The 57,499-nt window shown below is 71.7% G+C and carries 54 protein-coding genes (1 of these 54 cut by a window edge); 24 read left to right on the top strand and 30 right to left on the bottom strand.

Annotation, left to right across the window (positions count from 1 at the left end):
- Positions 1-199, top strand: partial view of an extracellular catalytic domain type 1 short-chain-length polyhydroxyalkanoate depolymerase gene (locus tag C1A38_RS07915; RefSeq protein ID WP_102657173.1) — the 3' end only. 1,085 nt of this gene lie to the left of the window's left edge; the window shows 199 of its 1,284 coding nt (coding positions 1,086-1,284); its start codon lies beyond the left edge, outside the window; it ends in the stop codon at positions 197-199.
- A 148-nt stretch (positions 200-347) separates the two neighbouring features.
- Here the strand turns inward: C1A38_RS07915 and hemQ are convergent, their stop codons facing one another.
- Genes hemQ through hemE form a run of 3 tightly spaced genes read right to left on the bottom strand, consistent with a single transcriptional unit; the run spans position 348 to position 3,558 of the window.
- Positions 348-1,049 carry a hydrogen peroxide-dependent heme synthase gene (gene hemQ, locus C1A38_RS07910; protein WP_013732330.1) on the bottom strand — a complete coding sequence of 234 codons (702 nt, stop codon included), beginning with the start codon at positions 1,047-1,049 and terminating at the stop codon, positions 348-350.
- The gene (hemG, locus tag C1A38_RS07905) at positions 1,046-2,455 is read right to left on the bottom strand and encodes a protoporphyrinogen oxidase (protein ID WP_102657172.1); all 1,410 of its coding nucleotides are present in this window, start codon (positions 2,453-2,455) and stop codon (positions 1,046-1,048) included. Before hemG ends, hemQ begins: the two co-directional genes overlap by 4 nt.
- Before the next feature lie 5 nt (positions 2,456-2,460).
- Entirely contained in the window at positions 2,461-3,558 is a 1,098-nt protein-coding gene (gene hemE / locus C1A38_RS07900) for a uroporphyrinogen decarboxylase (protein WP_102657171.1), read from the bottom strand.
- Positions 3,559-3,782: 224 nt separating this feature from the next.
- Here hemE and C1A38_RS07895 point away from each other — a divergent pair, with 224 nt between their 5' ends.
- From C1A38_RS07895 to C1A38_RS07880, 4 genes are all read left to right on the top strand, one after another.
- On the top strand, positions 3,783-4,355 hold the full coding sequence (locus tag C1A38_RS07895) for a DUF3000 domain-containing protein (RefSeq protein ID WP_102657170.1): 573 nt from the start codon (positions 3,783-3,785) through the stop codon (positions 4,353-4,355).
- An 84-nt stretch (positions 4,356-4,439) separates the two neighbouring features.
- On the top strand, positions 4,440-5,756 hold the full coding sequence (locus C1A38_RS07890; RefSeq protein ID WP_102657169.1) for a ribonuclease D: 1,317 nt from the start codon (positions 4,440-4,442) through the stop codon (positions 5,754-5,756).
- A 193-nt stretch (positions 5,757-5,949) separates the two neighbouring features.
- Positions 5,950-7,143: a thiolase family protein gene (locus C1A38_RS07885; protein WP_102657168.1), complete on the top strand. Its 1,194-nt coding sequence runs from the start codon at positions 5,950-5,952 to the stop codon at positions 7,141-7,143.
- Positions 7,140-9,209, top strand: a complete 2,070-nt coding sequence (locus C1A38_RS07880; RefSeq protein WP_102657167.1) for a 3-hydroxyacyl-CoA dehydrogenase NAD-binding domain-containing protein — start codon at positions 7,140-7,142, stop codon at positions 9,207-9,209. Before C1A38_RS07885 ends, C1A38_RS07880 begins: the two co-directional genes overlap by 4 nt.
- Before the next feature lie 159 nt (positions 9,210-9,368).
- On the opposite strand, the gene C1A38_RS07875 is transcribed toward C1A38_RS07880, so the two are convergent.
- The 3 genes from C1A38_RS07875 to mdlC form a co-directional block, all read right to left on the bottom strand.
- The gene (locus tag C1A38_RS07875; protein WP_102657166.1) at positions 9,369-9,593 is read right to left on the bottom strand and encodes a hypothetical protein; all 225 of its coding nucleotides are present in this window, start codon (positions 9,591-9,593) and stop codon (positions 9,369-9,371) included.
- Between the two features lie 199 nt (positions 9,594-9,792).
- Complete coding sequence (locus C1A38_RS07870; protein WP_102657165.1) at positions 9,793-10,884, bottom strand: Glu/Leu/Phe/Val family dehydrogenase; 1,092 nt, start codon at positions 10,882-10,884, stop codon at positions 9,793-9,795.
- 19 nt (positions 10,885-10,903) lie between these two features.
- Positions 10,904-12,493, bottom strand: coding sequence for a benzoylformate decarboxylase (mdlC, locus tag C1A38_RS07865; protein WP_102657164.1), 1,590 nt, complete (start codon positions 12,491-12,493; stop codon positions 10,904-10,906).
- A gap of 128 nt (positions 12,494-12,621) precedes the next feature.
- Here mdlC and C1A38_RS07860 point away from each other — a divergent pair, with 128 nt between their 5' ends.
- Positions 12,622-13,350 carry an IclR family transcriptional regulator gene (locus C1A38_RS07860; RefSeq protein ID WP_102657163.1) on the top strand — a complete coding sequence of 243 codons (729 nt, stop codon included), beginning with the start codon at positions 12,622-12,624 and terminating at the stop codon, positions 13,348-13,350.
- A 9-nt stretch (positions 13,351-13,359) separates the two neighbouring features.
- On the opposite strand, the gene C1A38_RS07855 is transcribed toward C1A38_RS07860, so the two are convergent.
- From C1A38_RS07855 to C1A38_RS07835, 5 genes are all read right to left on the bottom strand, one after another.
- Positions 13,360-13,746 carry a VOC family protein gene (locus C1A38_RS07855; protein WP_102657162.1) on the bottom strand — a complete coding sequence of 129 codons (387 nt, stop codon included), beginning with the start codon at positions 13,744-13,746 and terminating at the stop codon, positions 13,360-13,362.
- Between the two features lie 115 nt (positions 13,747-13,861).
- A complete protein-coding gene (locus tag C1A38_RS07850; protein WP_102657161.1) occupies positions 13,862-15,049 on the bottom strand; it encodes a sensor histidine kinase in 1,188 nt (395 codons plus the stop codon).
- Positions 15,046-15,714, bottom strand: a complete 669-nt coding sequence (locus tag C1A38_RS07845; RefSeq protein WP_013732317.1) for a response regulator transcription factor — start codon at positions 15,712-15,714, stop codon at positions 15,046-15,048. The genes C1A38_RS07850 and C1A38_RS07845 overlap by 4 nt, the downstream gene beginning before the upstream one ends.
- Positions 15,715-15,850: 136 nt before the next feature.
- Entirely contained in the window at positions 15,851-17,143 is a 1,293-nt protein-coding gene (locus C1A38_RS07840; protein ID WP_146017482.1) for an outer membrane protein assembly factor BamB family protein, read from the bottom strand.
- Complete coding sequence (locus C1A38_RS07835; RefSeq protein WP_102657159.1) at positions 17,140-18,444, bottom strand: outer membrane protein assembly factor BamB family protein; 1,305 nt, start codon at positions 18,442-18,444, stop codon at positions 17,140-17,142. The genes C1A38_RS07840 and C1A38_RS07835 overlap by 4 nt, the downstream gene beginning before the upstream one ends.
- A gap of 37 nt (positions 18,445-18,481) precedes the next feature.
- Between C1A38_RS07835 and C1A38_RS07830 the strand changes: the two genes are divergently transcribed.
- On the top strand, positions 18,482-20,440 hold the full coding sequence (locus C1A38_RS07830; RefSeq protein WP_199180127.1) for a DUF6311 domain-containing protein: 1,959 nt from the start codon (positions 18,482-18,484) through the stop codon (positions 20,438-20,440).
- A gap of 3 nt (positions 20,441-20,443) precedes the next feature.
- Here the strand turns inward: C1A38_RS07830 and C1A38_RS07825 are convergent, their stop codons facing one another.
- Together C1A38_RS07825 and C1A38_RS07820 are read right to left on the bottom strand one after the other, a co-directional pair.
- The gene (locus tag C1A38_RS07825; protein ID WP_233196697.1) at positions 20,444-22,219 is read right to left on the bottom strand and encodes a hypothetical protein; all 1,776 of its coding nucleotides are present in this window, start codon (positions 22,217-22,219) and stop codon (positions 20,444-20,446) included.
- Positions 22,219-23,973, bottom strand: coding sequence for a DUF6311 domain-containing protein (locus C1A38_RS07820; protein ID WP_102657229.1), 1,755 nt, complete (start codon positions 23,971-23,973; stop codon positions 22,219-22,221). The genes C1A38_RS07825 and C1A38_RS07820 overlap by 1 nt, the downstream gene beginning before the upstream one ends.
- Positions 23,974-24,321: 348 nt before the next feature.
- On the opposite strand from C1A38_RS07820, the gene C1A38_RS07815 reads away from it, so the two are divergent.
- A complete protein-coding gene (locus tag C1A38_RS07815; RefSeq protein WP_102657156.1) occupies positions 24,322-25,521 on the top strand; it encodes a hypothetical protein in 1,200 nt (399 codons plus the stop codon).
- A gap of 652 nt (positions 25,522-26,173) precedes the next feature.
- Here C1A38_RS07815 and dxs read toward each other — a convergent pair.
- From dxs to C1A38_RS07800, 3 genes are all read right to left on the bottom strand, one after another.
- Entirely contained in the window at positions 26,174-28,126 is a 1,953-nt protein-coding gene (gene dxs, locus C1A38_RS07810) for a 1-deoxy-D-xylulose-5-phosphate synthase (protein ID WP_102657155.1), read from the bottom strand.
- 98 nt (positions 28,127-28,224) lie between these two features.
- Positions 28,225-29,484: a class I SAM-dependent RNA methyltransferase gene (locus C1A38_RS07805; RefSeq protein WP_102657228.1), complete on the bottom strand. Its 1,260-nt coding sequence runs from the start codon at positions 29,482-29,484 to the stop codon at positions 28,225-28,227.
- A 5-nt stretch (positions 29,485-29,489) separates the two neighbouring features.
- A complete protein-coding gene (locus C1A38_RS07800; protein WP_102657227.1) occupies positions 29,490-31,592 on the bottom strand; it encodes an amino acid permease in 2,103 nt (700 codons plus the stop codon).
- A 154-nt stretch (positions 31,593-31,746) separates the two neighbouring features.
- On the opposite strand from C1A38_RS07800, the gene C1A38_RS07795 reads away from it, so the two are divergent.
- Both C1A38_RS07795 and C1A38_RS07790 read left to right on the top strand, forming a co-directional pair.
- The gene (locus C1A38_RS07795; protein ID WP_102657154.1) at positions 31,747-32,409 is read left to right on the top strand and encodes a potassium channel family protein; all 663 of its coding nucleotides are present in this window, start codon (positions 31,747-31,749) and stop codon (positions 32,407-32,409) included.
- Between the two features lie 2 nt (positions 32,410-32,411).
- Positions 32,412-33,101, top strand: coding sequence for a potassium channel family protein (locus C1A38_RS07790; RefSeq protein WP_193386294.1), 690 nt, complete (start codon positions 32,412-32,414; stop codon positions 33,099-33,101).
- 18 nt (positions 33,102-33,119) lie between these two features.
- Here the strand turns inward: C1A38_RS07790 and C1A38_RS07785 are convergent, their stop codons facing one another.
- The 4 genes from C1A38_RS07785 to dut form a co-directional block, all read right to left on the bottom strand.
- Entirely contained in the window at positions 33,120-33,803 is a 684-nt protein-coding gene (locus C1A38_RS07785; RefSeq protein WP_102657153.1) for a DUF3159 domain-containing protein, read from the bottom strand.
- Between the two features lie 76 nt (positions 33,804-33,879).
- Entirely contained in the window at positions 33,880-34,260 is a 381-nt protein-coding gene (locus tag C1A38_RS07780) for an OB-fold nucleic acid binding domain-containing protein (protein WP_102657226.1), read from the bottom strand.
- A gap of 134 nt (positions 34,261-34,394) precedes the next feature.
- Entirely contained in the window at positions 34,395-35,045 is a 651-nt protein-coding gene (locus C1A38_RS07775; protein WP_102657152.1) for a DUF3710 domain-containing protein, read from the bottom strand.
- The gene (gene dut, locus C1A38_RS07770; protein WP_102657151.1) at positions 35,042-35,572 is read right to left on the bottom strand and encodes a dUTP diphosphatase; all 531 of its coding nucleotides are present in this window, start codon (positions 35,570-35,572) and stop codon (positions 35,042-35,044) included. The genes C1A38_RS07775 and dut overlap by 4 nt, the downstream gene beginning before the upstream one ends.
- 84 nt (positions 35,573-35,656) lie before the next feature.
- Between dut and C1A38_RS07765 the strand changes: the two genes are divergently transcribed.
- Complete coding sequence (locus C1A38_RS07765) at positions 35,657-36,145, top strand: DUF3093 domain-containing protein (protein WP_377680482.1); 489 nt, start codon at positions 35,657-35,659, stop codon at positions 36,143-36,145.
- A gap of 19 nt (positions 36,146-36,164) precedes the next feature.
- On the opposite strand, the gene C1A38_RS07760 is transcribed toward C1A38_RS07765, so the two are convergent.
- Positions 36,165-36,974 (bottom strand): hypothetical protein, encoded by an 810-nt coding sequence (locus tag C1A38_RS07760; protein WP_102657149.1) that lies wholly within the window; start codon positions 36,972-36,974, stop codon positions 36,165-36,167.
- A gap of 210 nt (positions 36,975-37,184) precedes the next feature.
- On the bottom strand, positions 37,185-37,481 hold the full coding sequence (locus C1A38_RS07755; RefSeq protein WP_007075406.1) for a DUF4193 domain-containing protein: 297 nt from the start codon (positions 37,479-37,481) through the stop codon (positions 37,185-37,187).
- A 426-nt stretch (positions 37,482-37,907) separates the two neighbouring features.
- Between C1A38_RS07755 and C1A38_RS07750 the strand changes: the two genes are divergently transcribed.
- Complete coding sequence (locus tag C1A38_RS07750; protein WP_199180132.1) at positions 37,908-38,423, top strand: LytR C-terminal domain-containing protein; 516 nt, start codon at positions 37,908-37,910, stop codon at positions 38,421-38,423.
- A 159-nt stretch (positions 38,424-38,582) separates the two neighbouring features.
- Here C1A38_RS07750 and C1A38_RS07745 read toward each other — a convergent pair whose 3' ends face one another.
- Positions 38,583-39,401 carry an inositol monophosphatase family protein gene (locus C1A38_RS07745; protein WP_502696924.1) on the bottom strand — a complete coding sequence of 273 codons (819 nt, stop codon included), beginning with the start codon at positions 39,399-39,401 and terminating at the stop codon, positions 38,583-38,585.
- Positions 39,402-39,685: 284 nt separating this feature from the next.
- Here C1A38_RS07745 and C1A38_RS07740 point away from each other — a divergent pair, with 284 nt between their 5' ends.
- Positions 39,686-41,293, top strand: a complete 1,608-nt coding sequence (locus C1A38_RS07740; protein ID WP_102657147.1) for an RNA polymerase sigma factor — start codon at positions 39,686-39,688, stop codon at positions 41,291-41,293.
- Between the two features lie 243 nt (positions 41,294-41,536).
- Positions 41,537-41,770, top strand: a complete 234-nt coding sequence (locus C1A38_RS07735) for a DUF7455 domain-containing protein (RefSeq protein WP_013732296.1) — start codon at positions 41,537-41,539, stop codon at positions 41,768-41,770.
- Between the two features lie 165 nt (positions 41,771-41,935).
- Here the strand turns inward: C1A38_RS07735 and C1A38_RS07730 are convergent, their stop codons facing one another.
- From C1A38_RS07730 to C1A38_RS07720, 3 genes are all read right to left on the bottom strand, one after another.
- Complete coding sequence (locus C1A38_RS07730; protein WP_102657146.1) at positions 41,936-43,669, bottom strand: DEAD/DEAH box helicase; 1,734 nt, start codon at positions 43,667-43,669, stop codon at positions 41,936-41,938.
- Positions 43,670-43,869: 200 nt separating this feature from the next.
- A complete protein-coding gene (locus C1A38_RS07725; RefSeq protein WP_102657145.1) occupies positions 43,870-44,523 on the bottom strand; it encodes a trimeric intracellular cation channel family protein in 654 nt (217 codons plus the stop codon).
- 28 nt (positions 44,524-44,551) lie between these two features.
- On the bottom strand, positions 44,552-44,770 hold the full coding sequence (locus tag C1A38_RS07720; protein ID WP_013732293.1) for a DUF3039 domain-containing protein: 219 nt from the start codon (positions 44,768-44,770) through the stop codon (positions 44,552-44,554).
- An 89-nt stretch (positions 44,771-44,859) separates the two neighbouring features.
- Here C1A38_RS07720 and C1A38_RS07715 point away from each other — a divergent pair, with 89 nt between their 5' ends.
- A complete protein-coding gene (locus C1A38_RS07715) occupies positions 44,860-45,792 on the top strand; it encodes a pseudouridine-5'-phosphate glycosidase (RefSeq protein WP_102657144.1) in 933 nt (310 codons plus the stop codon).
- A 130-nt stretch (positions 45,793-45,922) separates the two neighbouring features.
- Positions 45,923-46,801 (top strand): carbohydrate kinase family protein, encoded by an 879-nt coding sequence (locus C1A38_RS07710; RefSeq protein WP_102657224.1) that lies wholly within the window; start codon positions 45,923-45,925, stop codon positions 46,799-46,801.
- Between the two features lie 85 nt (positions 46,802-46,886).
- Here C1A38_RS07710 and C1A38_RS07705 read toward each other — a convergent pair whose 3' ends face one another.
- The gene (locus C1A38_RS07705) at positions 46,887-47,243 is read right to left on the bottom strand and encodes a DUF3099 domain-containing protein (RefSeq protein WP_102657143.1); all 357 of its coding nucleotides are present in this window, start codon (positions 47,241-47,243) and stop codon (positions 46,887-46,889) included.
- Between the two features lie 103 nt (positions 47,244-47,346).
- On the opposite strand from C1A38_RS07705, the gene C1A38_RS07700 reads away from it, so the two are divergent.
- A complete protein-coding gene (locus tag C1A38_RS07700; protein WP_233196696.1) occupies positions 47,347-47,646 on the top strand; it encodes a hypothetical protein in 300 nt (99 codons plus the stop codon).
- A 2-nt stretch (positions 47,647-47,648) separates the two neighbouring features.
- Positions 47,649-47,960, top strand: coding sequence for a hypothetical protein (locus tag C1A38_RS07695; protein ID WP_043723428.1), 312 nt, complete (start codon positions 47,649-47,651; stop codon positions 47,958-47,960).
- 42 nt (positions 47,961-48,002) lie between these two features.
- Here the strand turns inward: C1A38_RS07695 and C1A38_RS07690 are convergent, their stop codons facing one another.
- Positions 48,003-48,593 carry an HhH-GPD-type base excision DNA repair protein gene (locus C1A38_RS07690; RefSeq protein WP_102657142.1) on the bottom strand — a complete coding sequence of 197 codons (591 nt, stop codon included), beginning with the start codon at positions 48,591-48,593 and terminating at the stop codon, positions 48,003-48,005.
- A gap of 132 nt (positions 48,594-48,725) precedes the next feature.
- Here C1A38_RS07690 and C1A38_RS07685 point away from each other — a divergent pair, with 132 nt between their 5' ends.
- The 3 genes from C1A38_RS07685 to C1A38_RS07675 all read left to right on the top strand — a co-directional run bounded on the left by C1A38_RS07685 (position 48,726) and on the right by C1A38_RS07675 (position 52,487).
- Positions 48,726-49,784 carry an iron ABC transporter substrate-binding protein gene (locus C1A38_RS07685; RefSeq protein WP_102657141.1) on the top strand — a complete coding sequence of 353 codons (1,059 nt, stop codon included), beginning with the start codon at positions 48,726-48,728 and terminating at the stop codon, positions 49,782-49,784.
- Between the two features lie 65 nt (positions 49,785-49,849).
- Positions 49,850-51,385 (top strand): ABC transporter permease, encoded by a 1,536-nt coding sequence (locus C1A38_RS07680; RefSeq protein WP_102657140.1) that lies wholly within the window; start codon positions 49,850-49,852, stop codon positions 51,383-51,385.
- A gap of 34 nt (positions 51,386-51,419) precedes the next feature.
- Positions 51,420-52,487: an ABC transporter ATP-binding protein gene (locus C1A38_RS07675; protein ID WP_102657139.1), complete on the top strand. Its 1,068-nt coding sequence runs from the start codon at positions 51,420-51,422 to the stop codon at positions 52,485-52,487.
- A gap of 47 nt (positions 52,488-52,534) precedes the next feature.
- Here the strand turns inward: C1A38_RS07675 and C1A38_RS07670 are convergent, their stop codons facing one another.
- Complete coding sequence (locus C1A38_RS07670) at positions 52,535-53,755, bottom strand: S8 family peptidase (RefSeq protein ID WP_102657138.1); 1,221 nt, start codon at positions 53,753-53,755, stop codon at positions 52,535-52,537.
- Between the two features lie 179 nt (positions 53,756-53,934).
- Between C1A38_RS07670 and C1A38_RS07665 the strand changes: the two genes are divergently transcribed.
- Together C1A38_RS07665 and dtd are read left to right on the top strand one after the other, a co-directional pair.
- Positions 53,935-55,419 (top strand): DUF7782 domain-containing protein, encoded by a 1,485-nt coding sequence (locus C1A38_RS07665; protein WP_199180126.1) that lies wholly within the window; start codon positions 53,935-53,937, stop codon positions 55,417-55,419.
- A complete protein-coding gene (gene dtd, locus C1A38_RS07660; protein WP_102657137.1) occupies positions 55,419-55,841 on the top strand; it encodes a D-aminoacyl-tRNA deacylase in 423 nt (140 codons plus the stop codon). Before C1A38_RS07665 ends, dtd begins: the two co-directional genes overlap by 1 nt.
- Positions 55,842-55,932: 91 nt before the next feature.
- Here the strand turns inward: dtd and C1A38_RS07655 are convergent, their stop codons facing one another.
- Positions 55,933-56,721, bottom strand: a complete 789-nt coding sequence (locus tag C1A38_RS07655) for a sporulation protein (RefSeq protein WP_102657136.1) — start codon at positions 56,719-56,721, stop codon at positions 55,933-55,935.
- A gap of 235 nt (positions 56,722-56,956) precedes the next feature.
- On the opposite strand from C1A38_RS07655, the gene C1A38_RS07650 reads away from it, so the two are divergent.
- A partial coding sequence (locus C1A38_RS07650) for a sigma-70 family RNA polymerase sigma factor (protein WP_146017481.1) occupies positions 56,957-57,499 on the top strand: 543 nt, incomplete at its 3' end.

Raw genomic sequence — 57,499 nt, 5'->3', positions numbered from 1 at the left:
GGTGACCTGGACGTACGCCAACGGTCAGCAGGTCAGCCAGGCGTGGAACGCCACGCTCAGCTCCAGCGGCTCGACGGTGACCGCCACCAACGTCAGCTACAACGGCAGCCTCGGCTCCGGAGCCAGCACCACGTTCGGCTTCCTGGCCTCCGGCTCCAGTGCCAGCGCACCCACGCTGACCTGTACGGCCACCACCTGATCCCGAGCGGGGTCGCGCCCATCTCCCTCGGGTGCGGCCCCGCCCGGCCGACCGACGGGCCGACGCTGACGCGTCGGCCCGTCGGCGCCGGTGAGTGTTAACAGGGGGCCCTTGCTATGCACGAGGCGTTAACAAGGTGCCCTTCCTTTCACGCCAGGGCGGTGACGATGTCGGCGATCGAGCGGCGGCGGCCGGTGTAGAACGGCACCTCCTCGCGGACGTGCAGCCGGGCCCGCGAGGCGCGCAGGTCCCGCATCAGGTCCACGATCCGGTGCAGCTCGTCGGCCTCGAAGGCGAGCATCCACTCGTAGTCGCCGAGCGCGAACGAGGCCACCGTGTTGGCGCGTACGTCCGGGTAGCCCCGGGCCATCTGGCCGTGCTCGGCGAGCAGTTCCCGCCGCTCGGCGTCGGGCAGCAGGTACCAGTCGTACGAGCGGACGAACGGGTAGACGCACAGGTAGGCGCGGGCCTCCTCACCGGCGAGGAAGGCCGGGATGTGGCTCTTGTTGAACTCCGCCGGCCGGTGCAGCGCCATCTGCGACCAGACCGGGGTCATCGCCCGCCCCAGCGTGGTACGCCGGAACCGCAGGTAGGCGTCCTGGAGGGCGTCGCTGGACGAGGAGTGCCACCAGATCATCAGGTCGGCGTCGGCGCGCAGCCCGGCCACGTCGTACGTGCCCCGGACCACCACGTCCTTGCCGGCCAACTCCTCGATCAGCGACTCGACCTCGCCGGTGACGTTGTCGCGCAGCGACGGCAGCGGGGCGCTGACCCGGAACACCGACCACATGGTGTAGCGGATTGTGGAGTTGAGTTCCTTCAGCCGGGCCGCGTTGCTCTGCTCGGTCATCTCGCCGATCCTCCCAATGCAGTGATGATCTCCTCGGCCGCCGTCTCGCCGGAGCGGACGCAGACCGGGATGCCCACGCCGTCGTAGCCGGCACCGGCCAACGTCAGCGTCGGATGCGCCGTCCGCAGGATGGTCCGCGCGGCGGCGATCCGATCGAGGTGGCCGGGGGTGTACTGCGGCAACGCCCCACCCCAGCGCTGCACGTGCCCGCCGATCGGGGCGGGCAGCGGGGTGCCGAGCACCGCCGACAACTCCCGGTGCACGGTGGCGGCCAGGTCCTCGTCGGAGCGTTGGAGCTGGGCCTCGTCGCCGTAGCGGCCCACCGAGGCGCGCACCAGCGCCACCCCGTCGTCGCGACGCAGGTGCCCCCATTTGGTGGTGAAGAACGTGGACGCCTTGATCAGCAGCCCTTCGGTGCTGGGCACCAGGAAGCCGGACAGCTGCGGCAGCGTCGGCTCGGGCAGGGCCAGGGTGACAAGCGCGACGCTTGCGTAGTCCAGCCCGCCGATCTCGGCCGCCACCGCGTCGGCCACGTCGGTGAGCAGCCGGGCCGCCGGCCGGGCCGGCACCGCCAGCACCACCGCGTCGACGTCGACGTGCTCCGGGTCGCGGGTCGGCCCGACGGTCAGCCGCCAGCCGGTGCCGGTCGGGGTGAGTTCACGGACCGCGGCGTTGGTGCGGATGGTCGCCCCGCTGGCCGTGGCGGCGGCCTCGACCAGGGTGCTCAGCCCGCCGTCGAGGGTGCCGAAGATCGGTTGGCCGGTGTAGCGGGGTGCGGCGGCCTGCGCGGCCCGGACCGCGTCGAGCAGCGTGTGCCGGGTGCGGGCGGCGCGGGCCAGGGCGGGCATGGTGGTGGCCAGGGACAGGTCGTCGGCCCGGCCCGCGTACACGCCGCCGAGCATCGGGTCGACCAGCCGGTCGACCACCTCGTCGCCGAACCGGGCGCGGACCAGCGCGCCGACGGAGACGTCGTCGCTGTCACCGAGCATCGGCGCGCCGTCGTCGTGGTCGGCCTGCGGGGTCGGCCGGGCCACCGTCGCCACCTTCTCCAGATCCCCGGGTACGCCCATCAGCGTGCCGCCGGGGATCGGGCGCAACTGGCCGTCGACGGCGAGCGCCGCCTGCCCGACGGTGGGGTGCACGATCCGTTCGGCCAGTCCGAGGCGGCGGAGCAGGGTCACCACCGCCGAGTCGCCGCCGGCCGGATCCCGCATCAGGAACGACTCGGCACCGAACTCCACCGGCCCGCCGAGCAGCTCACCGGTACGCAGCTTGCCGCCGAGCGCGCCGGACTGCTCGTACACGATGATCTCGGTGTCTTCGGGGGCGCGGTCGCGCAACCGGACCGCGGCGGCCAGGCCGGCGATGCCGCCGCCGACGACCGCCACCCGCCACCGCGACGCCATGGCGGTCAGGCCCCCTCGGCGGGGCGGGCGGACAGTTCGTGCACCAGGGCGACCACTCGGGTGAGCACCTCCGGATCGGTCTCCGGCAGCACCCCGTGTCCGAGGTTGAACACGTGCCCGGGGGCGGCGCGGCCCTCGTCGAGGATGCGGCGCACCTCGGCCTCGATGACCGGCCACGGGGCGAACAGCAGGCACGGGTCGAGGTTGCCCTGCACCGCCTTGTCGGGCCCGATCCGCCGGGTCGCGACGTCCAGCGGGGTACGCCAGTCCACGCCGACCACGTCGGCCCCGGCCTCACCCATCGCGCCGAGCAGCTCGGCGGTGCCCACCCCGAAGTGGATCCGGGGGATCCCCGCGTCGGCCAGGCCGGACAGCACGGTCGTCGAGTGCGGCAGCACGAACCGGCGGTAGTCGGCCTCGGAGAGCGCGCCCGCCCAGGAGTCGAAGAGCTGCACCGCGCTGACACCGGCGGCGATCTGCACCCGCAGGAACGCCAGGGTCACCTCGGCGAGCCGGCCGGCCAGGGCGTGCCACAGCTCGGGGTCGCCGTACATCAGGGCCTTGGTCTTGACGTGGTTGCGCGACGGCCCGCCCTCGACCAGGTAGCTGGCCAGGGTGAACGGCGCACCGGCGAAGCCGATCAGCGGGGCGTCGCCCAACTCCTTGACCAGCATCCGGACCGCCTCGTCGACGTACGGGACGTCGTCGCGACCGATCGGGCGGATCCGCTGCACGTCGGCGGCGGTACGCACCGGCTCGGCCACCACCGGCCCGGTGCCCGGCACGATGTCCAGGTCGACCCCGGCGGCGGCGACCGGCACCACGATGTCGCTGAACAGGATCGCCGCGTCCACCTTGTGCCGGCGTACCGGCTGGAGGGTGATCTCGGTGACCAGGTCGGGGCGGCGGCAGGACTCCAGCATCGCCACGTTGGCCCGGATCTCGCGGTACTCCGGCAGCGACCGGCCGGCCTGGCGCATGAACCAGACCGGGGTGTGCGGGACGGGCTGACGACGACACGCCCGCACGAAGGGCGAGTCGGCGGGCCCGCCGGGGCGGGAAGCGTCGTCTCGGGCAGCGGCGCCCGTGGTGTCGGTGGTCATCGCGGCCATCGTGCCACGCGCTGCACCCGTCTCCCTCCCCCACCGCCCACTTTGTGACGTGACACGGAAGGAAGGGCACCTTGTTAACGCCTGCGGTAGAGCAGGGGTCCCCTGTTAACAGCCGACGCGGACCGGATCGGCGCGAGCCGACAAGTGATCAACGGCGAGTCGATCCTCGGCGTGCCGTCACAGCGAGGCGGCGGGTGGCGGCTTAGGCTGCGGACATGGCCCCCCCGATCGCGCTTCCGGACACCTTCGCCCGCGCGGTCGCCGGGCTCCGGTCGGCGACACCCCGGCCGGAGATCGACCTGGAGGAGATCGGCGCCCCGCAACGACTCGCACCGTACGCCTTCGCGCTCTCCGCCTCAGTGCTGCGCGACGGCGACGAGGTGACCACCGGGCGGCTGATCCTGTTGCACGACCCGGTCGGACACGAGGCCTGGCAGGGCACCCTGCGGCTGGTCACCTACGTCACCGCCGAGTTGGAGAGCGATCTGGCCGCCGACCCGCTGCTGCCGGGGGTCGCCTGGACCTGGCTCACCGATGCCCTCGACGCCCAGGATGCGGGTTACCGGGCGATCGGCGGGACGGTCACCCAGACGATGTCGAACCGGTTCGGGGATCTGGCCGGTCCGCCCGCGACCGCCGACATCGAGATCCGCGCCTCGTGGACACCGACTGACGGGGACCTCGCCTCGCACCTGTACGCCTGGTGCACCCTGCTCGCCTCCACCGCCGGCCTGCCGCCGCCCGGCGTCACCGCCCTGCCCGACCGCCGAGCCGCCGCCACCGGCTGAGCCGCGGGCGGCGGACCGGCCGGGTCGACACGCGGCGGGGGCGGGTGCGCGCGGTGTGTTCCGCTTCCGCACTAGGGTTGTCAGGTGACCGACGAACCACCCCTGCGCCGTCGGACCGCCGCAAGCCGTACGGGAAACGACATCGAGACCCCGCCCTCGGCGCGGCCGGAGCCGTCGGACGCGGGGACCGAATCCACCGGCGGCGAGTCCGTGCCGCTGACCGCCCCTCGCGAGGGCACCCCTGAGCCGGTGACCGTCCCGGAGCAACTTGCCGAGGTGGTGGCCCGATTCGCGGCCGGCAGCGGCCCGGTGGCCCTGGACGCCGAGCGCGCCTCGGGCTACCGCTACAGCCAACGGGCGTACCTCGTGCAGTTGCGGCGTAGCGGCGCCGGTACCGCGCTGATCGACCCGTTGCCGCTGCCCGACCTGAGTGCGCTCGACGCCGTGATCGCGGACACCGAGTGGGTGTTGCACGCGGCCAACCAGGATCTGCCCTGCCTCGCCGAGTTGGGGCTGCGTCCGCGGCGGTTGTTCGACACCGAGCTGGCCGCCCGGCTCGCCGGTTTCGAACGGGTGGGCCTGGCCGCGCTCACCGAGCAGCTGCTCGGCTACAGCCTGGAGAAGCACCACTCGGCGGCGGACTGGTCCAGCCGGCCGCTGCCGGAGTCCTGGCTGACGTACGCGGCGTTGGACGTGGAGCTGCTGACCGACCTGCGGGACGCCCTCGACGCGGAGCTGACCCGGCAGGGCAAGTCGCAGTGGGCGGAGGAGGAGTTCGCCGCGCTGGTCCAGGCCGGCACCCGCCCGCCCCGGGTACGCGCCGAGCCGTGGCGCCGTACCTCCGGCATCCACCGGGTCCGCGGCGCACGGGCGCAGGCACGGGTGCGATCCCTGTGGTACGCCCGCGACCAGATCGCCGCCCGCCGGGACTCGGCGCCGGGCCGGGTGCTGCCCGACTCGGCCATCGTGGCAGCGGCGGAACTGGACCCGAAGGACGAGAAGACGTTGCTCACCCTGCCCGGTTTCGGCGGCCGGTCGGTACGCCGGCTGGCCCGGACCTGGCTGGCAGCGCTGGACGACGCGCGGCAGTTGCCGGACGAGGATCTGCCGGTGGCACCGACGGTGGAGGGCCCGCCCCCGCCGCACCGCTGGGCCGAACGGGATCCGGCTGCCGCCGCCCGGCTGGCCCGCTCCCGCGAGGTGGTGCTGCGGCTGGCCGGCGAGCACAACCTGCCGCCGGAGAACCTGATCTCCCCCGACACGGTCCGCCGGCTCGCCTGGCAACCCCCCGAGGAGATCACCGAAGCCACCGTCGCCGACGCCCTACGCGCCCTCCACGCCCGCGAATGGCAGATCACCCTCCTCCTCCCCGCCCTCACCGAAGCCCTCCTCCCCACCTGACCCCCGGCTCTCTCTGTTGATCAAGAGGTTTGCGTCAGCGACACGCCGTACGGCAGACGCAAACCTCTTGATCAACGGGGGTGAAGGGACGGGGTGAGGCTGGGTGTGGGCTGGGCCACAGGGTGGGGTGGGGCGAGGATTGTTACTGACGGGTAGCATTCGGGGAAATGCCAGTGCCGGCTAGGAGGCTCCAGTGCCCCGTGAAGTTCGGGATGTCGTCTTCGTCGACGGCGTCCGTACCCCGTTCGGCAAGGCGGGTGGCATGTACGCCAACACCCGCGCCGACGACCTGGTGATCCGATGCATTCGCGAACTGCTACGCCGTAACCCGCAGCTGCCGCCGGAGCGGGTCGAGGAGGTGGCCATCGCCGCCACCACCCAGATCGGTGACCAGGGACTGACCATCGGCCGTACCGCCGCCCTGCTGGCGGGTCTGCCCAAGAGCGTCCCCGGCTTCGCCATCGACCGGATGTGCGCCGGGGCGATGACCGCCGTGACAAGCGTCGCCAGCGCCATCGCCGTGGGCGCGTACGACGTGGCGATCGCCGGTGGTGTCGAGCACATGGGCCGCCACCCGATGGGCGAGGGCGTCGACCCCAACCCGCGCATCGTCGCCGAGAAGCTCGTCGACCCGTCCGCGCTGGTCATGGGCGCCACCGCGGAGAACCTGCACGACCGGCTGCCGCACATCACCAAGGAGCGCACCGACGCCTTCGCGCTCGCCTCGCAGCAGAAGACCGCCAAGGCGTACGCCAACGGCAAGCTCCAGGACGACCTGGTGTCGGTGGCCATCCGCGACGAGGAGGGCGGCTGGGGTCTGGCCACGGCCGACGAGGCCCCCCGCGACACCTCGCTGGAGAAGCTGGGCAGCCTCAAGACCCCGTTCCGCCCGCACGGCAAGGTGACCGCGGGCAACGCCGCCGGTCTGAACGACGGCGCCACCGCCAGCCTGCTGGTCGCCGAGGACGTCGCCCGCGAGCTGGGCCTGCCGGTCGCCATGCGCCTGGTGTCGTACGGCTTCGTCGGCGTCGAGCCCGAGGTGATGGGCGTCGGCCCAATCCCGTCGACGGAGAAGGCCCTGCGCATCGCCGGGCTGACCATCGACGACATCGGCCTGTTCGAGCTGAACGAGGCGTTCGCCGTACAGGTGCTCGCCTTCCTGGACCACTTCGGCATCGCCGACGACGACCCGCGGGTCAACAAGTGGGGCGGCGCGATCGCCATCGGTCACCCCCTGGCTTCCTCGGGCGTACGGCTGATGACCCAGCTCGCCCGGCAGTTCGCCGAGCACCCCGAGGTCCGCTACGGCCTCACCGCGATGTGCATCGGCATCGGCATGGGCGGCACCGTGATCTGGGAGAACCCGCACTGGGAGGGCAACAAGTGAGCGCGCTGACCGCACCGAACGAGGTGGTCACCCGGGCCCTGCTGCGCCAGGTGAACGTGCCGGGGCTGGACCGCCCGGCCGCCCTGATCACCCTCGACAACGGCTTCGACCACACCAAGCCGAACACCTTCGGCCCCGGCGGACTGTCCAGCCTGGACGAGGCGATCACCGCCGCCCTGGCCGCCGAGCCGGCGTTCATCGCGGTCACCGGCAAGCCGTACATCTTCTGCGTCGGCGCGGACATCACCAGCCTGCCGCTGCTGGCCGACCGGGAGCAGGCGCTGGCCATCGGGCAGCTGGGCCACCGGGTCTTCGCCCGGCTCAAGGACAGCCAGATCCCGACCTTCGCCTTCGTCAACGGCGCGGCGATGGGCGGCGGCCTGGAACTGGCCCTGCACTGCCACTACCGGACCCTGTCGGCCGGTGCCGCCGCCCTGGCGCTGCCGGAGGTCTCCCTGGGTCTGATCCCGGGCTGGGGCGGTACCCAGCTGCTGCCGAACCTGATCGGCATCCCGGCAGCCACCCAGGTGATCATCCAGAACCCGCTCATGCAGAACAAGATGCTCAAGCCCAAGCAGGCCGCTGAGCTGGGCATCGCCGACGTGCTGCTGGAGCCGGCCGACTTCGTGGAGCGGTCCCTGGAGTGGGCCGCCGGAGTCGTCCGGGGCGAGGTCACCGTGACCCGGCCCGAGGTCGACAAGGACATGTGGGCCGGGGTGCTCTACTTCGCCCGGCAGACCCTCGACCAGCGACTGCACGGCGCTGTCCCGTCCGCGTACAAGGCGTTGGACCTGCTGGAGACGGCGAAGGACGCCGACTTCGCCGCCGGCACCGCCGCCGAGGACGAGGCCCTCGCCGACCTGATCTTCTCCGAGGAGCTGCGCAGCGGCCTGTACGCCTTCGACCTGGTGCAGCGGCGGGCCAAGCGCCCGGCCGGGGCACCGGACAAGGGCCTGGCCCGCCCGGTGACCAAGGTGGGCATCGTCGGCGCCGGCCTGATGGCCAGCCAGCTGGCGTTGCTGTTCGCCCGCCGCCTGCAGGTGCCGGTCGTGATGACCGACCTGGACCAGGCCCGGGTCGACAAGGGGGTGGGCTACGTGCACACCCAGATCGAGAAGCAGGTCAGCAAGGGCCGGATGGACAAGGGCACGGCCGCCAAGCTGTACGGCCTGGTCAGTGGCTCGGTGGACAAGGCGGCGTTCGCCGACGCGGACTTCGTCATCGAGGCGGTCTTCGAGGACCTGAACGTCAAGAAGCAGGTCTGGGCCGAGCTGGAGAAGATCGTCAAGCCGGAGGCGGTGCTGGCGACGAACACCTCGTCGCTGTCCATCACGGCGATGGCGGCGGAGCTGGAGCACCCGGAGCGGGTGGTGGGCTTCCACTTCTTCAACCCGGTAGCCGTACTGCCGCTGCTGGAGATCGTCCGCGGTGAGCGCACCGACGACGCCACGCTGGCCACCGCCTTCGCGGTCGGCAAGCAGCTGAAGAAGTCCTCGGTGCTGGTCGCGGACGCCCCGGCGTTCGTGGTGAACCGGCTGCTCACCCGCTTCCTCGGGGCGATCTTCGCCGCCGTGGACGCGGGCACCCCGCTGGAGGTGGCGAACCGCGCGGTGGACCCGTTGGGTCTGCCGATGCGTCCGCTGGCCCTGCTCCAGCTGGTCGGCCCGGCCGTGGCGTACCACGTGGGCGGCACCCTGCACGCCGCCTTCCCGGAGCGCTTCGGCATCAGCGAGAACCTCAAGCGGATCGCCGACTCCGGCCAGCCGATCGTCGTCGACGACGAGATCAACGCCGAGGTGGCGAAGCTGCTGGTGGTCGGCGACCAGCCGCTCACCGAGGAGCAGGTGCGGCAGAACGCGTTGGACGCGCTGGCGCAGGAGATCCGGCTGATGCTCGACGAGGGTGTCGTGGCGCAGGCGCAGGACATCGACCTGTGCATGATCCTCGGCGCCGGTTGGCCGTTCCACCTGGGCGGCGTCACGCCGTACCTGGACCGGACCGGCACCAGCGAGCGGGTGACCGGCCAGCGGTTCCTGCCGCGCGAGGTGGCCAGCCTGGCCGGCTGACCCCCACCCCGAGCACACCGGATCGCGGTGGTCGCCCCCCTGGGGCGGCCGCCGCGATCTCATTTGGTGGCTGCCCGCGGCTGGTGTCTGGGGGTCAGCTGCCGCCTGGTTCGTGCGGGTGCCGGGTGGGGCGGCGATCCGTGGTCCGCTCGGTGACGGTCAGGAGGCTCGTCGTCTCCGCATCACCAGCAGGACACCCTGATGGATCAGCACGCCGACGGCGGTGTTGAGCACGGCCAGCCCGGCGGCGGCGAGCAGACCCGGCCCGACGTCCTCCACACCGCTCGCGACAAGCAGAACCGGCCATCCCACCGCAGCGAGGATGAGCGCCGAACGCCACCAGCGCCCGAACAGCAGGCCGAACACGATCAGCGTCGGGATCATCCGGACCTCCCATGGTCAACTGCCCCACCCGCGGGAGGCCTGACGGGCCAGCCGTCGCACGCGGGCTGACGGCGCACACAGGCTGACGGCCTCGACGTCGGGCACGGCTGACGGCCTCGACGTTACGCCGTAATGGCGGTGACCCGCCTGGCCGGATACCGCCATTACGCCGTAACGGAGTCGATCAAAAGGGGGTCGGTCAGTGGGGTAGGTAGCCGGGCTTGAGGCCGGTTCGGGCCTGCTGGATACGGGTGTGGGCGATGTCTTCGGCTGCCGTGCCGGGCAGGATGCCCTGCCGGCGGGCCAGGTCGAGCACCTCGGTCACCGTGTCGAAGATCTTCGCAACCTGGGCGGGCACCTCCTCCAGGGGAATCCGCCGGTACTCGGCCGATCCGGTGGTGACCCCACCGGCGCTGGCGACGAAGTCGGGCACCCAGAGGATGTCGCGCTCGGCGAGCTGCTGCTCGACCTCGGGGGTGGCGAGTTGGTTGTTGGCGGCGCCGCAGACCACTGCCGCGCGGATCGTCGGGACCGAGTCGCTGGTGAGGGTGGCACCGAGCGCGCACGGGGCGTAGATGTCGACAGGCGCGTCGATGACCCGCTCGGCGAGAAGCACCGCGGGCAGTTCCCGTCGGACCCGTTCGCGGGCGTGTGCAGAGATGTCGGCGGCGGTGACCGTGGCACCGGCCTCGACGAGGAGGCGGACGAGTTCGTGGCCGACCTTGCCGAGCCCTTCGACCCCGACGGTACGGCCGGCCAGGTCGGCGGTCCCCCATCGGACAGCAGCGGCGGCCCGCAGGGCGTGGAAGGCACCGTACGCGGTCATCGGGCCGCTGTCGCCGTACCCTCCGGCGTTTGTGGTGCGGCCGAGGACGTGGTCGGTGGACCGGCCGATCACATCGAGGTCGGCGGCGCTGATCCCGACGTCGCCGGCGGTGACGTAGCGGCCACCGAGGCTCTGCACGAAACGTCCGTAGGTCTCCAGCAACGCCTCGGACTTGATCGTGTCGGGGTCGCCGATGATGACCGCCTTGCCGCCGCCGCAGGGCAGGCCGGCGACCGCGTTCTTGTACGTCATCCCCCGCGACAGGCGCAGCACGTCGGTCAACGCGTCGGCCTCGGTGGCGTACGGGTGCATCCGGGTGCCGCCGACGGCCGGGCCGAGGGTGCTGTCGTGGATGGCGATGATCGCCCGCAGCCCGGTCTCCGGGTCCTGGCAGAAGATCACCTGCTCGTGCGGGAAGTCGGGGAAACGGCCGAGCACCGGGGCGGACGGCTGGGGTGCGGACATGGGCTTGCCTTTCAGCGGTTCAGGGGGTGGTGAGGTCGGTGTCGACCTGGATGAGCCGGGGTTCCCCGGCAGCGAGGGCGTCGGTGACCGCCTCGACGAGTGCCGTACGGCTGGAGACCGCGACGCCGGTGACGCCGTACCCGGCGGCCAGCGCGGTGAAGTCGATGCCGGGGATGTCCAGGCCCGGCGTCTCCCCGGCCTCCAGCACCCCTGCGAACCAGCGCAGCGCACCGTAGGTCCCGTTGCGCAGGATGACGAAGATGACCGGGATGCGGTAGCGGGCGGCGGTCCACAGCGCGGTGATGCCGTAGTTGGCCGACCCGTCCCCGACCAGGGCGACGACCTGCCGGTCGGGATCGGCCACCTGCACCCCGACGGCCGCGGGCAGCCCGAAGCCGAGGCCGCCGGAGGCGGGGAAGTAGTAGCTGCCGGGCCGGCGCAGGTCCGCCTGTGCCCAGAAGGCGCCGCTGGTCGAGGTGGATTCGGTGACCCAGACGGTGTCGGCCGGAGCGGTGTTCCGCAGCACGGCGAACACCTCCTCCGGATGCAGCCGGCCCGCCGAGGCGGGTCGCGGCGTCGCAATGGGCGGCAACGGTACGAGGGCGGCCCGCCGCCCGGGGGTGACGGCGGCGGCCAGCCGGGTGAGGGTGTCGGCGAGATCGCAGACGATCGCGTCGCCCATCGGCGCGCGGGCGGCTTCGCCCGGGTCCACGGTCAGGTGCACCAGTCGGGTGCCCTCGGGCAGATACCTTCCCGGGTCGTACTGGTGGTAGCGGAACACCGGTGCGCCGACGACCAGGACGAGGTCGTGTCCGGTCAGCAGGTCACTGATCGCCTTGACCCCGGCCGGCAGCACGCCGCGGAAGGCGGGGTGGCGGGTGGGGAACGGGCAGCGCGACGCCGACGGGGCGATCCAGGCCGGGGCGGCGAGGGCTTCGGCGAGCGCCACGGCATGGTCGTTCGCGGCGGTCGCGTCGACGTCGGGTCCGAGGATCAGCACCGGCCGGTCGGCGCGGTCCAGCACCGCGGCAAGCTCGGTGAGCTGCCGGGTGGTCAGCGCCGCGGCGGTCACGGTGGTACGGGACAGCAGGTGCCGCGCGTCGACGGAGGACTGGGCCTGCCAGTCGTCGTACGGCACCGACACGTACACCGGTCCCTGAGGTGCCAGCGTGGCGGTGTGGATCGCCTGGCTGATGGTTCGGGGCACGTCCTCGGCGGCGGCCGGCTCGCTGCTCCACTTCACCAGCGGCCGGGGCAGCGCGGCGGCGTCCACGTTGGCGAGCATCACCTCCTGGCCGACCGTCGAGCGGACCTGCTGCCCGGCGGTGACCACAAGCGGGCTGTGCGAGTAGACCGAGTTGGTCAGTTGGCCCATCGCGTTGCCGCTGCCCGCTGCCGCGTGCAGGTTGACAAGCGCCGGGCCTCGGCGGGCCTGGGCGTACCCGTCGGCCATGGCCAGCACCACGCCCTCGTGCAGGCCGAGGAGGTACCGGAAGTCGTCCGGCATACCGGCCAGGAACGGCAGCTCGTTCGAGCCGGGGTTGCCGAAGATGGTGGTCAGGCCGTGCGCCCGCAGCAGCTCGAAGGTCACGTCACGCACGCTCGCCACCGCACAGTTCCTCTCCGTCGACCCCCGACCAGTAGACCTTGATCTTCCGTCACGCAGAAGGGTCTGGGAGAAGGGTTCCTCTGTGCGGAATACTGCGCGGGTCGGCGGCGAGCAGTGGGAGGCAGGTCATGGAGTCGGTGGGCAACGCGCTACGAGCCCTGCTGTATCTCGGCGCCCAGGAGTCGGTGAGCGTGGCGGACCTCGGCCGGCACCTGCAGGTCGCCCCGTCCACCGCGCACCGGCTGCTGTCCACGCTCAAGGAGTTCGACTTCGCCCGCCAGGACGACTCCCGCCGGTACCGGCTCGGCCCTGCGGCACACGAGGTCGCCACCCGACAGGCCCCCTGGGACGTCGTCGCCGCCGTCCGCCCCCACATGGAACACCTGGCCGCGACCACCCGCGAGACGGTCAACCTGATCGGCTTGCAGGGTGCCTGTGTCGTCTTCCTCGACGGCGTCGAGAGCACGCAGACCGTCCGGGTCGGCGTCCGCACCGGCGACCGACTACCCGCCTACACCACCGCCGGCGGCAAGGCCCTGCTCGCCCAGATGCGCCCGAAGGACATCCGGGCGCTGCATCCGCGGACCTTGGCCGCGCTGACCGCCGCCACGATCACCACGACCGACCAACTGATCAAGGAACTCGACGCCGTACGCTCCCGCGGCTACGCGTCGAACATCGAAGAATGCGTCGACGGTGTGTACGCCGTCGGCGTGGCCGTCGTCCACCCCACCCGGGGCGCCGTGGCCGCACTCACCATCTCCGCCCCCGCACACCGGGTCGACGAGCGGCGCGCCGACCTCCTCGCCCAGCACCTCCTCCACGCCAACACCCGCCTCACGCAGGGCTGGCGCTGAACCGGCAGGTTATGCCGAGTGCTCCGCCCTGCTGCGCTCCACGCAGAACTCGTTGCCCTCCGGGTCGGCGAGGACCGCCCAGCCGGTGCCGTCGGGTCGGCGCTGATCGTCGATCAGTACGGCGCCCAGGGCGAGCAGACGGTCGATCTCCTCGTCGCGGGTCCGGTCGGTCGGTTGGAGATCCAGGTGTACCCGGTTCTTCGCGGTCTTGCCCTCCGGCACCCGCTGGAACAGCATCCCGCCGTCGGCGATCTCCGCCCCGGACAGCAGGGCGCACTCCGGCTCGCCCGGCTTGTTGTCGGGATCGTGCCGCATTCCGGTCGCCTCGGCCCAGAACGTCGCCATGGCGAACGGGTCGGCACAGTCGAAGTCGATCCATCGCACCCTCGAAGTCATGGGCCCAATCTCTCACCGTGATCAAGCGAATTACCGCCGCCGGGGCCGTAGCCGGTGTGCCAGAGGGCGCGATGGCGGCAACCGGGCCGCACCGGGTCACCCGGTCGGCACCGGATCACCGGACGGGGTTCTCCCCCGTCGACCCGGCGTCGGCGGCCGGCAGGTTGACCGTCACCTCCAGGCCACCGCCGGACTGCGCCACCGCGGTCACCGTGCCACCGTGCGCGTCGCAGACCGCCCGGACGATGGACAGGCCGAGCCCCGACCCGCGCGCCCCGGTCCGTTCCCGGCCGCCCCGCCGGAACGGCTCGAACAGTCCTGGTACGTCCGCCTGGTCCACCTCGAAACCGGTGTTGCCGACCACCAGCCAGGACCGCTGCCCATCGGAGCCGGTGCGTACCCAGAGTCGGCCGTGCAGGTGGTTGTAACGGACCGCGTTCTCGATCAGGTTGCCGGCCAGGCGATCCAGCAGACCAGGATCACCGACGACAGGTGCCGGTTCCAGCGAGGTGTGCACGTCGAGCTTTATCCGCTCCACCTCACGGCGTACCGCCGACAAGGCGTTGAGGGTGCCGGCGGCCAGGTCACACTCGGTACGCCGGCCCAGTCGACGGCCGGTCTGGGCCTCGCTGCGCGCCAGCACCAGCAGCGCGTCGACAAGGCTGTTGGCCCGTTCCGAGGCGTCACGCACCACGGTGGCCATCCGGCGGTACTCGGCGGCATCCGCCTCGTCGTCGCTGAGCGTCACATCGATTTCGGTACGCATCACGGCCAGCGGCGTACGCAGTTCGTGCGAGGCGTTGGCGACGAACCGTTTCTGGGCCTCGAAGGCGGCGGCGATGCGGTCCAGCATCTCGTCGAAGGTGTCGGCCAGCTCGGCCACCTCGTCGTTGGCCCCGGAGTAGCTGATCCGCTGGTCCAGCGTGGTTTCACCGAGCCGCCGCGCGGTCGCGGTGACCTGGTGCAGCGGTCGCAGCGCCCGACCGGCCACCGCGTACGCCCCGACCACCCCGACCGTCCCGATGGCCAGCAACGCGGCCAGCCCCTTGGCCAGCAGTTCCCCGGAGGCCGAGTCGACAAGTTGCCGCTGCCAGGCGGCGGCGTCCATGGAACGCCCGTCGGCCAGCAGCACCGTCGTGCCGGGCAGCAGTTCGTCGGTGGGCCGCAGCGCGTCACGGACCAGCAGCCAGGACAGCAGCACCAGGATCGCGCCCGCGCCCACCAGCAGCACGCCGTTGAGCAGGGTCAACCGCAGCCGCAGGGTGGGTCGCAGGCGCGGGGGCCGCCGCGGGGTGCCCGTCACGCCGGCACCTCGGCGGTACGGTAGCCGGCCCCCACCACGGTCTCGATCAGCGGCGGATCGCCGAGCTTGCGACGCAGGGTCATCACGGTGACCCGGACAATCGTGGTGAACGGGTCGGTGTTGGCGTCCCAGACCCGCTCCAGCAGTTCCTCGCTGGACACCACCGCACCGCGGGCCTTGAGCAGTTCGCAGAGGACGCCGAACTCCTTGTTGGTCAGCTCCACCGGTGCCCCGCCACGGGTGGCCGTCCGGCGGGCCGGGTCGACGACCAGGTCGGCCAGTTCCAGCACCGGCGGTGCCGCCGGGGTGGCCCGCCGGCCCAGCGCCTGCACCCGGGCGACCAGTTCGTCGAAGGCGAACGGCTTGGGCAGGTAGTCGTCCGCGCCGAGCTGTAGTCCTTCGACCCGGTCGGCGACGGTGCCGCTGGCGGTGAGCATCAGCACCCGGGTCAGCGCGCCCGAGCTGGCCAGCTCCGCGCAGATCTGGTCACCGTGCATCCCGGGCAGGTCACGGTCGAGCACCACCACGTCGTAGCGGGTGACGAAGGCCATCTCGTGACCGCTGTCGCCGTCGTACGCGACATCCACCGCCATTCCGCGCTTGCGCAGGCCACGCGCGATCGCGTCGGCGAGGTGGCGTTCGTCCTCGACCACAAGTACCCGCATGTCCAGCCCCTTCCCGGCGACGACAACTCGACAACCTAGCGCTGCTGGCCAAACCGGTCCCAACCCCCCGCGTCGGTGGTGCCGAGATCCTTCGGGGGTCGGCACTGATCCGGGCGGTCGAGGTGCCCCTGCCCGCTCAGTCGGGCAGCTGCCACAACCCGAAGTCGCCGCTCTGGCGGCGGCAGGCGATCAGGTCGTACCGGCTCTGACAGTCGCCGACGACGCCGGGAAGCACGTCGAGGCGCCGTGGCTGTGCCTCCGCCGGGTCGAGCCGGGCCAGCACCGCGCCCACCTCGGGCAACAGGTGGATGCCGAGCAGCCGGAGTTCCTGCTCGTAGCTGGCGACCGTCTCCCAGGAGCCGTGCTCGGTCACCACCTCCCCGGTCGCCGCGTCGAGCGTGACAAGCCCTGATTCGCCCAACTGCGCGAGAGCCCTCGTCGACGTCACCCGCAGCAGGTCACCATCCTCGCTGGTGCTCCACCGCACGTCCCCGGCCACCGGGTCGATGACATGCGTGCCGCCTCTGTTGGCCTTGGCGCAGAGCAGCGCACCGCAGCGGGTCACGTGGTCCGCCAGCGGCACGGTGGTCTGCCAGCGCGGCACCAGACCGGCCAGGTCGTAGGCGGTGATGGTCCGCGAGTTACGGACCACCAGCAGCAGGTCATCGACCACCGACGACTGCTGGTAGCCGGTGCTGTCGGCGGCGGGCAGCCGGTCGCGGAGCTGTCCGGTCCGGGCGTCGAGCACCTCGACGTCACCGGCGGCGGTGGACACCACGATGGCGTCGATCACACCGTCACGCTGGTGGTGTTCCACCCCGGACGGCGGCAACGTCCTGGACCACAGCTCACGGCCGGTGGCCACCTCGACCGAACGCAGCGTGGTCGACTGCTGAACGTCCCACGTCTGAAGCAGCACCCGACCCGACGCGTCGCGGGTGCCGAACCCGGCGCTGCGCCAGCGCTGCTGCCCGGTGGCGGCGTCCAGCAGCATGGTCTCGGTCGACCGGCCCAGGTTCTGCGACGGGACCAGCGACAACAGCACGCCGACGGCGGTGTCCTCCACCCGCATGAACCGGCCCCCTGGTGGCACCGGCACCCGCCACAGCGGTACGAGGCGTTGCGGGGTGACGGTGGCTCGCCGGGGCCGGGCATAGGCGGTGAGTTCCCGCGACCCGTCGGTCACCCTGGGTGCCGGGGTGATGGTGAAGATGTGGTCCTCGCTGAGGAACAGGTCGGCTGCCAGGCCGCCCGGCACCGTCGCGTGCACCCGCGCGGCCGGGGGTGCGGCGGCGGTCAGCACCACCAGCATGGCCAACGCCATCAGCGCGAGGGGCCATTGTCGGCCCCGACCGCTGGGGCGACGCTGCGGGCGCGGCGGTTGCGGGTCAGTCGGCTCGGTCAGCTCACCGAGGTCGATAAGTGTCACGGCCGCCTCGCTGCGCCGTGCAGTTCCCACACCCCGAAGTCGCCGTCCTGGCGGCGGCACACGATCAGGTCCTCGCGGTACCCGCAGTTGCCGGTCGCACCGGGCAACAGATCGATGCGCCGGGGCTGCGTCCGCGTCGGATCGATCCGGGCCAGCACCACCCCCACATCACGGATGGACCGCGTCCCGAGCAGCTCCGGATCGTCACCGAATCCGTCGACCAGCTCCCACCGTTCAGCGTCATCCGCCCCCCGGGTGCCTGCGTGGACGGTCGTCACCGTCTGTCCGCTGCCGCGATGATCGATTACCAGCGCCCGCGCGTCGCTGGCGACCAGGACGTTGACGTTCTCGACGACGCGCCAGCGGATCTCCCCGGTCGCCGGGTCGAGTATGTACACACTTTCCCCGTCACCCGCGCGGACACAGACCAGGTCACCGCACGGGTGAACCCACACGATCGACGCGAGCAACGCTTGCCAGCGACGATCCAGTTCGTCGACGTGGTAGGCGGCAACCCTCGTGGGGTTGACCACCAGCACCAGGTCACCCATCACCACGGCGTACTGGTAGCGATCCGCGTCGCCGACGGCCGGCAGACGCCGCCGCAGTGTGCCGGTGCGCGGATCCAGCACCTCGATGTCACCGGCCACGGTGGAGACCACGAGGGCGTCGACACGCGCCGCCCGCTGGTGGTACGACACAAACTTCGCCCTCGACGGCATCGACCACAGCACGCGGCCGGTGGTCAGCTCGGCCGAGGAGACCGCGACCAAGTCCTGACCGTCGAACGTGTGCAGCAGCACCCGGTCGGATGCGTCGATCGTGGCGATTCCCGGTTGCCGCCAGCGCGGCTGCCCGGTCCGGCTGTTCAGCAGCATCGTCTCGGACCTGTCGCTGTCGGTGCCGTACAGGGAGAGCACCAGTCCGTCGTCACCCACGGCCTCTGCCACGGTGACCCGGCTGGGCCCGATCGGCAGACGCCACAGTGGAGTGAGCTGTTGCGTGTGCCCACCGGCCCGCTCCGGTCGCCGGTAGACGAGCACCTCCTGGTCGTCGCCACCGGCCTCCCGGAGCGGCACGACGGCGACGATCTGCTCGCCGGTGAGGAACACCTCGGCGGCCAACGAGGACGGCAGGACCGCCTGCATCCGAACGGCCGGTGGGGCGGCCCCGGTCAGCACCAGCAGCACGGCCAGCATCATCGGCAGCAGCAGCGACCGGGAGCGGCCGGCCCGGATTCGGCGGCGCGGTGGCCGTGGCTCGGTCGGCTCGGTCCGGTCGCCGAGGTCGATCACCGTCACGCTCGCCCTCCCCCGCAACACATCCGGTACGCACCCTATGGGTGCCAAAAGCCCCAAGAGCCCGCCTGTACGATGGCCCGTCGTGGCTGTGCCGGTGGTAAATCCCTCGCTGAATCCCGTCTCCCCGACCGTCGAGACGCAATCCACAGGGCGACCTCGGCGCCGGCCGGCCCGTGCCGACGTGCTGGCCATCGGAGCCTACGTGCTGCTCGGTGTCGTCGTCTGTCTCAACTACTGGGGGGACGTCAACAACCGGGTCTCGTCGCACCTGCCCACCGACCACAGTTGGTTCGAGTGGCTGTTCTCGCACGGCGCGTACTCGCTGCGCAACCTGGAGAACCCGCTGTTCAGCACGCAGCAGAACGCCCCCGACGGGGTGAACATGATGGCCAACACCTCGCTGCTCGGGGTGACCCTGCCGTTGGCCCCGCTGACCTGGCTGCTCGGCCCCCAGGTGGTGTACGCGCTCTACCTGGGCGGTGCGCTGGCCGCCACGGCGGGCACCGCGTACTGGATGCTGTCGCGGCACCTGGTCCGCTCGCGGGCGGCGGCCTTCATCGGCGGCGGGTTCCTCGGCTTCGCCCCCGGCATCGTGCACCACGCCAACGGCCAGCCCAACTTCGTCTCCAACTTCCTGCTCCCGCTGATCGTGGTGCGGGTGTTCCGGCTGACCGAGCCAGGCCGGTGGCGACGCAACGGGCTGGTGCTGGGGTTGCTGGTGGCGTACCAGATCTTCATCAACGAGGAGATGCTGCTGCTCACCGCGCTGGCCTGCCTGGTCGTCGTGATCGCGTACGCGATCATGCGGCCCCGGGCGGCGCGGCAGCGGGCCGGCACCTTCGCCGCCGGGCTGGGTGTCGGCGGCGGGCTGGCCCTGCTGCTGACGGCGTACCCGATCTGGTTCCAGTTCAACGGCCCGCAGTCCTACCGGGGGTTGCAGGGCGGGGTGTTCCACAGCTGGGGCGAGGACATCGTCGCCTTCGTCACCTTCCCCCGCGACACCATCGCCGGCACCGAGGCGGTGGAGAAGACAATCGGGTTGACCGAGCAGAACACCTGGTTCGGCTGGCCGCTGGTGCTGCTCTGCGTGGTGGCCCTGGCAATGCTGGTCCGCCGATCGCTTGTGGCCCGCATCCTGGCCGTGCTCGTGGTGTTCTTCTCCGTGGCGGCGCTCGGCCCGGAGATCCGGTTCAACGGCAAGCTGACCGGCATTCCCGGACCGTGGTCGTACATCCCGGAGGACCTGCCGCTTGTCGAGATGATGATGCCGACCCGGCTGACCCTGGTGACCACCGCCGCGCTCGGTGTCCTGCTCGCGCTGGCCTGGGACGCGGTAGCCGGGCGCGGTCGACCGCCGGTACCGGCCCCACGCGCCCCCCTGCCGGCGGAGGGCTCGGCGGGCGCCCCGGAACCGACGAGCGGTGCGGAGTCGGCGGGTGTCTCGGAGTCGGCGAGTGGCACGCGGCGGCGACCGCGTTGGCAGCAGGCTGTCGGGTACGCGGCGATCACGCTTGCCGTACTGCCGCTGATCCCCACCCCGCTGCCGGCCGAGCCGGTCGATCCGCCGCCTACCTTCATCACCTCCGGCGCCTGGCGGCCGTACGTGCCGGACGGTCGGACCCTGGTGCCGGTGCCCATCCCCAGCAACGTGCACGGGCTGTCCACGCTGCGCTGGAGCGCGCTGACCCAGCACCAGTTCCCGATTCCGGCCGGCTACTTCATCGGCCCGAACCTCGACGGCGAGGGTGTCTTCGGCGCACCGAACCGGCACACCAGCACGCTGATCTACCGCAGCATGGACAGCGGCGAACTGCCCGAGCTGACCGACGAGGACCGCCAGCGGGCGGTGGAGGATCTGCGCTTCTGGCGGGCCTCGGTGGTGGTTCTCGGCGCCCACCCCAAGCAGGCCGTGCTGCGGGAACTGATGTCCGCCCTGCTCGGCGAGCCGCAGCGCGTCGACGACGTCTGGCTCTGGGACGTCCGCGACCGGGTGTAGGGGTCAGCCGACCAGCGGGCGGACGTCCCAGACGAACGCGCCGTCGATCGGGCGGGGCGGCCCGAGCAGGGCCTCGACGGTACGACGTACCGGGTCGCCGTGGCGCAGTTCGCCCTGCACCACCACCGCCGCCCGCCAGTGCCGCAGGTCCGCCACCGCCTGCCGACGGTCCGCGTCGGTGATCGACGGCAGCTCACCGGTGTCGGCCACCCGGCGCAGCAGCGCCGAGGTGGGCCGGTCCGGGGCACCCCAGCGGGCCGTCGGGTCGTCCGCGGCCTTCGGGCCGATGAAGAAGCCACCCGGTGCGGTGAACGCCAGCCGGGTCCGCGCCGACCAGAGCATCGCCGGGCTGCGGCCGTGGTTGGTGACCGGCGGCACCGCCACCAGGGTCCGCCCGGCCGGCACGTACGCCCGCCAGGTGCCGTCGGCGACGAACGCCGGCACCGGCCAGACCGGCACGGTCCGGATCGGAGTCGGCGTCAACGGCAGCAGTGCGGCGGTGAGCGCACCGGCCCAGAGCAGCCGCATCCCCGTCCGGGTGGAGGCCCACTGCCGGGCGACCCGGTCCGCGGCCAGCGCCACAAGCATCCCCAGCACCGGTACGCAGACCAGCGCGAACCGGGCCGGCACCACGTGGTCGAGCAACGGCAACCCGGAGATCAGCCGGTACGGCCCGACCAGCTCGGTGACTTCCGCGTCGAGGCGTACCGGGTTGCCGAGGGAGAGCAGGGCGAAGACCACCCCGCACCCGGCCAGCGCCCGCACCAGTGGCCGACGCCAGAGCCAGGCGGTGGCGAGCACGGCCAGCACCAGCAGTGCCGGCCCGAAGAAGGAGTTCTCCTCGGTCGAATTGGGTGCCAGCAGGGCACTGTCCCGGCCGTCCCCGAGGACGGTCTGCCGGGCCAGGGCCGGGAAGGACGCCGCGTCGAGCTGGTAGGCGTGCGCGTAGAACGGCATGCCCCGGTAGTGGCCGGGGCCGAAGAACTGAAACCACAGGGGGTACGCCAGCAGCGCTGCCGCCACCACCGCGCCGATCCCGATCCGGGCGGCGAGCCCGGGGGCGAGTCGGCGGGCCGCCGTCCGGTCGGCGAGCGCGTACCCGAGTGCGAACACCCCGGCCGCCAGCGCCACGAAGAGCAGCAGTTCCTCGCCAAGGAAGACCTGGTAGGTGACGGCCAGCCCGAGCAGCAGCCCGTACCGCCACACCCGGCCGCCGGGTTCGCCACGGAACACCAGCGCCAGGATCACCGGCACCAGGAACTGGGCGGCCATGTGCAGGTGCGCCCCGGCCTGGGCGACCATTCCGGGAGCGAAACCGCAGATCAGCCCACCGATCGCGGCAGCCGCCCGGGACCGGACCAGCCGCCGGTGCAGCAACACGTACCAGGCGGTGGCGGTGCCGGCGAGACAGCCGACCACCGCCACCACGAACGCGGTCTGCGAGCCGAACAGCAGGGTCACCGGGGTCAGTGGCACGCCCAGCCCGAGCACGGAGGTGTTGGCCATCAGGTTCACCCCGCCGGGGGCGTTGAGCGCGTCGCTCCACAGCGGATTCTCGAACCCCGCCACGGCCCGGGCGGCGCGGGCCAGCATCCACTCGAAGAGGATCTGGTCCCCGGCCTGGTGGAACAGCCGGTCCGGGCGGCCCCACTGGCGGCTGGTCAGCCACGCCGCCAACGCCAGGTATCCGGCCACCACCGCGACATCCGGGGTACGGGGAAGCCGCAACCGGCGGCGGGTGGTGGGCTGGACGGGGCGTTCGGCTGTGCCGACCGGCATCAGGCCGTCCGGTCGGTCAACGCCCGTACGTCCCACACCCAGACGTCCAGTTCCTGGCGGGCCGGGCCGACGAGTTGCTCGACGGTCTGCCGCAGCGGCTCCGAGTGCGGCTGGCTCACCGGCAACACCAGGACCGCCGCCCGCCACTGCCGCAACTCGTCGAGGGAGCGGCGCCGCTGGCGGTCGTTCAGTTCAGGCGTACGCCCGGTCGTCGCGACCTCCTCCAGCAGCCGGCCGATGCCGCTGGGCCGACCGCCGAACCGGCCCGGGTCGCCGGTGTTGCCGTTGCGCGGGGCGAGGAAGTACCCGCCCGGCATCTTGAAGTCGAGGTTGGTGGCGGCGGCCCAGCGCATGCCGTTGGTGTTGCCCATGCTCGGCACCGGGATCGGCACCAGCGTCTGATCCGGTCCGACGTAGGCACGCCAACGGTCGGAGGTGATGAACTCCGGCACGGGTGGCCGGGTGGTCATCGGCAGCGGCATGGGCGCGATCGGCAGCAGGGCGAGGACCAGCCCACCGGCGGTGAGCGTACGTAGGGTGCGCGGGTCCAGCGGCAGCGTTCGGCTGCGTTCGATGGCCAGGGCCAGCAGGATCGCCACCACCACGCTGGTGATCATGCCGAACCGGGTCGGTACGACGGCGTCGAGCAGCGGCAGTCGGACCAGCCACTCCCACGGTCCGACGATCAGTTCCCGGTCCCACCAGGTGATGCGCTCGCCGAGGGAGAGCAGGGCGTAGAACGCGGCCGTGGCCGCCAACGCCCGGACCAGCACCTCCCGCCGCAGCCACAGCACGATGCCCACGGCGATCAGCGCCAGGCTCCAGCCGAAGAAGGCGTTCTCCTCGGAGTAGTTGGGTGCGAGGTTGACGTTGGCCCGCTGGTTGCCGCCGATGGTCGGCGATCCGGGGGCGAGGTAGGCGGCGATGTCGTTGCCGTAGTCACGCACCGCGTCGCTGAGCCCGTGGTACGCCATCGGCCCGGCGAACTGGATGTACAGCGGGTACGCCAGCAGCGCACCGGCGATCACCGTGCAGGTGGCCACCGCCTTGCCCAGCGGCCGCCAGGCCGTCGACCAGAGCGCGGGACGCTGGACGACCACCGCGATCAGGAAGATCCCGCAGCCCATCGCGGTGAACAGCAGGATCTCCTCGTTGATGAACGCCTGCGCGGTGACCAGCAGCGCCAGCAGCGCCCCGTCCCGGTACGGCCGGGTCGAGCGGGTGATCACCATGACCCGCCAGACGATGAACGGCAGCAGGAACTGGCTGATGATGTTCGGATGCCAGCTGGCGTGGGAGAGCATCGCCGGTGAGAATCCGCAGAACCAGCCGCCCACCACGGCAGCCAGCCGGTTGCTCACCACGTGCCGGGACAGCACGTGGTACCACGCCGAGGCGGTGCCCGCGAGGGCGAGGGTGACAAGCACCACGAAGGTGACCGCCGGTCCGAACAGCAGCGTCACCGGCACCATCGGGATGCCCAGCGCGAGGATGGCCGTGTTGGCCATCAGGTTGACCCCGTCGGGATAGTTGAACTGCTCAGTGAAGAACGGGAACTCCCCGTGCAGCACCACCCGTACCGAGTGGGCGAGGAAGAACTGCACCTGCGCCGGGTCACTGCTGTACAGCGAGGCGACCCGGCCGGCCGGGTCCGCCCAGATCTGACTGGTCACCCAGACCGCGACGAGCAGGAACCCGCCGAAGACGGCGAGATCCACCCGACGGGGGGTCCATCGGAACCGACGCTTCGGGATGGCGTCCGCCTGGTTCGACCCGCCGCCGGTCGTCCCACCATCCACAGTAGAATCCGACACAACGGAACCTCGCCCATCTTCACGCTCAGTGATGGGTTCGGCTGGCAGGTCTGTGGTGACGTCGGTTTTCGGCGGGATTGCGGCGCGGGTCTCGGCAGGCGTCACAGTCGGCGGAGTCTACCCGAGTAGGGAAATAGCACCCAAGTTGACGGGCCGTCCCCTATGGTCGATGCGCACCGATGCGACGCAGCGTGAGGCGGGGCAGCGTGAGGCGGAGAGGAGCTTGGGCGTGACATCTCGTACTATTGCCCTCCGAAACGACGACCGACGCGATCGGGGGCGTAACAGGTGGGTCCAGCCCGCTGGCGCGGCCTGACGGCCACCAGCCTGTCGGCACTGCTGGTCGCCGTCGCCGCCTGCGGCCCGGTGGCCGAGCGCCGCCCGCAGGACCTGCGGGTCGGCTACGACAGCCTGGACGGTTCGCTGACCGTCTGGCCGCCACGCGGCTCACTGGCCGAGGACCCGGCCGCGACGGCCGCGGCGACCCGGGCGGTACGAGACTGGCGCTCCCCGATCGACGATCGGGTGCACGTACCGTCGTCCGGCATCCTCTACTCCGGCCAGGTCGGCGGCACACCGCTGGCCCTGGTCGCCGCCTCGGTGCCCGGCCAGGCCGCCTCCTGGCTGCTGCAACTGACGGGTGACGGCGACGGATACCAGGTCACCCATGCCACCGAGTACACCGACCCCGGCTACCTGGTCTACTCCGACGTGCTGCCGGTGCAGGCGGCCGACGGCCGGCGCTACTTCACCTCGGAACGGGTCCGCCGCCTGGTCGGGCCGAACGGTCGGATCCTGTCCGCCACCGACGGTCTCACCGACCCGGTCGACGTGCCGGAATGCCGCGCGGTGACGGTGACCGCCACCCTGCGTTCCACCACGTCCCTGCCCCGGGGCCGCACCGCCGACCGGCTGCTCGACCTCGGCACCGGCATCACCGCACCGCGGTATCCCCTGGTCCGCGACGAGAGCGGCTCGGGCCGCCGGGCGCTGACCGGCCTCGACACCTGCCGACTGGCCGACAAGGACGGTCCCTTCGGCAGCGTCACCCGACGGGTGGGAGACCGGGACACCCCCGACTCAGTGCCGGCCTCCTGGCCCATGGCGAAGGTGGCCGTCCGTACCCTCGGCGAGGTGGCCCTCGACGGAGGCGAACCGGCCGAGTTGGAGCAACTGACCTGGGAGACCGCCGACGGCACGATGAGCGCCGTGGTCTACCGACCGGCCGACGACGCCCCGCTCGTCTACTCGCCCGCCGACCGGACCAGCCCGTTGCAGGTCTACGAACTGCCGGTGCCCGGTCAACCACTTGTCGTGCTCAGCTGGCGGTCCACCAAAGACACCACCCTGTCGGTCCCACCCGGCACGACCCGCCTGGTCGACCGCCCCGGCCTGGTCGTAGCGCCGCTGCCCGAGCGCCGCCAGACCTTCAGCCTCGCCGCCGACGACAAGACCCACTACCGCACCGCCGGCCCCGCCCGCCGCTAACCGTCCCGTCGCACGACGGAGACCGCCCCTGACCGCGCCGCCGAACGGCGGAGACCGCCGCTGACCGCCCCGTCGCACGGCGGAGACCACACCAGGACGGCGTTCCTACCGCTGACCCGCTCGCCGCTTCCGGCCACCCGACCGATGCCGGTCCAATCCCCACCGGAAGTCACTGCCAGTGACTGGCCTTGCCACCACCCCCGTCACCGAACGTCACAAGGGACAGCCGACCTCTCGGTACCCCTCCCCGCGCCTTTGCTCTGCTTCAACCCACGCAATAGGTCCTGAGCTATGCAAATAGAGATCGGGAGGAACATCCGTTGCCGTGCGTCAAACACGCAGGGTAAACCGTTGCGTGGGTTGAAGCAGAGCAAAGGGGCCGCGCAGGGGTATGGGCGACTGCCCACGTCACACGCGCTGTTATCGGTCCGGCTTCGCGCGACGTCGCCTGCGCGGTGCGCTGGTAACCAGGCAGACGCGGAGAACGGGCGCGGAGAACGGGCCTGGAGAGTGCGCCACGCCGGGCCGCCCGGTTCCCCGTTGAAGTCGGCCGCCGATTTACGGATGGACCGGCCCCGGGGAGGTCACCGGGGCCGGTCCATCTACGCGACGAGTCGATCGAGCTGGGTTGCTTGGTCGATCGGCGGGTGGATCAGTTGTGGGTGGGGGTGTTGTTGGTGGGTACCGGGAGGGCCTCCACGGTCTGGGTGTCCAGGCGGGAGATCCAGCCGGTGACGTCGCGGGCGACGTCCTGGGCGGTCAGGCCGAGGTCGGCGAGGATCTGGGCACGCGAGCCGTGCGGGTGCCAGTCGGCCGGCACGCCCAGGTCGCGCAGCGGCACCTGGACGTCGGCGTCGCGCATGGCCTGGGCCAGGGCGTCACCGACGCCGCCGATGCGTACGCCGTCCTCGACGGTGACGACCAGCCGGTGCCCGGCGGCCAACTCGACGAGTTCGGCCGGGACCGGGCGGACCCAGCGCGGGTCGACCACGGTGACCCCGTAGCCCTGCTCGGCGAGCCGGGTGGCGACCTCCATGCCCAACTGCCCGAAGGAGCCGACGGCGACCAGCAGCACGTCCGTCCGCTCCGACTCGGTCAACACGTCGACGGTGCCGACCCGTCGCACGGCGGGCAGGTCGGCGGCGACCGTGCCGGTGGGGTAACGCAGCACGGTCGGGCCGTCGTCGACGGCTACCGCCTCGCGCAGTTCCTCGCGCAGGGTGGCGGCGTCGCGGGGGGCGGCCATCCGTAGGCCGGGCACCACGCCGAAGACCGACATGTCCCAGATGCCGTAGTGGCTGGGGCCGTCGGGGCCGGTGATGCCGGCCCGGTCCAGCACGAAGGTCACCGGCAGCTTGTGCATCGCCACGTCCAGCAGGACCTGGTCGAAGGCCCGGTTGAGGAAGGTCGCGTAGACCGCCACCACCGGGTGCAGCCCGCCGAGGGCCAGCCCGGCGGCCGAGGTGGCCGCGTGCTGCTCGGCGATGCCCACGTCGTAGGTGCGCTCCGGGTACTTGCGGGCCAGCTTCGCGATGCCGGTGGGCTCGGCCATCGCGGCGGTGATGCCGACCACGTCGGGCCGCTCGTCGGCGATCTTGACCAGCTCGTCGGCGAAGACGTTCGTCCACTTCACCGACGGCGCGGCGGTGGCCTTGCCGGTGGCGATGTCGAAGGCGCCGGGGCCGTGGAAGCAGTCCGCCTCGTCCTCCTCGGCGGGGCGGTAGCCGTAACCCTTGCGGGTCACCGCGTGCACGATCACCGGGCCGCCGAAGTTCTTCGCGGCGCGCAGCGCCGTCTCGACCGCGGCCACGTCGTGCCCGTCGACCGGGCCGACGTACTTGATGCCGAGGTCCTCGAACATCGCCTGCGGGGCGACCGCGTCCTTGATGCCCCGCTTGACCGCGTGCAGTACCTCGTACATCGGCTTGCCGACCAGCGGGGTCGAGCCGAGTGCGTCCTTGACCGCGTCGAGGACCTTCTCGTAGCCGGGGTTGAGCCGCAGGGTCGACAGGTGGTCGGCGAGGCCACCGATGGTCGGCGCGTACGAGCGGCCGTTGTCGTTGACCACGATGACCAGGGGGTTGCCGGAGGCGGCGATGTTGTTCAGCGCCTCCCAGCACATGCCGCCGGTCAGCGCCCCGTCGCCGACCACGGCCACCACGCTGCGGGCCTCACCGCGCAGCGCGTACGCCTTGGCCAGCCCGTCGGCGTACGACAGGGCGGTGGAGGCGTGCGAGTTCTCGATGATGTCGTGCTCGCTCTCGGCCCGGCTGGGGTAGCCGGAGAGCCCGCCGCGCTGGCGCAGCTGGTCGAAACCGTCCTGCCGACCAGTGATGATCTTGTGGACGTACACCTGGTGGCCGGTGTCGAACAGCAGCCGGTCACGGGGAGAGTCGAAGACCCGGTGCAGGGCGAGGGTGAGTTCCACCACGCCCAGGTTGGGGCCGATGTGCCCGCCGGTGCGCGACACCTTGGCGACCAGGAAGTCACGGATCTCGGCGGCGAGGTTGTCCAGCTCGGTGCCCGACATCCGCCGGACGTCCTGCGGACCGTGCACCCTGGCCAGCAGCCGGCCCTGGTTGGCCGTGTCCTCTTCAGCACTCATGACCGCAGAGTCTATCGGCCTTCGCCCACCTCGCAGCCCGGTCACCGGTCCGGGGAGGCTGAGCACGAGGTCAGCGCCACACCCGGAACAGGAGTCGTTCAAGTCGGCAACAGCAGCCCGACCAGCTCCACGTGCTGGGTCATCGGAAACAGGTCGTACCCACGCAAGGCGGCCAGCCGCCACCCGAGATCGGTGAAGACCCGCAGGTCCCGGGCGAAGGCGGCCGGGTCACAGGCCACGTACGCCACCGCCCGGGGCCCGGCGGCGACCACGTCGCGCACCACCCGCGCTCCGGCACCTGACCGCGGCGGATCGAGCACCACCACGTCGACCGGCCCGGTGATCCGTCGGCGGGCCAACGCCGTTTCCACCCGGGCCGCCACCACCTCCACCTGGGCCAGGTCGCGCAGGTTCTCCCGGGCGGCGGCGACACCGTCGCCGGCCGCCTCGACCAGGGTGACCCGGCCACTCTCGCCGACCCGCTCGGCCAGCGCCGCGGCGAACAGCCCGGCCCCGCCGTAGAGGTCCCAGGCCCGCTCCCCCGGCCCCGGCCCGGTCAGCTCCAGTACCGCGGCGACCAGGGTGTCCGCGGCCGCGGGATGGACCTGCCAGAACGACGAGGCGGGCAGGAGCCAGTCCCGGCCCGCGGCCCGCTCCCGGACCCGCTCCGGGCCGCTGACCCGCCGGGTACGCCCCGCCGTCGAGGCCGTCACCGTCACGTCGCCGCCGGTGGAGGCGACCACCTCCACCGTGTCGTCGTCGGGCCACCTGGTGCCGCTGGAGGTCAGCACCGGCCGGTCCTGGATGGCCGGGTGGGCGATCAGGCACCGGTCGACCGGCACCACCTCGTGCGAGCGGTGCCTGAGCAGACCCGCCCGGCCCGCCGCGTCCACGGCGTAGCGGACCCGGGAACGCCAGCCGAGCGGGCCGCCGGGCAGCGCCTCGACCCGCACGTCCAGCGCGTCGCACCCGGCCTCGTCGAGGCCGCCGAGGCGGATCAGCTGCTCCCGCACCACGTCGGTCTTCCAGCGCAGCTGGGCGGGCACCGCGACATGTTGCAGGTCGCAGCCACCACAGCGCCCCGGCCGGGCGTACGGGCAGGGTGGCTCGACCCGGTCGGCCGAGGGCTCCAGCACCCGTACCGCGTCGGCCCGGACGAAGCCGCGGTGCACCTCGGTGACCTCGGCCACCACCCGTTCGCCGGGCAGCGCGTGCCGGACGAAGACCACCTGCCCGTCCACCCGGGCCACGCAGTGCCCGCCGGGGGCGACCGCCGCCACGGTCAACTCGACCTGCTCGGCCTCGGTCAATCCACTGCGACCATCGGCCGCCTCGGACTGCTGTACCGGGAGGGTCATCTCGTTCACCGTGTCTCTCCGTTCGACGACTGCTGGCCCGGCCCGGACGGCGCGGGGTCCACCGGTACGGGGTCCATCGGCGTGGGGTCCACCGGCGCGACGCTCGGCGGGAGGGTGCTTCGGGGCGCCGCCCGAGGGCCTCGCACCGGCCCCCGCCCCAGGGTGGCGTCCATCCGGTCGAGGTCCTTGCCGGCTGTCGAGGCGAGCTGCCAGGGCACGCTGGTGACCATCACACCCGGCTCGAACAGCAGCCGGCCCTTGAGTCGCAGTGCGCTCTGGTTGTGCAGCAGGTTCTCCCACCAGCGCCCGACGACGTACTCGGGGATGAAGACCGTGACCACGTCGCGGGGTGAGTCCCGGCGGACGCCTGCCACGTAGTTCAGGATCGGTCGGGTGATCTCCCGGTACGGCGAGTCGATCACCGTCAGCGGGATCGGCACGTCCCGACGTTCCCACTCGGTCTGCAACTGCCGGGTGTCGACGTCGTCCACGTTGACGGTCACCGCGGTCAGCGTGTCCGGCCGGGTGGCCTGGGCGTACGCCACGGCCCGCAGGGTCGGCTGGTGCAGCTTGCTGACCAGCACGATGGCGTGGTTGCGGGCCGGCAGCACCGGCCGCCCGTCGTCCGGTGCCAGCTCGACGGCGACCCGGTCGTAGTGCCGGCGGATGGCCAGCATCAGCAGGTAGATCACGCCCATCGCGACGATGGCGATCCAGGCGCCCAGCAGGAACTTGGTGATCAGCACGATGACCAGCACCGCACCGGTCATCGCCATGCCGAAGGTGTTGATCGCCCGGGACCGGAGCATCCGACGGCGCACCTGCGGATCCCGCTCGGTACGCAGGCGCCGGTTCCAGTGCCGGATCATGCCGGCCTGGGAGAGGGTGAACGAGACGAAGACCCCCACGATGTAGAGCTGGATCAGCTTGGTCACCTCGGCCTGGAACCCGACGATCAGCACGATCGCGAAGGCGGCCAGGAAGAGGATGCCGTTGGAGAAGGCCAGCCGGTCGCCTCGGGTGTGCAGTTGACGGGGCAGGTAGCGGTCCTGGGCGAGGATCGAGCCGAGGACCGGGAAGCCGGTGAAGGCCGTGTTGGCGGCCACGAACAGGATCGTGGCGGTCACCCCGACGACCAGGAACAGCAGCACCGAGCCGGAGCCGAAGATCGTCTCGCCGAGCTGCGCGGTGACGGTCTTCTGCACGTACCCCTCGGGGCCGGCGACGATCTGGTGGCTCGGGTCCTCGACGAACTGCAACCCGGTGAGCCGGGCCAGCCAGATGATGCCGACCAGCATGGTGACCGAGACCAGGCCGAGCATCAGCAGGGTGGTGGCGGCGTTGCGGCTCTTGGGCGCCTTGAACGCCGGTACGCCGTTGGAGATCGCCTCCACTCCGGTGAGCGCGGCGCAACCGGAGGAAAAGCTGCGCAGCAGCAGGAACGCCATGGCCCAGCCGGTGGTGTCGTGCCATTCGGCGGCGATGACCAGGTCGGCGCTGGGTGCCCGCAGGTCCTCACCGAGCACCACGATGCGGACCAGCCCGGTCAGGATCATGCCGACGATCACGATCATGAACCCGTAGGTGGGGATGGCGAAGGCGCTGCCCGCCTCCTTGAGCCCGCGCAGGTTGACCGCGGTCAGCAGGATCACGGCGGTGACCGCGATGAGCACCTTGTGGGTGGCGACGAACGGGATCACCGAGCCGAGGTTGGCCACCCCGGAGGAGACCGACACGGCGACGGTCAGCACGTAGTCGACAAGCAGCGCGCTGGCCACCCCGACCCCGGCCCGGGGGCCCAGGTTGACCGTGGCCACCTCGTAGTCGCCACCGCCGGAGGGGTAGGCGTGCACGTTCTGCCGATAGCTGGCCACCACGGTCAGCATCACCACGACGACCCCGAGGGCCACCCACGGCGAGAAGACGAAGGCCGAGGCGCCCGCGATGGAGAGCATCAGCAGGATCTCGTCCGGCGCGTACGCGACGCTGGACAACGCGTCCGAGGCGAACACGGGCAGGGCGATGCGCTTCGGCAGGAGGGTGTGCTTGAGCCGGTCGGACCGGAACGGTCGACCGACGAGCAGCCGCTTCAGCAGGGTTCGGGCCACGGTCGCCAAGCGTACGGCTGACGCCGCCGCTCCCGTCGTCCTGGACCGGGCTGAGGTCGGCGCGGGTGTCGAACGTGAGCGGAGTACCGTCGGTCCCCGCCTGGCGTCACGACGTGGCAGGCTCGCGGTGACGGGCGCACCTTGGGAGGGCGGCGTGCATATCGTGATCATGGGCTGTGGCCGGGTCGGGTCGACCCTGGCGCACAACCTGGAGTCCCGAGGTCACTCGGTGGCGGTGATCGACCAGGACGCTGACGCGTTCCGCCGCCTGGGCCCCGAGTTCGCCGGGACCACCGTCACCGGGGCAGGATTCGACGGCGACGTGCTCCGTCAGGCCGGCATCGAACGGGCCGACGCCTTCGCCGCCGTCTCCAGCGGCGACAACTCCAACATCATCTCGGCGCGGTTGGCGCGGGAGACGTTCGGGGTGTCCCGGGTCGCCGCGCGCATCTACGACCAGCGGCGGGCGCAGGTCTACGAGCGCCTCGGCATCCCCACTGTGGCGACCGTGCGCTGGACCGCCGACCGGATGCTGCGACACCTGCTGCCGGAGGGCAACGTGGAGATCTTCCGCGACCCGACCAGCACCGTGTCGATCATCGAGGTGCCCGTGCACCGGGAGTGGATCGGGCATCGGGTGCAGCGGCTGGAACAGGCCACCGGGGCCCGGGTGGCCTACCTGCTGCGCTTCGGCATCGGCACCCTGCCCACCGCCTCCAGCGTGGTGCAGGAGGGTGACCAGATCTTCATGCTGGTGACCGACGACATGGTGGCGACGGTCACCGAGATCGCGGCGGCACCGGACGGAGGGCAGTGATCATGCGGATCGCCATCGCCGGCGCGGGCAACGTGGGCCGTTCCATCGCCCAGGAGCTGATCGAGAACGGCCACCAGGTGATGCTTATCGAGCGGCAGCCCCGGATGCTGCGGCCCGAGCGGGTGCCGGACGCACGCTGGGTGCTCGCCGATGCCTGCGAGCTGACCAGCCTGGAGGAGGCCGACCTGGCCGGCTGCGACGTGGTGGTTGCGGCCACCGGGGACGACAAGGCCAACCTGGTGGTCTCGCTGCTGGCCAAGACCGAGTTCGCGGTGCCTCGGGTGGTCGCCCGGATCAACCGGGCCGAGAACGAGTGGCTGTTCACCGAGCAGTGGGGCGTCGACGTCGCGGTCAGCAAGCCGCGCGTGATGGCCGCCCTGGTCGAGGAGGCGGTGACCGTCGGCGACCTGGTACGGCTGATGACGTTCCGGCAGGGCGAGGCGAACCTGGTCGAGATCACGTTGCCGCCCACCGCACCGTACGTCGGTCAGCCGCTGCGGGCGGTGCCGCTGCCCCGTGACGCCGCGTTGGTGGCGATCCTGCGCGGCAAGCGGGTGCTGGTGCCCAGCCCGGACGATCCGATCGAGGCCGGCGACGAGCTGATCTTCGTCTGCACCACCGAGGTGGAGGACGCGGTCCGCGCGGTGGTGCTCGGCCCGGACAGCGTCGAGCGGACCCGCGAGTCGCGCTGAGCGGCGCGGCTGCGCCGGTCAGCTACCGGGCAGCGGGGTCGGCTCGTTGTTGCGGGTGACCCGACGGACCGTCCAAACCGTGATCAACAGCAGCATGACGTACGGCGGGTAGCCCAACGCCAGGCGGGCCACGCCGAGCGCGGTGTCCTGCTCGGCGAGGTAGAGTGCGGCCTGCACACCGACCTTGGCCAGCCAGACCACTCCCCAGAGCACGGTCAGCCCGGTGAAGGTCCGCACCAGCTTCGGGTCGTCCCGCCAGGCGGAGCTGCCCTTGGCCACCAGCACCGACCAGAGCCAGCCGACCAGCGGTTGACGGATCACCGCGGAGGCCAGCAGGGCCAGCCCGTATCCGATGCCGTAGAGGATGCCGGGCAGGTAGAAGTCCCGGGCCTCGCCGGTGCGCCAGGCGATGGCGGCACCGATGCCGATGCCGAACAGGCCGTTGACCGCGTGCCGCACCGGCTTGCGCTGGGCCAGCCGCAGCCCACCGATGAGCACCGCCACGCCGACCGAGGCGATCACCGCAGGGCGCAGCGCGCCGACGATGTTGACGACCACGAAGACCACGACCGGGATGCTGGACTCGACCAGCCCCCGCCAACCGCCGAGCTGGTCGGCCATCTGCTCGGCGACGGTGGGCAGCCGCTCCTCGTCGCCGGGGCCGGTGTCCGGTTGGGTGGCCGGTTGCTGTCCGGTGGTCATCGCCCGCCTTTCCGAGGCAGTCGGTGCTGTCGTGCCGGGATGTCCGGCCAGTCTCTCATCCGCCGGGCCGCAAGCGTCACGTCGACGGTTCCAACTCGTAGTACGGGTTGTAGATCACCTTACGGTCGTCGCGCAGCGCGACCCGCCCCCGCGCGGTCAGGTGTCGCCCCGGCTCGATCCCGGTGATGTGTCGCCGGCCGAGCCAGACCAGGGTGACGACGTCACTGCCGTCGTAGAGGTCCGCCTCCAGCGCCGGCTGGTTGGTCCGGGGCGTGTAGACGACGGTACGCAACCGGCCGGCGACGGAGACCACCTGACCTCGCATGCACTGGGTCACCGGCACCCCGCCGCAACGGGCGCTCTCCTGCTGCAACTGCTGGGCCTCGATCTCGGCCTCGCTGGCGGTGAACCGGCGCAGCATCCGCCGCAGCGAACCCTGACCCTCGTCGGTGGTCATGACCTCCGCGTCACCCTCTCCACACCGGCCGACCCGTGCCGGCATCCGGCCGCCCCGGGACGGCTCACGCCAGCGTACGCCGACGCGAGGCCGTCCCGATGCCGACGACGTACGCCCGGACGGTGCGCACCGCCTCAGCTCGCGCCGGGTGCCGCATCCGCCGCCGCGGCCGGCTCGCCCGCCTCACGCGGCAGCCGCAGCGGCAGCGGCTCGCGTACCGGCTTGGCCTCCATCCCGCGATCCACGACCAGCCCTTCCATGCACCGGGCCAACGCTCCGGCCGCGGCCGGATTGGTCGCCGCCTCGCCCTGGAAGACCGCACGGACCATCCAGCGCGGCCCGTCGATCCCGACGAACCGCAGGTCGGTCAGGCCGTCCTCGGTGCGGACCCGGGCCCGCAGCTCGGTGCCGTACTCGCCGGTCACCTCCTGCGCGGCGGCACCGTCGTTGAACAGCGACTGGCGGATCTCCTCGCGCACCTCGTCCCAGATTCCCTCGCTGCGCGGGGCGGCGAAGACGCCGAGTTGCAGGGCGCTCTGCCCGTGCACCAGGACGACCTGCTGGATCACGCCCTGCGGATCGGCCTGCACCCGCACCTCGACGTCGGGCACCGCCGGAATCTGGAGGCTGCCCAGGTCGAGTCGCTGCACCCCGGCGGGTGCCTCGCTGACGTCGTACGGGCCGCGCGCGGGCTCGGCCGGAGCCGCCTCGACGCTGTCCGGGGCCTCGACGGCCCGCTCGTCGCTGGCGTGCCGTCCCGTGGCTCGCTTCCGGGAGAAGATCACTGGGTCCATCCTCCGCTGTTCACACTCACCGTGCCATCTTTTCCGTCCGCGCCGTCGGTCGCCCGCGGCGGCACCAGACCGGCGTGTCCGCCGGTGGAGCCGTGCCCACCGCTACCGCGTCCGGACGCGGGCAGCTCGGCCACCGGTTGGAAGGCCGCCCGTTCCACCCGTTGCACAACGAGTTGTGCGATCCGGTCGCCCCGGGAGATCTTCACTGGCACAGCCCGATCATGGTTGATCAGGTTGACCAGGATCTCACCCCGGTAGCCGGCGTCGACCGTACCGGGCGCGTTGAGCACCGTCACGCCGAGTCTGGCCGCGAGCCCCGATCGGGGGTGGACCAGGCCCACGTACCCCTCGGGCAGCGCGATCGCCACACCGGTCGGCACCAGCGCCCAGCCGCCGGGCGGCAGCTCGACGTCGGCGGCCGCCACCAGGTCGGCACCGGCGTCACCGGGATGGGCGTACGCGGGCAGCGGCAGCTCGGGATCGAGCTGCCGGACCAGCACGGGCACCACGTCGGTCACGGTTCCCTCTTTCGTCTTCTGCGCTGGGGTGACCCTGCCATCCTGCCCGGTACCCCGGCGGTCGCGCGCCGTACCCTGGTATGAGTGAGCGTGTCACCCTCCCACACCGCACCATCCGTGCCGGCGTACGCCGAGCGGCTTCGCCTGCCCTGGTGGCTGTGGCTGGCCGGGCTGGCCAGCGCCGCCCTGCTCGCGGTGGAGTTGTGGATGGGCGCGACCGGCGTACGGGCCTGGTTGCCGTTCGTGGTGCTGCTGCCGGCCGCTGCCGCCGGTCTGGCCTGGCTGGGCCGGATCCGGATCGCGGTGACCGACGGCGAGTTCCGGGTCGACGACGCCCGGCTACCGGCGCGGTTCGTCGCCGACGTCGTCGCCCTGGACGCCGACGGGCGTCGTGAGGTGCTCGGCGTCGGGGCCGATCCGCTGGCCTTCGTCGTGCAACGGCCCTGGATCTCCGGCGCCGTCCAGGTGGTCCTCGACGATCCGGCCGACCCCACCCCGTTCTGGGTGGTCAGCACCCGCCACCCGGTGGAGCTGGCCGAGGCCCTGCTGGCCGCCCGCGACGCGACCCGCTGACCGCCCGCCTCGGGACCGGTCAGGAGCCGGGTAGTGCGGGCGGAGGGCCGGGCACTGTCGGTGGGGAGCCGGGCAGGCTGCGCCGCTGTCGACGCAGGTCGGTGCGGAGCTGGTCGGCCAGGGCACGGGTGGCCCGCCGGTTCAGGTAGCTCGCCACCGCGGCACCGGTGAGGAAGGGCCCCAGCGTGGTCAGATTCCGACCGAAGCGTTTGAGCAGCGTGTCCCGCAGCTCGCGGCGGGCGGCCGTGCCGAGCACCGCGCCGATACCCACGCCGGGCACCATCGGATTGACCCCGCGTTGGTTGGCCCAGGCCTGCATCAACGCGACGGCGCGTTGGGCACCGCCGGCCGGCAGCGGCGCGCCGTAGATCTCGTGCAGTTCCCCGGTCAGCTTCAGCTCGATGGCCACCACGGCGACCGTCTCGGCGGCGAGCAGGACCGGCGCGGACAGCAGGGTCGGCGTGACCGTCCACTGGACGGCCGAGGCGCCCCCGCCTGCCGCGCCGATGCCCGCGGTCGCCCGGGCGGCGTTGCGTACCAGCCGATCGGCCAGCGCCTCGTCGTCCAGGTCGGGAAAGTGCCGGCGCAGGGTGGACAGGTCACGGATCGGCACGTGCGGGGCGATCTCGGCCACCGTGTCGGTCATCCAGCGCAGCGCCGTCTTCGGCTTGAACAGGCCGCTCACGCCACGGGCCCGGGCCTGCCGGACCAGTCGCACCAGCAGCTGCCGCCGCGTGGCGGGCTCGATGTCGTCGGCGGTCAGGGCGGCGACCGTCGTACCCAGTTCGTCGGCACCGCCGTCGTCGATGCCCGCGCTCCACTCGCTCATGCCGGCGCTCCGTCGCGCGCCACCCGGTGACGCCACCGCCGCACGCCGATGGTTCGTTCGTCCACTGCCCGACCTCCCCGGCTGGACGACCGCCGGCACGGCGGCCATCCCATTACGAGTGAAGCAGGTCGATCGGCGCAGCGCTCGCCGAGCCGGGCAGCGGCGGCTCCTGCGGGGAGCCGCCGCTGTGCGGTGGTGTCGTACGTGCGGTCAGACGCACTCTCGGCAGATCAACTCGCCGTTGCGCTCGACCGCCAACTGGCTGCGGTGGTGCACAAGGAAGCAGCGGGCACAGCGGAACTCGTCCTGCTGCATCGGCAGCACCTTGACCGTCAGCTCCTCGTCGGCCAGGTCAGCACCAGGCAACTCGAAGCTCTCAGCCACTTCGGCCTCGTCGACGTCCACGGCGCCCGACTGCGAGTCGACACGCCGGGCCTTCAGCTCTTCCAGGCTGTCCTCGCCGAGGTCGACCTCGTCCCGGCGCGGGGCGTCGTAGTCGGTGGCCATCGGTTTCACTCTCCCATTTCGATGTTGTCGCTTCCGGTTGTAACGCCGGACGACGCTGTTTCGGTTCCGCTGGCCGGCCACCGCTAGTGTCGGCCACCCGACCCGACGACCGCTCGGGCCAGTCCGCCAAGAGAATCTCCCGGCGAGCGCGGAACCCTACCCCCCCTTTGGGCGAGGCATGTATACCGCCCTCGTGGCTGAGATGTACGCCCCTGGACGGGAACTTGTTCCCAATGTGACTCAGGCGACACGAAGATAGGGGTAGTACTACCCGGTTCTCGGATGGCGCGCCGGCATGTCGGACTGTTTCCACGCGACGGTCGGACAACGGTTAACCTCAGCGGCGTACCAGACGGCCGCCGGCCCGACCGTCGACGGTCGCCGCCACCCAACACTGCCCAGGAGCCCCTGATGAGCTTTGCGCGAGTGCGAGCACTCGTCATCGTCGGCACGCTGGCGGTGGTCGCCCTGGTCTTCGTCGTGATCGCCGTCGTCCGGGACACCCAGAGTAACGCCGGTGCCGCCGAAGGCTGCCCCGAGGACTGGCCCCGCGCCGATGTGACTCTTCGCGACCACAAGGACGTCAAGATCCGCGTGTACAACGGCACCGACCGCCCCGGTCTGGCCGCCAGCGTCGGCGACGACTTCCGCAACCGCGACTTCCAGGTGGAGAAGGAAGCAAACGAGAAGAAGCAGATCGACGACGTGGCGGTGCTGCGCTACGGCCCGAAGGGCGTCGGGTCGGCCCACCTGTTGCGGGCGTACTTCCTGGGCGACGCCGAACTGGAGTACAACGCCGAACGTCCGGACGACGTCGTCGACGTCGTGCTCGGCAACGGCTTCCAGCAGCTGGCCACCATCACCGAGGTCAACCAGTCCATCGGTGACCTCGGCGCGCCGGTCGCGCCGCCGGGTTCCTGCCCGATGCCGGTCGGCAACTGACTCAGGCCACCCGGCCACTCGAATCCCGTGACGTGGACAGTGCGCTCGACCGGACGGACGGATCTCACCGGCCGCCCGGTCGAGTCGCTGCTCAACCGGCTGGCCGGCATCGGCGGGTCGACGCGGGACGACCGGCTCGACGATGACCGCCGAACGGCGTCAGGGTCCGCCGTCGGCGTCCAGGTCGACCAGGCGATCGTGCAGCGGGGCGAAGATCGCCGGCGGGGCGGCGATGACCATGTCCGGGCCCGGTGCGCGCCCACCGAGGCCACCGACCCGCAGACCTGCCTCGGCGGCGACCAGCGCGCCGGCCGCCTGGTCCCAGGCCGCCAGCCCCTTTTCGTAGTAGGCGTCGGCTCGGCCCTCGGCGACCAGGCAGAGGTCGATGGCGGCGGCGCCGAGACGACGGATGTCCCGCACGTGCGGGATCAACTCGGCCACCACCCGTGCCTGGTGGGCGCGGCGGGCCGGGTCGTAGCCGAACCCTGTGATCACCAGCGTCTGTCCGAGGTCGGTCTCGGCGGAGCAGCGCAACCGTCGGCCGTCACGCCAGGCGCCGCCGCCGAGCGTGGCGGTCCACTCCTCGCCGGTGTGGATGTTGCGCACCACTCCCGCCACGACCTCGCCGTCGACCTCCGCGGCGATGGAGACCGCGGAGTGCGGCAGCCCGTACAGGTAGTTGACCGTGCCGTCGATGGGATCCACGATCCAGCGCACCCGGGCCGGGGCGTCGCTGCCCGGTTGCGCCGCGCCGTACTCCTCGCCCAACATGGCGTCGTCCGGTCGCAGCCGCCGCAGCGCGTCGCTGATCTGGCGCTCGACGGCCCGGTCGGCGGCGGTCACCACGTCGGTGACGGTGCTCTTGGTCGCCGTGACCGAGACGCCCTCGGCCCGCATCCGGTACGCGGTGTCGGCGGCGTTCCGGGCCACTTCGACCGCGATGTCCAACAGTTCCGGTGCCGACGAGCGATCCATCATCCGTCCCCTTCCCGCACGGCCGGGTATCCGGGTCGCACGCGGGTATCATCCTTACAAAGTCCACAAGCACACCGAATCGGCGGCCCCGGTCGCCGATCAGCCGTGCGGCGCAGGATGATCGCCGCAGACGGCGTTACAATTCACCCCTGCCCACGCGCCACGGGCGACCGAACGACCGGTCGGCCGGGGACACGGGGGTTCCTCAACCACATCGCCCGGCACGGTGCACCACTCTGCGCCGGACGATCCGGCCGTGCTCGCTCTTCGCCTCCGGAAGGTCATTCGTGACAGAACCCCGCCAGACCGGCGCCGACGTTCGCTCGCTCACCGACACCCTGATCGCCCACGCGCAGAGCGCCGGCGGCCAGCTCACGTCGGCCCAGCTCGCGCGCACCGTCGAGTCCGCCGAGGTGACTCCGGCCCAGGCCAAGAAGATCCTGCGGGCGCTCTCCGAGGCTGGAGTGACCGTGGTGGTCGACGGCTCGGCCAGCACCCGCCGTCGGGTTGCCGCCGCTCGCTCCGCGACCCCGGCTTCCCGCGCCACCACCGCCAAGACCACCAAGAAGGCGGCACCGCCTGCCCCGAAGCAGGCGCCCGCGGCCGAGGAGGCCACCGCGCCGGCGCCTCGCAAGGCGACCTCGCGCAAGACCACCGGCACCACGGCCGAGGTGGCCGCCAAGGCCGCCGTGCCGGCCAAGAAGTCCACCCGGGCCACCAAGGCGACGGTGGCCGCCGCGAGCGCGGCGAAGCCCACCAAGGCGGCCGGCAAGGCCAAGGGCGAGGGTGCCGAGGGCGACGTCGACCCCGAGGAACTCGCCGCCGAGATCGAGGACGTGGTGGTCGAGGAGCCGGCCGAGCTGGCCCAGGCGGCCGAGGCCGACGCGGCGAGCTCCGCCAGCGACAACGACTTCGAGTGGGACGACGAGGAGTCCGAGGCCCTCAAGCAGGCCCGCCGGGACGCGGAGCTGACCGCCTCGGCCGACTCGGTCCGGGCGTACCTCAAGCAGATCGGCAAGGTTCCGCTGCTCAACGCGGAGCAGGAGGTGGAGCTGGCCAAGCGGATCGAGGCCGGCCTCTACGCCGCCGAGCGCCTGCGGGCCGCCGAGGAGGGCGAGGAGAAGCTCGTCCGCGACATGCAGCGTGACCTGCTCTGGATCTCCCGGGACGGCGAGCGGGCGAAGAACCACCTGCTGGAGGCCAACCTCCGGCTGGTCGTCTCGCTCGCGAAGCGCTACACGGGTCGCGGCATGGCCTTCCTCGACCTCATCCAGGAAGGCAACCTCGGCCTCATCCGCGCCGTCGAGAAGTTCGACTACACCAAGGGCTACAAGTTCTCCACCTACGCCACCTGGTGGATCCGCCAGGCCATCACCCGCGCCATGGCCGACCAGGCCCGCACCATCCGCATCCCGGTGCACATGGTCGAGGTGATCAACAAGCTGGGTCGGATCCAGCGCGAGCTGCTCCAGGACCTGGGCCGCGAGCCCACCCCGGAGGAGCTGGCCAAGGAGATGGACATCACACCGGAGAAGGTGCTGGAGATCCAGCAGTACGCCCGGGAGCCCATCTCGCTCGACCAGACCATCGGCGACGAGGGCGACAGCCAGCTCGGTGACTTCATCGAAGATTCCGAAGCTGTGGTGGCGGTCGACGCGGTTTCCTTCTCGCTGCTGCAGGATCAGCTCCAGCAGGTGCTCCAGACGTTGTCCGAGCGTGAGGCGGGTGTGGTACGCCTGCGGTTCGGTCTGACCGACGGGCAACCGCGCACGCTGGACGAGATCGGGCAGGTCTACGGTGTGACCCGCGAGCGCATCCGACAGATCGAATCCAAGACCATGTCCAAGCTGCGCCACCCGTCCCGTTCCCAGGTACTCCGCGACTACCTCGACTGATCAGCAATCGTCAACCGATAGTGTCGTTTTGATCACCTGGCGTCAACGCCGGATGGTGATCAGGCGGTTGCACGAATGTGATCGTTGACGTGGCACCCTGGGTGCACGGCACACTGTCGGTGCCAGGTGTGACCTCGGTCCCCCGGGGGCACACAGGGAAGGCGAGGCCCGACATGGGTGTTGCACGATAGGTGACCAAGACCGAAGAGAGTGTTCATCGGTGACGACCAGAGGAGGAAGGCGATGACCCCGACCCTCACGCCGCCGCCCGAGACGGTGAGCCCCCCGGCCGCCGATGAACGGTGCGACCGCTGCAATGCCGCTGGCAAGCTTCGGATCACCCTCGCGGGTGGCAGTGAGTTGGTGTTCTGTGGACACCACGCCAACAAGTACGCCGAGGATCTCGTGAAGATCACCGTGCGGTACGCGACGGACCCGGAGTTCTCCTGGCGTGGTGCCGACCTGATCTCCAACTGAGATCCATAACCCGACATAAGAGGCCGGAGGCATCCTTTGGATGCCTCCGGCCTCTTACTGCCCACCCCGGCACTTGTTGATCAAGAGGTTTGCGTCGCGACACCCAGGTGAGCGCGACGCAAACCTCTTGATCAACGGGGCGAAACGCGGCCGGGTGGACCCTGGTCAGAGGGTCTGGACGGTGGCTATGCGTTCTTCGAGTTGTTCGATGGTGGCCTGGGCGCTGGGAGGGCCACCGCAGAGGCGGCGGAGCTCTGCGTGGATCTTGCCGTGGGGTTGACCGGTGCGGTGGTGGCGGGCGGCGACCAGGGCGTTGAGCTGTCGGCGTAGGGCCACCCGGCGCTGGGCGGCGCTCATCGGGGCCGGTGGGGCCGCCACCGGAGCCGACGACGCCTCGGACTGCCGGTCGGCGGCGCGGCGGCGCTGGGCGGCCAACTGCTCGGCCTGCCGCTTGGACAGCAGCGCGGCGACCTGGTCCGCGGTCAGCAGGCCCGGCAGCCCCAGGTACTCCTCCTCCTCCGGGGTGCCCGCCTGGGCGGCCGTACCGAACGAGGCACCGTCGAAGATCACCTGGTCCAGTTCGGCGGTGGCCGACAGCGCGGCGAAGCGCTTCTCCAGCTCGCCGCTTGCCTGCTCGTCCCGCTGGGCCCGCTCCAGCAGGTCCTCGTCGAAGCCCTCTCGGTCCTTCGGCTTGCCGAGCACGTGGTCCCGCTCGGTCTCCATCTCGCTGGCCAGCCCGAGCAGGTGCGGCACGCTGGGCAGGAAGACCGACGCGGTCTCCCCCGGCCGGCGGGCCCGGACGAACCGCCCGATGGCCTGAGCGAAGTACAGCGGGGTGCTGGCGCTTGTGGCGTAGACACCGACGGCCAGCCGGGGGATGTCCACCCCCTCGGAGACCATTCGCACCGCGACCAGCCAGCGCTGCTCAGAGGCAGCGAACGTCGCGATCCGGGCCGAAGCACCCACGTCGTCGGAGAGCACCACCGCGGCCTTCTCCCCGGTCACCTGCTCGATGAGCTTGGCGTACGACCGGGCGGCCTGCTGGTCGGTGGCGATGACCAGCCCACCGGCGTCCGGCATGCCGGCCTCCCGCAGCACGCTCAGCCGGGCGTCCGCGGCGCGCAGCACCTGCGGCATCCAGTCACCGGCCGGGTCCAGGGCGGTACGCCACGCCTGGGCGACGAGGTCCTGCGTCATCGGCTCCCCCAGCCGCGCCGCCAACTCCTCACCGGCGTTGGTGCGCCACCGGGTCTCCCCCGAGTACGCCAGGAACAGCACCGGCCGCACCACGCCCTCGCGGAGCGCGTCGGAGTAGCCGTAGACCGAGTCGGCTCGGGAGCGCAGCAGACCGTCCTCGCCGCGCTCGTAGCTGACGAAGGGGATCGGGTTGTCGTCCGAGCGGAACGGGGTACCGGTCAGCATCAGCCGGCGTACCGCGGGCTCGAAGGCGGCCTTCACCCCGTCGCCCCAGGTACGGGAATCGCCCGCGTGGTGGATCTCGTCCAGGATGACGAGCGTCCGCCGGGTCATGGTGCGCCGCCGGTGCACCTGAGGGGCCATCCCGACCTGCGCGTAGGTGACCACCGCGCCGTGGAAGTCGGCCGAGGAGTGCAGATCGGCGTTACGGAACGCGGCGTCGAGCTGGATGCCGACCCGGGCCGCGGACTCCGCCCACTGGGTCTTCAGATGCTCGGTCGGAGCGACCACGGTGACCGCCTCGACGGTGCCGTCGGCCAGCAGCTCGGCGGCGATCCGCAGGGCGAAGGTGGTCTTACCCGCGCCAGGCGTGGCGACCGCGGTGAAATCCTCGCTGCGACGACGCAGGTACTCCACCAACGCCTTGCGCTGCCAGGCGCGCAGGGGCGGGAACGTCTCGAGCGTCGGCGTCCGGGCTGCCACGCGTTGGCTCCTCTCCGATGCGCACGATGGCCCGACCGCAGGCCGACGAACCGGGCCGAGGGGCACGTCAGCCGCCCCATGAAAACGCCTCCGCGCACCGATGGCCGCGAAGGCCGACTCAGCATAACCAGCAGCGGCCCCGAGCCCCACTCGACGCCACACCGGCACCTCGTGCCGTGCGCCACTGCAACCGGCAGACGCTAGTCCGGCGGGCCCGCAATGCCGCCGGTGCGAGGTGGCCGCAGCGTCGCCACCGGCGCCGACCAGCGGCGCCGCAAGGCCACCAGGCGTACGCCGAAGACCAGCAGCACCGCCGCGACGAGCGGAATCGGCCCGGCGTATCCCAGACCGTCGAGGAGAACCACCACGATCGAACCGGCGAGCGCCGCCACGGCGTATATCTCCCGCCGCAGTACGACCGGGATCTCGCCGGTCAGCAGGTCGCGACAGAGTCCGCCGCCGATCGCGGTGATCATGCCGATCAGGCAGGCGCCCACCGGCGGGACCTGGGCGTCGAGGGCCTTGAGGGTGCCGGCGACGGTGAACAGGCCGAGCCCGGCCGCGTCCAGCACCAGCACGGTGGTGCGGAGCCGGGCGAACTGCGGGTGCAGCCAGAAGATCGCCCCGGCGGTCACTGCGGCGGTGGCCGCGTACCGCCAGTCGGCGAAGGCCAGCGGCGGAACCTCGTCGATCACCAGATCACGGACGATCCCGCCACCGAGGGCGGCGACGAAGCCGACGAAGACGACGCCGAACAGGTCGAGCCGCTTGGCCACCGCGGCGGAAGCACCCGAGGCGGCAAAGACCGCGACCCCGGCCAGGTCGGCCAGGAGCAGGGCGGTGGAGGTGGTCACCGCCGCAGGTTACGCGGACGATGCGGGATCACTCGGTGTACGAGTCGTAGATCTCCTTGCACTTCGGGCAGACCGGCGAACCCGGTTTGGGGGTTTTCGTCACCGGGAACTTCTCCCCGCACAACGCCACGACGAACGTGCCCATGACGGCGCTTTCGGCGATTTTTTCCTTCCGCACGTAGTGGAACATCTCCGGACCAGTGTCGGCGTCCTTCAGTTCCGGACGCTCGAGGACCTGTGCACTCACGTCTACACCTCCAACCGACAAGTCTGGCAGGTCACCGTGACCCCGGTCCACCTGAGGTGCGCGGCGTGCCGGCAGTACGGTGGGCGACTGTGACCAACTTTCATCTTCGCTTCGGCACCGAGGTGGCCGAGGCGCTGCGCCAACACCGTCCAGTGGTCGCCCTGGAAAGCACAATCGTCTCGCACGGCCTGCCCCGACCGGACAATCTGACGGTGGCCCGCCAGATCGAACAGGCCGTCCGGGACGCGGGCGCGGTGCCGGCCACCATCGGCATGGTCGCCGGTGAGCTGGTGGTCGGCCTCGACGACGCCGAGTTGACCCGGTTGGCCACCGCCGACGGCGTGACCAAGCTCTCCGTACGCGATCTCGCCGTGGCTGCGGCGACCGGCGCGGACGGTGCCACCACCGTGGCCGCGACCAGTGCGGTCGCCGCCGCCGCGGGCATCAGGGTGTTCGCCACGGGTGGCCTCGGCGGGGTGCACCGGGAGGCGGCACAGACCTTCGACGAGTCGGCCGACCTGGTCGCGCTGGCCTCGACGCCGATCGCCGTGGTGTGCGCCGGGGTCAAGTCGATCCTCGACGTGGGCGCGACGCTGGAACGCCTGGAAACCCTCGGGGTGACAGTCGTCGGCTACCGCACCCGCCGGTTCCCGGGCTTCTTCATCACCGACAGCGGCTTCGACCTGGACTGGTCCGCCGACTCCCCGGAGTTGATCGCCGACATCCTGGCCGCTCGGGAGCAGCACGGCGTCCAGCACGGCGGCCTGGTCGTCGCGAACCCGCTGCCCACCGACGAGCAGCTGGATCCGCAACTGCACGACCGTACGCTCGCCGAAGGGCTGGCCCGGCTGGAGCGCGACGGGATCAGCGGCAAGGCCGTGACGCCGTACCTGCTGGCCCATTTCCACTCGGCCACGCAGGGTGCAAGCCTGGCGGTCAACGTCCGGATCATCCTGCGCAACGCCGACCTGGCCGCCCGGATCGCGGTCGCCGCCGCCCACCGCGCGGAGCCCGCGGCGTGACCGCGAGCAGTGCGCCGACTCTGCGAGCCGCGCAACCACGAACGCTGGCGGAGCCGTGAGCGAGCGGACCGCCGGGCGGGACACCGGTGCCGACGGCACACCGGACGCGGCCAGCCGCACCGGACGGGTCATCGTCGTCGGTGACGTGATCACGGATGTGGTGGCGGTGCTGACCGGCCCGCTCGCGACCGGCTCGGACACGGCGGCGGCGATCCAGTTCACCGGGGGCGGACAGGCCGCCAACACGGCCTCCTGGCTCGCCGCGCAGGGTGTGCCGGTGACGCTTGTCGCCGCGGTCGGCGACGACACCGCAGGACGGGACCGGGTGGCGGAGCTGACCACCGCGGGAGTCGACTGCGTGGTGGCCCGGATACCCGGATGTGCCACCGGAACGGTGATCGTGCTGGCCGTGGGCGACGAACGCACCATGGTCACCGAGCGCGGGGCGAACGTCCGGTTGACGCCCGAGCACGTCGACACGGCGCTGGCTGCCGCCGGGGACGCGACCCATCTGCATCTGTCCGGCTACGCCCTGCTGGACGCCGGCTCCCGGCCGGCCGGGCTGCACGCGCTGAAGGTCGCCCGTCAGCGCGGCATGACGACAAGCGTCGACGCGGCCTCGGCCGCACCGCTGCGAGCGGTCGGCGCGGCAGCCTTCCTGTCCTGGTTGCGCGAGGTCGACCTGCTGCTGGTGAACACCGACGAGGCGGCCGTGCTGGCCGGTGGCCTCGACCCGGTGGCTCAGGCGCGGGCGCTTGTCGCCTCGGCCCGGCGGGTGGTGGTCAAGCAGGGCGCGGCCGGCGCGACCTGGGTGGATCGAAAGCCGACAATCGTCACCATTCCGGCCCGCCGGGTGGCGGTGGTCGACGTGACCGGAGCCGGTGACGCCTTCGCCGCCGGGCTGCTGACCGGATGGCTGGCCGGTGCCGCGCCGCACACCGCCCTGGAGCGGGCCACCCGTCTCGGCGCGGCAGCGGTGTCCCAGGTCGGTGCCCGCCCGTCCGGCTGACCGGGCGACGCGGACACGCCGACAGCACGGCCTCGCGCGGGGTTGACCGGGATTCCTCCGGCCCCCGCGCGAGCTGCGCCGGCGGTCAGGGCTCGGCGTCGATGATCTTGTGTGGGCGTTCCTCGGCGGTGAGACTCCTCGCCGGGGCCTCCGTCGGCTGGCCGCGCCGGAAGCGGTTGGCGAGCCGGTGCTCGTCCTTCGGCGGACGATCGTTGGCCAGCAGCACCGCCAGCCAGGGGACGATCAGCATGCCCAGCGCCACCAGGGGTAGCCAGAGCCAGAGCAGGGGCGCCTTGGCACCGACCAGGATCGCGCCGACGACCACGCAGGCCGCCCGGACGCACATCATCATGACGTACCGCCGCTGCCGGGTGGTCAGCTGGTCGTCCTGGCTTCGCGAGGCGTCGGTGATGAGGATCGGTCGGTACGCCTGACGCTTCACCGTGTACCTCCTCGGGGATCCCACCCATCCTGTCACCACCGCGGCTCGGGCGGCGAGGTTCGTCGGCCCGGGATTCGTGTTACGTACGTGGTACGCTCTCGCCGTGGGCAGCCGGTTCAGCTTCACCGACGAGGCGTTGGCCAACCTGCGGGTCTACGACGTCACACCCGGGGAAGTCTGGGCGGCGCTGCACAGCAGCCGACGTGTCATCCGCCACCTCGGTGACGACGTGATGGTGGTGTACGCCACCACCGCCCACGGGCGGCGGATCGCGGTGCTGCTGGCCGAGGCCGACGGGACCGACAACGACTGGGACGTCCTGTCCGCCCGCGAGTTGAGTGACGTCGAGGCCAAGCGCTACGACGAGGCGGTACGAAAATCTCCGGAGAGCAGGAGGCGGTGACGATGGACCGTCACGACGCGACAAAGCAGTTCCACAGCGGCGGTGAGCGGCTCGCCGAGTTGATCGACGAGAGCCGAGCCGTGGAGCTTCCCGTCCCCGACACCGACACCCCGATGGTCAGCCGCTCGGTACGGCTGCCGCTGGAGACCTACGAACGGGTCCGGGCAGCGGCCGACGCCCGGGGCATCGGTGTGACCACCCTGATGCGGCAGTGGATCGAGGCCGGTCTCGCCGACCTGGACGACTCGGCCACCGTCTCGCTGGCCGACGTCCGGCGGGCCATCGCCTCCCTGGCCCAGCCCAGCGCCGCCTGACGATCGACCCGACCCCGGCCGAGGGCGAAACCCGGCCAGCGGTCAGGAGCCTGCGGCCTTCGCCTTCGCCGCCGCCTTCATCTGCTGCTTGTACTCCCGGACCAGGCGCAGCGACTCGGCGTCGGTGACGTCGGCGACGGAGCGGTGCGCGTCCGGGTCGCCGTAGTCGCCGGCCGCCTCCTGCCAGCCGGGCGGCTGCACCCCGAACCGCTTGCCGAGCAGGGCGAGGAAGATCTGCGCCTTCTGCCGACCGAACCCGGGCAGGGCGGCGATGCGGGCGAGCAGCTCACGGCCGTCCGCCGCATCGACCCAGAGCCGGGCCGCATCGCCGTCGTAGTGCGCGACAAGCGCCCGGCACACCTCCTGCACCCGGGCCGCCATCGCCTTCGGGAACCGGTGCAGGGCCGGCGGCTGGGCGAAGAGCGCCACCAGGGCGTCCGGGTCGTACCCGGCGAGTTCCCGGGCGTCCAGGTCGTGGCCGAGTCGCTGAGTCAGCACGTACGGAGAAGAGAAGGCCTTCTCCATCGAGACCTGCTGATCCAACACCATCCCGGTCAGCAGGGCGAGCGGGCTGCGCAGCAGCAGCTGGTTCGCCGCCGGGTCGATGGGCAACGCGAGCGTCATGTCCTCCATCCTGCCTGTCGTGTCCCCGGAACCGGTGCAGCACCTACCGAATTTCGAACTGAGGTTAGGCTGTGCTAACTTCGGCGCGTCGGTCGCCCGACCAGTACCGGGCTGCCGGATCAACCGGAGAAGGGGTTCACCGTGCCTGCCACCCGCCGCTTCACGCGTGCGTTGCTCGCCGCCAGTCTGCTCACCGTCGGCCTGGCTGCCTGCGGATCGGGCGAGGAGGACAAGGCAACCGGCTCCGACAAGTCCGCCGACAAGCAGATCACCGTCTACAGCGGACGCAACGAGCAGCTGATCAAGCCGCTGCTTGACAAGTTCACCGAGCAGACCGGCATCGCCGTCAACGCCCGCTACGCGAACACCGCGCAGCTCGCGGCCCAACTGGTCGAGGAGGGCGACAAGTCCCCGGCCGACGTGTTCCTCGCCCAGGACGCCGGAGCCCTCGGCACGGTCGCCAAGCAGGGCATGTTCAGCACCCTTCCGGAGGCCACCACGGCGAAGGTGCCGGCCACCTACCGCGCCGGCAACGGCCAGTGGGTCGGCGTCAGCGCCCGCGCCCGCGTGCTGGTCTACAACCCGGACCTGGTACCGGCCGACCAACTGCCCGCCTCGGTGTTCGACCTCACCGGGCCGGCCTGGAAGGGCAAGGTCGGCGTCGCACCGACCAACGCGTCGTTCCAGGCGTTCGTCACCGCCATCCGGGTGCAGCACGACGACGCCAAGGCCGAGGAGTTCCTGCGCGGGCTCAAGGCCAACGACCCGCAGATCCGCGACGGCAACGGCAAGATCCTGGAGGACGTGCTCAACGGCGCGATCCCGGCCGGCCTGATCAACCACTACTACCTCGGCGAGGTCGCCAAGGAGCAGGGCACCACGCCGGACGCGCTCAAGGCCAAGCTGCACTTCTTCCCCGGCGGTGACACCGGTGGGCTGGTCAACGTGGCGGGTGTGGGCGTGCTCAAGCGCGCGGCCGACAACCCGGACGTGCAGACGTTCGTGGACTTCCTGCTCGGCACCGAGGCCCAGACCTACTTCGCCGAGCAGACCTACGAGTACCCGGTGATCGACGGTGCGCCCGCCCCGGCGTTCGTGCCGGCCCTGGCCGACCTGGCGGTGCCGCAGATCGACCTGAACGACCTGGACACGCTCGATGCCACCGTCTCCATGATCAAGAACTCGGGGTTGGTCCCCTGACCGCTCCGCCGACCGTCACAGGGCCGTCCCGCACCGGGTCGGCCCTGTTCGGCGTACCCGGGCAGGTGCGGCGGCTGGCTCCCCGGCCGGCGTTGCTCGCGGCCTCGACCGCCGCGGTGGCCGTCGCCCTGATCCCGCTGGCCTACCTCGCGGTACGCACCGCCGAGGCGGGCTGGGACCGGATCGCCGCAGAACTGTGGACCGAGCGGGTGGGCCTGCTCGCGCTGCGCAGCATCGGCCTGGCGGCGGTGGTGACCACGGCCTGTGTGCTGCTCGGCGTGGGCACCGCCTTCCTGGTCACCCGCACCGACCTGCCCGGTCGTCGGGTCTTCGCCGTGCTGGCCGCCCTGCCGCTGGCCGTACCGACCTACATCGCCGCCTTCGCCTGGGTATCCACGGTGCCCCGGTGGGAGGGGTTCTGGCCGGCCGCGCTGGTGCTGACCCTCTGCTCCTACCCGTACGTGCTGCTGCCGGTCGCCGCCGCGCTGCGCGGGGCCGACCCGGCCCAGGAGGAGGTGTCCCGGTCGCTGGGGCGCAGCGGCTGGCAGACCTTCACCGCGGTGACCCTGCGGCAGATCCGCCCGGCCACGGCGGCCGGGGCCCTGCTGGTCGCGCTCTACGTGCTCTCCGACTTCGGCGCCGTGTCCATCCTGCGCGCCGACACCTTCACCCGGGCCATCTTCGTCGCCTTCGACATGGGCTTCGACCGGACCGGAGCGCTGGTGCTCTCCTGCGTGCTGGTGGCGCTGACGGTGCTGCTGCTGACCGGTGAGACCGCCACCCGCCGTCGGGGCGCCCGGTACTCCCGGCTCGGCGGTGCCCGGCGGCCGGCGTCCCGGCTGCCGCTCGGCCCGGCCCGCTGGCCGGTCATCGCCGTCCTCGTCGGGGTCGCCGGGCTGGCGCTCGGCGTGCCGGCGGTCAGTCTCGGTCGGCGGCTGGCCGCCGGCGTGTCCCGCCCCGGCGCGCTGCCCGAGGTGCTCGCCGCGGCCGGGAACTCGCTCACCGTCTCACTGGCCGGCGCAGCGTTGACCATGCTGCTGGCGCTGCCCCTGGGGTTGCTCACGGCACGGGCACCCGGCCCGCTGACCAGCCTGCTGGACCGGCTGGCCTACCTGGCCCACGCCCTTCCCGGCGTGGTGATCGGACTCTCGCTGATCTTCTTCGGCATCAACGTGGCGTACCCGCTCTACCAGACCTGGTGGCTACTCGCTCTCGCGTACGCCACCCTGTTCCTGCCGTTGGCGGTCGGCGCGGTGGCCGGCGCGGCCGCCCAGTCCCCCGTCGGTCTGGAGGAGGTGGCCCGGTCACTCGGCCGTGGCCCGTGGACCGTGCTGCGGACGGTGACCCTGCCGCTGATCCTGCCCGGCATCGGCGCCGGGGCCGCGCTGGTCTTCCTCACCGGCATGAAGGAACTGCCCGCCACCCTGCTGCTGCGGCCCACCGGGATGGACACCCTGGCCACCGAACTGTGGACCAGCACCGCCGTCGGTGCCTACGCCGCCGCGGCACCCTACGCTGCACTGCTGGTGGCGATTTCCGCCCTGCCCACCTGGCTGCTGGTCGCCCGTAGCGGCCTGCTCGACAAGGAGGAGCGGGCATGAGCAGAACACATCATCAACTCAGTGGAGGGCCGGCATGAGCGAGGTCGTGCTCAGCGGAGTGGTCAAGCGGTACGGGCAGGTCACCGCGCTGGCCGGGGTGGACGTCACGGTGCCTTCCGGCCAGCTGACCGCCGTGCTCGGGCCCTCCGGCTGCGGCAAGACCACGCTGCTGCGCTGCCTCGCCGGCTTCGAACGGATCGACGCCGGGGAGATCCTGATCGACGGCAGCCGGGTGGCGGGCGGTGGGCGGCACCTGCCGGCGCACCGCCGCAACATCGCGGTGGTGCCCCAGGAGGGCGCGCTCTTCCCGCATCTGAGCGTGGCGGACAACGTCGGCTACGGCCTGGACCGCGCCACGCGGCGATCCGACCGGGTCGAGGAGGTGCTGACGCTGGTCGGGCTCGCCGGCTACGGCGCCCGGATGCCGCATCAGCTCTCCGGCGGGCAGCAGCAGCGGGTGGCGGTGGCCCGGGCGCTGGCGCCGCGACCGTCGGTGGTGCTGCTGGACGAGCCGTTCAGCGCCCTCGATGCGGGCCTGCGGGCCGGACTGCGGCACGACGTACGTGAGGCATTGCGCGCCGACGGCGCGACAGGCGTGTTGGTGACCCACGACCAGGGCGAGGCGCTGTCGGTGGCCGACAAGGTGGTGGTGCTCCGCGACGGGCGGGTGATCCAGGCCGGCGCGCCGACCGCGGTCTACCGCGAGCCGGTCGACGCGTGGGTGGCCGGGTTCGTCGGCGACGCGGTGCTGCTGCCCGCGGTCGTCGAACAGGGCAGCGCCCGGACCGCGCTCGGCGTGCTGCCGGTGACCGGACCGGTGACCGACGGCCCGGTCACCGTGCTGGTCCGCCCGGAGCAGGTGCGCGTCGCCGCGGGCTCGGCCGGGGTCACCGCCAGCGTCCTACGACACGACTTTCACGGGCATGACGCGTTGATCGGGCTCCGGTTGGCCGACGGCACCCGGATCACCGCGCGGATCCTCGACGGCGGTGCCGCCTGCCCGGTGGGCGGTCAGGTGACGGTGCACGTCGACGGGCCGGCGCGGGCCTTCCCGGCCCAGACCACTTCGACCACCTCGGTGCTTGTCGACCTGGCGGCGTGAAGCGGCCCGGCGGATCACCGATCCGCCGGGCCGGTTTCAGGTCAGGGTCAGTTGACCACGAACAGCAGGCGGTTCGGGGAGCCGCTGCCCGGGCTGCTGATCACGCCGGTGGTGGCGTTGTTGACCAGGTAGGTCTTGACCTGGGCCGGGGTCCAGGACGGGTTGGCCGACAGGACGAGGGCGGCGGCGCCGGCCACGTGCGGGGAGGCCATCGAGGTGCCGCTGATCGTGTTGGTCGCGGTGTTGCTGGTGTGCCAGTCCGACGTGATGCTCGTGCCCGGCGCGAAGATGTGCACGCAGGAGCCGAAGTTGGAGAACGAGGAGCGGGCGTCGGTGTTGGTCGTCGAGCCGACGGTGATGGCGGTCGAGACGCGCGCCGGCGAGTAGTTGCAGGCGTTGGCGCTGGAGTTGCCGGCCGCCACGGCGTAGCTGATGCCGGCGCGGATCGAGTTGGCCACCGCGTTGTCGATGGTCGTGCTGGCCCCGCCGCCGAGGCTCATGTTGGCCACGGCCGGCTTCACCGCGTTGGCGGTCACCCAGTTCACGCCGTTGACCACGCCGGTGGTGGAGCCGCTGCCGGAGCAGTTGAGCACCTTGACCGCGATCAGACGGACGCCCTTGGCGACACCGTAGGTCGAGCCGCCGACAGTGCCGGCGACGTGGGTGCCGTGGCCGTTGCAGTCGGTGTTGTTGCTGTCGACCGTGTTGGTGCCCCAGGTGGCCCGGCCGCCGAAGTCGTTGTGCGTGGTCCGGATGCCGGTGTCGATGATGTACGCCCGCACGTTGGTGGCCGTGTTCGGGTAGGTGAAGCTCCTGCTCAGCGGCAGGTTGCGCTGGTCGATGCGGTCCAGGCCCCAGGTCGGGTTGCTCTGGGTGGCCGCGAGCGTGATCTTCTGGTCCTGCTCCACGTACTCCACCGCCGGGTTGGCGGCGAGCCGGGCGGCCTGGGCGGCGGTCATCTTGGCGGAGAAGCCGGTCAGCGCGGCGCTGAACACGTCGGAGACACTGCCCCCGTACCGCTTGACCAGGGTGCTGGCCCGGTCCGGGACGGCGGCGCGGGCGGCCGACGATCCGGCGGTGCCGACCGCGTCGGAACGAAGAACGACAAGGTAGCTTCCGCTGATCGCGTTCGACGCGCCGGCACCGCGGATCTCACCGGTGGGTGCGGCGACCGCTGCGGTGGTGCTGGCCGCGGAGACGGCCGCCGCGGTGGCGACGACGGCGAGCGCCCGGATGAGGCTGCGCCGCGCGGGGGACCCTGAGGACATCGTCTTGCCTCCCTTACCTGGGCAGCCGACCGGGCTTCTGGCCGGACGGTGTGCCCGTGGACTGAGTTGCAGGAGATGCTAGCGGCATATCGATGGATATAACAGAGATGTGCATCGATTGACTTCCCATGTCACGGGTGCTAGCGGTCGGGCCCGGTGCGACCAGGCAGGATGACAGCGTGGACGGACACGACATGCTGCTCTCCCCCGCCGGCGTCGACGCGCTGCGGACCGCGTTGACCAACGCCGACTTCACCGCCAACGGCATCGCCACCCGGCTCGGTCCGGTAGCCACCAGCGGGGTGGCCCGCAACGACTTCCGGGCCGCGCTGCGCGCCACCACCGACCGGGATCCGCTCGCCACCCTGATCCGGGTGTTCATCTGCGAGCAGACCGAACCGGAGGCGGCCGTGGCGGCGGCGCTCGCACCCCTGACGATCACCGAGGCGCTGGAGGCCGGGCTGGTCGAGCGGCACGGCGACGGGCTGCGGATGGGCCTGGACCTGGAGCCGTACGCCGACGACTGGTGGGTCCTGGCGGACGTACCCGCCAGCGCCCGACCCGGCCGTCCGCTGCACGCCGAGCACGTGCTGGGCATCGGTGGGGCCACCCAGACCATGATCGGCGCTGCCGTCCGCCGGCCGGTGGACACCGCGCTCGACCTGGGCACCGGGTCCGGGGTGCAGGCGCTGCACCTGAGCACCCACGCGCGGCAGGTCACCGCCACCGACGTCTCGCGGCGGGCGCTGCGCTTCGCCGCCACCACCGCCGCCCTCAACGGTCAGGACTGGGAACTGCTGCGCGGAGACATGGTCGCGCCGGTGGCGGGCCGCCGCTTCGACCTGGTGGTGAGCAATCCGCCCTTCGTGGTCGGACCGGGCACCACCACCCACGTGTACCGCGACTCCGGCCGGGTCGGCGACGCGATCGGCGCCGAACTGGCCGCCGCCGCGCCGACCCTGCTCACCGAGGGCGGCACCATGCAGTACCTGGCCAACTGGGTGCACGTGACCGGCGAGGACTGGGCCGAGCGGGTGACCGGTTGGTTCGCCGGTACCGGGCTGGACGCGTGGGTCGTCCAACGCGAGGTCGCCGACCCGATGGCGTACGTCAACCTGTGGCTCACCGACGTCGGTGACGTCGCCGACCCGCAGCGGATGGCCGACTGGCTGGACTGGTTCGACGCGCACAAGGTGGAGGCGATCGGCTTCGGCATCGTCTCGCTGCGCCGCAGTGGCCACGACGACCCGGTACTTCGGGTCGAGGATCTGCGCCAGCGGGTGCAGGCACCGATGGGTGACCGCATCGCCACCTGGTTCGACCGGCAGGACTGGCTGCGCGAGCAGGGCACCGACGGCGTGCTGGCCGCCCGCTACCGCGCCGCCGAAGGGCTGCGACTGCACCAGGAGGCCACCATGGGCGAGGACGGCTGGGGGGTGGATCGCCAGGTCCTGGACATGCCGCACGGGCTGCGCTGGAGCGAGGAGATCGACCCGCTGGTGCTGGCCCTGGTCGGCGGGGCCGACGGGCGGCTGCCGCTGCGGGATCAGCTCGCGCTGCTCGCCGTCGCGCACGACGTCACCGTCGACGAGTTGGCCGAGGCCGCCGGCCCGATCGTGGCGCACCTGGTGGAGCGGGGCTTCATCGAGCCGGTGGAGGCGTAGTGCGCGCGGTGGTGCAGACCGTCGGCCGGGCCAGCGTCACGGTCGACGGCGAGGTGGTCGGTGCGATCACCGACGGGCTGCTGGTGCTGCTCGGGGTGACCCACACCGACACCGTCGAGACCGCCCGGACGATGGCGCGCAAGGTGCACGAGCTGCGGATCCTCGACGACGAACGCTCCGCCGCCGAGGTCGCCGCACCGATCCTGGTGGTCAGCCAGTTCACCCTGTACGGCGACGCCCGCAAGGGCCGCCGCCCCTCCTGGACCGCGGCGGCCCCGGCCGAGGTGGCCGAACCGCTTGTCGACGCGGTGGTCGAGGCGCTGCGGCACCGTGGCGCACCGGTCCACACCGGTCGTTTCCGGGCGCACATGCTTGTGGAGAGCGTCAACGTGGGTCCCCGCACCATCCTGCTCGACCTCTGACGACCGGGGCCGCCCCCATCCGCGCGGTGAGGGCGGCCCGCATCGGCGCGGCGGGGCGGTCCGGACCGGCGCGGCGGGGCGGGGCGGCAGGTCAGCCGAACAGGCCCCGGCGTTGCAGGGACTGGCGCAGCCAACCGTCGAGCTGGGCGGCCCAGTCGGTCTGGTCCAGGGTCGCGTAGTCCATGGTGAACCGGCCGAAGACGTCCCGGCCCTCGGTGAACAGCCCGCCGCGCTTGTCCAGCTCCAACACCACCTGCAACTGCCGGGGATCGGCGATGAAGGTGACCTCCAGTTGGTTCATCGCACCGGTGTACTGCGGTGCCGGATAGAACTCGATCTCCTGGTAGAACGGCAGCGTCTGGTGGACGCCGTAGATGTGCCCCCGTTCCACGTCGGCGCGGGCGAACCGGAAGCCCAGCCGCAGTAGCGCCTCCAGCAGCCGTTCCTGGGCCGGCAGCGGGTGCACCGCCACCGCGTCCAGGTCACTGGAGTCGACCGCCCGAGCCACCTCCAGCTCCGTACGCAGTCCCATGGTCATCCCGGCCAGGTGTCGTCCGTACAGCTCGGTCACCGGGGTTTCCCAGGGCACGTCGAAGCGGAACGGAATGTCGTGACGTTGCCCGGCTTCGAGCCGGAACGCCCCGGTGACGTGCTGCCGTTGGAACTCCTGATTGGTCGCGTACTCGTTGTCGCCGCTCTCCACCTCGACGCGGGTCATCAACCCCAGCGCCACGTACGAGATGTCCACCGCGTGGTCACCGCCGGTGACCGTGACGGCGCCCTCCAGCTGGCCCCCCGGTCGACAGTTCGGATTCGCCAGCACCGTCTCCACTGCCGGGCCACCGACTCCCATCGCCTGCATGAGCCGCTTGAAGACCACAGTTGCCTCCGTCGCTTGACTGTCGTGTCCATCCCCGGCGGACTGCCTGTCGGCCGGCCGCAGGCACGGTAACCGGAGTCGGCAACCCGAACCGGGTGAATCGACCAACCCGACCGGACTCCGGATTGTCAGGTTCGTGATCGCCTCACTCCCGTTTTACGCCCCGACCGCCAAGCTGTGTGTCACCGGCAGAACTGGCCACGCAACACCGCACGGACGAAACGGGGAGACGGAGATGGGTCTGCAGATGATGGAGCACCAGACGCGCGTCGGCACCGAGGCCGAGCCGGGCATCGACACCCTCACCGACCTGGACGCCACCGACGAGCGCGGCGTCTCCACGGACCTGGTCCGCGCCTACCTCAACGGCATCGGCCGCACGAAGCTGCTGACCGCCGCCCAGGAGGTCGAGCTCGCCAAGCGGATCGAGGCCGGGCTGTTCGCCGAGGAGAAGCTGACCACCTGCACGCCGGTCTCCGCCGAGCTGCTCGCCGACCTGACGGTGATCGCACAGGAGGGCCAGGCGGCGAAGAACCACCTGCTGGAGGCCAACCTCCGGCTCGTGGTGAGCATCGCCAAGCGCTACACGGGTCGCGGCATGGCCTTCCTCGACCTCATCCAGGAAGGCAACCTCGGCCTCATCCGCGCCGTCGAGAAGTTCGACTACACCAAGGGCTACAAGTTCTCCACCTACGCCACCTGGTGGATCCGCCAGGCCATCACCCGCGCCATGGCCGACCAGGCCCGCACCATCCGCATCCCGGTGCACATGGTCGAG

Origin of the sequence: Verrucosispora sp. ts21 (assembly GCF_002879555.1) — a bacterium.
In the GTDB taxonomy this organism is placed as follows: Bacteria; Actinomycetota; Actinomycetes; order Mycobacteriales; family Micromonosporaceae; genus Micromonospora; species Micromonospora gifhornensis.
This window is presented reverse-complemented; position numbering and strand designations above follow the sequence as displayed.

Excerpts from the sequence above, each read along its gene's own strand:
- hemQ (WP_013732330.1), bottom strand. The coding sequence starts at position 1,049 with ATGACCGAGCAGAGCAACGCGGCCCGGCTGAAGGAACTCAACTCCACA.
- hemG (WP_102657172.1), bottom strand. The coding sequence starts at position 2,455 with ATGGCGTCGCGGTGGCGGGTGGCGGTCGTCGGCGGCGGCATCGCCGGC.
- hemE (WP_102657171.1), bottom strand. The coding sequence starts at position 3,558 with ATGACCACCGACACCACGGGCGCCGCTGCCCGAGACGACGCTTCCCGC.
- C1A38_RS07895 (WP_102657170.1), top strand. The coding sequence starts at position 3,783 with ATGGCCCCCCCGATCGCGCTTCCGGACACCTTCGCCCGCGCGGTCGCC.
- C1A38_RS07875 (WP_102657166.1), bottom strand. The coding sequence starts at position 9,593 with ATGATCCCGACGCTGATCGTGTTCGGCCTGCTGTTCGGGCGCTGGTGG.
- C1A38_RS07870 (WP_102657165.1), bottom strand. The coding sequence starts at position 10,884 with ATGTCCGCACCCCAGCCGTCCGCCCCGGTGCTCGGCCGTTTCCCCGAC.
- C1A38_RS07860 (WP_102657163.1), top strand. The coding sequence starts at position 12,622 with ATGGAGTCGGTGGGCAACGCGCTACGAGCCCTGCTGTATCTCGGCGCC.
- C1A38_RS07855 (WP_102657162.1), bottom strand. The coding sequence starts at position 13,746 with ATGACTTCGAGGGTGCGATGGATCGACTTCGACTGTGCCGACCCGTTC.
- C1A38_RS07845 (WP_013732317.1), bottom strand. The coding sequence starts at position 15,714 with ATGCGGGTACTTGTGGTCGAGGACGAACGCCACCTCGCCGACGCGATC.
- C1A38_RS07830 (WP_199180127.1), top strand. The coding sequence starts at position 18,482 with ATGGGTGCCAAAAGCCCCAAGAGCCCGCCTGTACGATGGCCCGTCGTG.
- C1A38_RS07825 (WP_233196697.1), bottom strand. The coding sequence starts at position 22,219 with ATGCCGGTCGGCACAGCCGAACGCCCCGTCCAGCCCACCACCCGCCGC.
- dxs (WP_102657155.1), bottom strand. The coding sequence starts at position 28,126 with ATGAGTGCTGAAGAGGACACGGCCAACCAGGGCCGGCTGCTGGCCAGG.
- C1A38_RS07805 (WP_102657228.1), bottom strand. The coding sequence starts at position 29,484 with ATGACCCTCCCGGTACAGCAGTCCGAGGCGGCCGATGGTCGCAGTGGA.
- C1A38_RS07790 (WP_193386294.1), top strand. The coding sequence starts at position 32,412 with ATGCGGATCGCCATCGCCGGCGCGGGCAACGTGGGCCGTTCCATCGCC.
- C1A38_RS07785 (WP_102657153.1), bottom strand. The coding sequence starts at position 33,803 with ATGACCACCGGACAGCAACCGGCCACCCAACCGGACACCGGCCCCGGC.
- C1A38_RS07780 (WP_102657226.1), bottom strand. The coding sequence starts at position 34,260 with ATGACCACCGACGAGGGTCAGGGTTCGCTGCGGCGGATGCTGCGCCGG.
- C1A38_RS07760 (WP_102657149.1), bottom strand. The coding sequence starts at position 36,974 with ATGAGCGAGTGGAGCGCGGGCATCGACGACGGCGGTGCCGACGAACTG.
- C1A38_RS07755 (WP_007075406.1), bottom strand. The coding sequence starts at position 37,481 with ATGGCCACCGACTACGACGCCCCGCGCCGGGACGAGGTCGACCTCGGC.
- C1A38_RS07745 (WP_502696924.1), bottom strand. The coding sequence starts at position 39,401 with ATGATGGATCGCTCGTCGGCACCGGAACTGTTGGACATCGCGGTCGAA.
- C1A38_RS07735 (WP_013732296.1), top strand. The coding sequence starts at position 41,537 with ATGACCCCGACCCTCACGCCGCCGCCCGAGACGGTGAGCCCCCCGGCC.
- C1A38_RS07695 (WP_043723428.1), top strand. The coding sequence starts at position 47,649 with ATGGACCGTCACGACGCGACAAAGCAGTTCCACAGCGGCGGTGAGCGG.
- C1A38_RS07690 (WP_102657142.1), bottom strand. The coding sequence starts at position 48,593 with ATGGAGGACATGACGCTCGCGTTGCCCATCGACCCGGCGGCGAACCAG.
- C1A38_RS07675 (WP_102657139.1), top strand. The coding sequence starts at position 51,420 with ATGAGCGAGGTCGTGCTCAGCGGAGTGGTCAAGCGGTACGGGCAGGTC.
- C1A38_RS07670 (WP_102657138.1), bottom strand. The coding sequence starts at position 53,755 with ATGTCCTCAGGGTCCCCCGCGCGGCGCAGCCTCATCCGGGCGCTCGCC.